The organism is Allobosea sp. P4_E12 (genome assembly GCF_056401655.1).
Map to the genome: position 1 here is coordinate 1 of NZ_JBFUIY010000016.1, position 56591 is coordinate 56591.

Here is a 56591-nt window from a genome sequence, read left to right on the forward strand (position 1 = left end):
CAATCTCACGGCGCTGCAGGTCAGGAGCTGGCAGCGTATCCTGCGCGAGGCCCGGGCCGCGCTCGAGGAGGAAGATCGCCAGACCCCTTCGGTCCTCAATAAGGTGAAACTGGCATTCGTCCGTTTGGCATCGTTGAGCAGTTTGGCCGGACGCGGCGCGCAGGCCGGAAGCGACTACAACAGGCCGTTCGCGCAGCGCGCGTATTTCGCAGACCAGCTGCAGATCCTGCAGCGTATCGCCACGCTGTCTCGACAGAACGGCACCAGGCTCATTGTGGCCGTCAGCCCGCTCCACCGTGCCGTCGAGAGCCGCTATTTGCCGAAGGATCTCGCGCAAGCGCTTGATCAGGTTGCGCGTGTCACGCCGCTCTGGGACTTCACGGGCGCCGACTGGCTCTCGGACGATCCGAACTATTGGATGGGCGACCAGGCTCACTATTCCGCTGAGGTCGGCCGCATGATGCTGGCCCGCATTTTCGGCGAGCCGATGCCGCCCAACTGGGAACGATTCGGCCGGTTGAGGGGAGCGGAGGGCGCCGTCGCTTCAAAGGTCGATGCGCGGCGCTGAAGTGCGCCGCCGCTTGATTCTCTTCCCGCCGCGCTCGATCAATTTCCAGATCAGAACAGCATAGCGTCAGAGCTCGGCAGTTCCCTCGCGAGCCGCAACTGACGCTTGGCCCACGTGCTGGAAATGCCAGAATCGCGCTGGTGTAGCCCGAATGTGCCCGAGCAGATACGGCGCCGCGGCATCTTAATGCCGTTCGCCAACTCAATGGTTCCATGAGGTTTTATGGTCGGAGCGAGAGGATTCGAACCTCCGACCCCTTGTCCCCCAGACAAGTGCGCTAACCGGGCTGCGCTACGCTCCGACAGGGCGGCTTATAGAGGGGTGGGCGCGCGGATGCAACGCGCTTCGGCATACTCTCCGCAGGGTTTTTCAGAAGCGCTGCATCGCCGCCATGCCGCGCTGCCATATCTCGCGCCAAGCCTTGGTTCGGGGCGCGAAAGAACCACGTCCACCTGCGCTTTCGGCGTGCACCGGGAACAAGCGCCAAGGGGCTCCATGGCAGGAGCCGGCTGGACGCATACCCTTGAGCGATAGCCTTCCGGCTTCGAAACCGTCGGCATTAACTGCATGTTAAGCAAAACATTGCGGAGAGAGCCGTTCGTCCACATCCTCCCTCCCGGATGATCGGTGGAGAGTGGCATGACCGCGACGATTGCGTTGGGTGCGAAGGGAACAGCCGCAAGGGCGACACGGAATCAGGACCGCGCTCTCGAAACCTTCTTCGCCGAGCTGCAGCCCGATTGGCATTCGCGCTGGGCCTGGAAGAACTACGAGCGGACGATTCTCGCCCTGACCCGACAGTTCGGCTTGAGGCGGATCTGCGAGATCGGTGGTGGCCGCGACCCGCTGTTCTCCGCCGCCGAAGCCGCCAGCCATGGTCTGGACCTCGTCGTCAATGATATCGACGCGAACGAGTTGGCCTTGTCGGCGCCCGGCCTGCGGACGGCGCGTTTCGACATTGCTGGCGATCTGTCCGAACCTGATGTCGAATGCGGCGGCTACGACCTGATGGTCTCGCGCATGGTCTTCGAGCATATCCGGGATGTCGAGCGGGCCTGGACGAACATCCATGCGCTGCTGGCGCCAGGCGGAATGGCGCTGGCCTTCTTCCCGACGCTCTGGGCGCCGGTCTTCGCGCTGAACCACATCCTGCCGGAGGCCGCCTCGCGCGCCATCTTGCACGCGCTGTTTCCGGCACGTCGGCAGGACGGCAGCGATCCAAAATTCCCGGCCCATTACGACTGGTGCCGCGGCAGCCGCGCGCAGCTGACGCCGATGCTCAACCGGGCCGGATTCCGCGATGTTCACGTCCAGCGCTTCTGGGGGCATGGCTATTTCGAGCGCTTGCCGGGGCTGCGGGAGATCGACCACGCCTTCAACCTGCTGGCTGCGAAAACGGGCTGGGACCTGGTGACGACCTACGACTACGTGCTGGTCCGCAAGGCGCCGGTCTAGGACACCGACCTGAAAAATGGATTGCGGTCTTGGGGAAGCCGATGCGGACACAGAAGGGCAGGTCAGAGAACCGGAGACGATATCCAGTCCGATGACCTATGCCCGACCAGCGGGCAATCGTCCGCGCGGGAGTTGACCGGCAGCGTTGCCCGGCTTGAGCGCTGCCAGGCCCCAGACCAGCCCGAGCAGCAGGTAGAAGTGCCGCCAGTGGTCCGTGTCGATCTGGACACCCTGCAGGATGGTGATGAACAGCACCGACCACAGCACGATCGCGTGGTTCTGCCAGGGCGAGCGGTTGAAGACGAGACGCCAGCCGACATAGCAGGTGGTGACCATCAAGCCGAGATAGGCGATGCCGCCGAGCCAGCCATAGGAGGCGAACGCATTGATGTAGACGTTGTGCGGATCTTCCGGGAAATGCCAACGGAAGCGCAACGGGCCAAGCCCGTTGGGCGCATCGAGGAGGAGCGGGAGCGAGCGCAGCTGGCTGCCGAATCGGCCGGTTACGCCCTGGTCGTAGCTCTGGTTGAGGCTGGCGCGAATCTCGAAGATGTCGCGGATGCTCTCGAACGAGAGCGCGATCAGCAATGCGACAAGGATGCCCCCAAGCGCAGTGAGGGTGAGCATCACGATCCGGGCGCGGCGCGCAGCGTTGGGTGCAGTCAGGAACATCAGCCCGACCATCATCAGGGCCGAGCCGGCCAGATTGCCCCAGGCCCCGCGCGAGAAGGCCAGCAGCACGGCCATCAGCGGCACGCTCATCACCAGGAAGCCGCGTATCAGGCCCAGGCGCCCAATCAGGATATGCTGCAGCGCGTAGACGATAGGCACCACGAGGAAGGGCCCCAGCACATTGGGATCCTTGAACGTGCCGGAGGCGCGGCCGGCATAGGAGAAGACGTCGGAAAGGCCGGCGATGTCGAAATAGCCGAGGATGCCGGCAAAGCTCGCGCACCAGGCGGCGAAGAGATAGCCCTTGCGCAGGGTTTCCAGCCGGCCGAGCGGGTCCTCCGCCATGATGGCCGCGAAGAAGATCGCAGTGATCATCAGGTAGACCGAGACGGCTGTGAAGCGCACGGAGGCCGGCTCGTCCATCCACGGAATTAGCGAGAAGATGCCGCCGATATTGTAGAGTAGCAGCAGAACGACCATCGGCAGCAGCTTTTGCGAGAAGCGGATGCCTGTCAGAGCGAAGACGAACAGCGTGAGCAGGAAGAAGAATTCATAGGGTGACGGCTCGATCAGCGCGAAGCCGCTGGAGGCGGTCAGCAGCCAGAGCGTGCCTCGCTTGATCGAGGCCAAGGACACCCTCAGGCCGCGACGGCCGCCTTCATCTCCCGCGCGGTCGGCGAGCGCGCTCAATAGGCGTTCTCGGACTTGGTCAGCAGCGAGATCGGCGTCTTGTACAGAATGTAGAGATCGAGCATCACGGACCAGTTTTCGATGTAGTACAGGTCGTGCTCGACGCGGCGCTGGATCTTGTCCTCGGTGTCGGTCTCCCCGCGCCAGCCATGGATCTGAGCCCAGCCGGTGATGCCCGGCTTGACCCTGTGGCGGGCGAAATAGCCGTCGACCACCTGCTCATAGGCGCGGCTGTCGGCCTTGCCGTGGACGACATGCGGGCGGGGGCCGACCAGCGAGAGATTGCCCTTGAACACCACGTTGAAGAGCTGCGGCAACTCGTCGATCGAAGTCTTGCGGATGAAACGGCCGACGCGGGTGACGCGCGGATCATCCTTGGTCACCAGCTTGCTGGCGGTAACATCCTGCATCTCGTGATAGAGCGAGCGGAACTTGAAGACTTCGATCTGTTCGTTGTTGAAGCCGTAGCGCTTCTGCCGGAACAGGACCGGCCCCTTCGAGTCGAGCTTCACCGCGATCGCCGTGATCAGAAGAACCGGCGAGAGGGCGATCAGGGCAAGGGTGCCGACGATCTTGTCGAACAGCCATTTCACCACGATGTCCCAGTCCGCGATCGGCCGGTCGAACACATCGAGCACCGGCACCGCGCCGATATAGGAATAGGAGCGCGGTCGTAGCCGCAGCTTCGACATATGGGCGGAGAGACGGATGTCGATCGGCAGAACCCAGAGCTTGCGCAGCATCTGCAGGATGCGTCCCTCCGCCGAGATCGGCAGGGTGAAGATCACCAGGTCGAGCTTGGTGCGGCGGGCGAACTCGACAAGGTCGTCGATCGTGCCGAGCTTTGGATAGCCGGCGACGAGATCGGGCGAGCGATCGTCGTTGCGATCGTCGAAGACGCCGCAAATCTGCAGTCCGGAGTCCTTTTCCGCTTCGAGCGCCTTGATCAACGCTTCGCCCGCAGCGCCGCCGCCGACGATGGCCGTGCGCCGCTCGAGCCGTCCCGTGCGTGTCAGCCGGCGCACGGCCATCGTCACGAGAAGGCGCTCGCCGAGCAGGGCTGCGAGACCGCCGCCATAGAAGCCAGCCAGCCAGACCCGGGAAAACTGGCTTCCGACCTTCATGAAGAAGAAGGCGGCGAGTGCGATCAGGAACAGCATGGTCCAGCCCGCGACGAGCCGGGCAGCCGTCGGGACGAAATGGCGCAAAGCGCCTATATGGTAGAGATGCAGCGCCTGGAAGGCGGCGAGTGCGCCGACGCTCACCAGGAGAACGGTGATCTGATAGAGAAGGGTGCTGCTGGTGGTGCCCGCGACATAGAACCAGTAGACCAGCCCTGCCACGCTGACGATGGCCAGAACGTCGAACAGGCGCACCAGGCCTTCGATCAGGACCGGGGAGAGTGTCGGCTTGACCGGCATCGCCGCGATGCGTTCGGCCAGGGGATGGAAAGCGCGGGTCGAACCCGTCTTGCTCCCCCCGGCTGGATCTGATGCTCCGGCCGCGTCGGCCTGGATCAGGTCACGCACATCGAAAGTGCCCATCACACGCTACCTCTACTCAGACCGGAGCAATACTCACCTCCCGGTCCCGGCTTGCGATTAGCTCAAAATGCTCTCGGAAGGCTTAATCCGATGCTTCGCTGTCTTGTGGCCAGCAAGGAGACTCTACGGCATTCCGGACCATCGCGAACGGTCCAGTTTATCCCCCTGCAAGCGGCGTCTCAAACCCGATGCAAAGAAAGTTGATTTTCTCTCGTCCGGCCAAGGAATTAGCTCACTCCCATTTTTTCCGATTTTGCATCGAAAAGCAGTCGTTTCTGGCCCATAAAGTTGATGTTGGTTGACAAAAAGCATTAAAACGGGCATATCCATTCGCGATGAGTGTCTGAGAAGAACATTTCTGAGCGATGCCCGCGGTTGCCAATTCAGGCAATTGGGCAAGTCGCTGTGCAGCCCCAGCAGTTCAATCTGCCAGGGCTTGGTCTTCGAAACTCGTTCGTAAAAACTCTAACTTTGCTTAGCTGCCTAACGTCGCTTCCCGACGGTAAGCGCCGGCTTCGCCCGTGTGCATCATGTCTTTTCATTGGTTGGTTCTGCTCGCAGCGATTGCTGTCGAGATTGTCGCGACGGCCGCGTTGAAGTCGGTCGTCGCTGAGCCGTGGCTCATCACGGCTCTACCGCTCGTTCTGATCGGATTGTCCTTCGCGCTGCTCAGCGTGGCGCTGCGTGTCATCCCCATGGCGGTTGCCTATGCCGTCTGGGAGGGGCTCGGCATCGTCGGCATCGCCGCCGCGGGCCATCTTCTCTTCGGCGAGCATCTGACGCCTGAGCGCCTGCTGGCGCTTGCGGTCATCATCGCCGGTATCGTGCTGCTCGAGCGCGGTGTCGGGCACGGTGTCGAGGAGGGTAAGCAGGGGAGGCTGGCGTGACCATGCTTCTTCAGCCGCAGTCGCTTGCCTTTGCCTGGCTTGGGCTTGCGGTCATACTCGAAGTCCTCGGTACCTATCTGCTCAAGCTCTCCGACGGCATGACGCGGCGATTGCTCGGTGCCGTCGGGATGGTCCTCGTCGTCGGCGCCTTCGCGGCCCTGGCACAGGCCATACGCGGCATGGACCTTTCGGTCGCCTACGCGGTCTGGGGCGGAGCGGGGCTGGTGATCACGGCCATCGTTGGAGCCCTTGCCTTCGGGCAGCGGATCTATCTGTCCGGCTGGGTCGGCATCGCGCTGGTCATCGCAGGCGTCGTCGGCCTGAAGTTCCTCTAAAACATCGGCCCGAAAAGTGGAATGCGGTTTTCGGGACAAAGCCGATGCAAACACAAAGGGTTAGGTCACCGGACTGGATACGATTTCCTGTCCGGCGATCTAACGCGACAGTGTTTCATCACGCGTCGATACCGCGTCGCACCAGCGCGACGCGGTATGCTGCCAGTACGCCGTCGATCATCGCGTTGAGGCAGAAGTTCTGGCGGACATGTTGTGCCAGATCGATCGCCTGTGCGCGTCGTTCGGGTTCGGGCATGGCCAGGGTCGCACGAATGCTCCCAGCCAAGATTGCCGGGTCATCGGCCGGTATCAGGCGATGCGCGTGATCCGGGCCATAGATTTCCTTGATGCCGCCGACATTCGTCGAAATCAGCGGCTGGGCTGCTGCCGCCGCTTCAAGGATGACATAGGGCAGCGATTCCGCCCGCGACGGGATCACCATGACATGGGCCTGGGCCAGCGCGGCGCGAATCGGGCCGGGCGGCTCGAACACGCATTGACTGCCGATGCCGCGGTCGAACGTCATCTGCCGCAGCACGGCCTCGTCGGGGCCCGCCCCCACGATCAGGATGCGCGGCTCGAGGCTGTCGCGGCGCTTCAGCAAGGCGAGCGCATCGATCAGCGTATCGACCCCCTTCGCGGAGCGCAGCTCCCCGAGATAGACGAGGTCGAACCTTGCCTTGGCATGGTCGATCGGCTCGAACTCGGCTTCCGAAATACCATTCAGGACGATCCGGTAATCGCTGCGCGGCTTGTGGCCGATATAGGCTTCGAACCGCCCTGCGATGAAGGCGCTCTCGAAGCAGAACATGTCCGTCGCACGCTCCAGCAGCCGTTCGACCGACATATAGATGCGATGCTCGGCGCCGCCGGGCTTGTAGTTGAAGCTGCCGCCATGCGGCGTATAGGCCGTGATATAGCGCCGCTGCGGTGAAACCAGCGCAGGCAGGCGCGCATAGACGCCGCCCTTCGAGCCATGGGCGTGCACGACATCAGGGGAAAGGCGCGCCCGCGTCGCGTTGGCCGCCAGTTGCGCCCTGCAGTCCATGAGGCTCGGGTAGCGCGACATCGGCACGCGCGTGACGCCAAGCGCGAGGTCCGGGCCAAACTCGGCGAAAACCTGGTCGGCACGCACACCGCCGGTATTCGAATCGCAGAAGATGCCGACCTGATGCCCGCGCTCCACTTGCCCGCGAGCCAGATCGAGGACATGGCGAAACAATCCGCCGAGCGGCGCCCGAAAGACGTGCAGGATGCGCAGCGGCTTCATGCCGGGGGCGTCCGCCATGGCCGTCACCTCGTTTGCGCTCAGAACCAGCGTTCCTTGATGACGATCGTGTCGCCCGGCTGCACCTGGTAGGTGATCGGCACCGTCCCGGTGACGAGCTGGCCGTCGATCTGGCGCGTGACCTCGGCATAGTTGCGCTGGCCGCGCGGGGTGAAGCCGCCTGCAATGGCGACCGCGGTCTGCACCGTCATGCCATTCACGAAGGGGAACTGGCCGGAGTTGGTGACTTCGCCCAGGACGAAGAACGGGCGGTAGGTATCGACCTCGACCGAAACCTTGGGTTCGCGCAAAAAACCGCCGCGTAGCTTGCCTTCGATCGCCTGCTCGAGTTGCCGGGTCGTGCGTCCCTGGGCCTCGACGGGGCCGATCAGCGGCATCGAGATGCGCCCGGAACCGTCGACGGCGTAGATGTTCGACAGATTGTCCTGACCGAAGACGATGACGCGCAGCCGGTCGCCGCTGGCGAGCCGATAGGGCACATTGACGTCGACGATCGCGAGTTCCTGCGCTGCATAGCGCGGCGCGCAGGCGCTCGTCGCTAGTGCGACCGCCAGGGCCAGTGGGGCGAGTGATCGACTCATCGCATATTCAGTCCATCCAAATTCTGCCGTCACGTTAGGGTGGCTATGGTTAACAAAAGTTGAGCACGACCTCCCTCGCTGCCCCCCCTCGCTGGAGATGCCGCCACCTCTTAACTCGCCAATAACCTTAATCAGCTTTGATTGACCCTGCGTCCTGTGCTGGGCGCGCGAGTTTTGCGTGAATGGGTGAGTCATGACCTCTCGATCCGATGACGGAATGCGGGATGCCGGCGAGAACCGCGGCGACATGCTCGATCTTTCCGCGCTCTGGGCCGCCATCAAGCGGCGCAAGCTCTGGGTGCTCGGCCCCACAGTGCTGGCGCTCGGCCTCTCCTTCGTCGCCGTCAATCTGGTCACGCCGCGCTACACGGGCGAGGCGCGGCTCCTGCTCGAGAATCGGGACAGCTTCTATACCCGTCCGGGGCAGGGCGGGGCCGAAGCCACAAGCCAGCAATTCGACAGCGAGGGCGTGCAGAGCCAGGTCCAGGTCATCATGTCGCGTGACCTCGCTCGCGAGGCGATCAAGCGCATCGGCCTCGTCGGCAATCCCGAATTCGATTCGGGCGCCGGCGCGCTGAGTGCGCTGAAGCGGCTTGGCGTGCTGGTCGGGCTGGGCGCGCATCCGGCCGATCGCTCGCCCGAAGAACGCGTGCTCGATCAATTCTACGACCGCCTGCTGGTCTTCCCGGTCGGCCGGTCCCGCATCGTCGCGATCGAGTTCACGTCGCGCGATCCGGCGCTGGCGGCGCGCGGAGCCAACGAGATCGCCAATATCTATCTCGAGATGCTGGAGGCGGCGAAGCAGGACACCGCGCGCAGCGCTTCGTCCTGGCTCTCAACCACGATCGAGCCGCTGCGCAAGCGCGTCGCCGAGGCGGAGGGCAAGGTCGAGGACTTCCGCTCGCGCAACGGACTGCTCGTCGGAACGAACAACACCACCATCACCGCACAGCAATTGGCGGACCTCTCCACCCAGCTCTCCAATGCCCGCAGTCAACAGGCCGAGGCCCAGGCCAAGGCCAGCGTCATTCGCGATGCGATGAAGAGCGGGCGGACCTTCGAGATTCCGGACGTTGCCAACAATGAACTGGTCCGCCGTCTGATCGAGCAGCGCGTCAATCTGCGCGCCCAGATCGCGCTGGAATCGCGCTCGCTCCTGCCCGGGCACCCGCGCATCAAGGAACTCAGCGCCCAGCTCGCCGATCTGGAGGGCCAGATCCGCGCGGCCGCCGAGCGCACGGTTCGCACCCTGGAGAACGAGGCACGCATCTCCGGCCAGCGCGTCGACAGCTTCACGGCCGCCCTCGAGGGGCAGAAGAAGAATGTCTCGAGCGCCAACGACAAGGAAGTGCAGCTGCGAGCGCTGGAGCGCGAGGCACGCACCCTGCGCGATCAGCTCGAGCAATATATGCAGCGCTATCGCGAGGCCGTGGCGCGCGACACCCAGAACGCCAGCCCGGCCGATGCACGCATCATTTCGCGCGCCGTCGAACCCACCGAGCCGTCCTTCCCGAAGAAGATCCCGATCATCCTCGTTGCGACGCTCGCGACCTTCCTCGTCGCGCTCGCCATGGTGGTCTCGCGTGAGCTCCTCAACGGCACTGCGGGGTCATCGCCCGGCTCCAATGGCCCGCGGCGTGCGCCGGGCTGGGTCGGCGGCGGCGGGGCTGGGGCCGCGCAACATCCGTCCGACGGAGACGAGCGCCGCGAGCGCGTTGCGGGGCTGCTGACCCATACCGGCCGAGTGGGCCGGGTTCCCCTGGCCGCGGCCGATCCCGAAGGGGCTCTTACGGCGCTTTCCGAGCGAATTGCGGCGCCTCCCGCCGAGATGGCGCCGCTGGCCGTGCTGCTCGACGGGGCCGGTCCCGAAGCGATGTCGGCACGGGATCTCGCGGAACTGCTGTCCCGCCACTCCCGTTGCGTGCTGGTCGACCTTGCCAGCGACGATGACGAACTGGATGAGCTGGGGTTCTCCGAGCTTCTTGCCGGCGAGGCCCAGTTCTCCGAGATCATCATGCGCGAACCGGGCTCGCGGCTGCATCGCATCAGCGCTGGACGCGCAGGGCGCAGGGCGGTTCTGGCCGCGCCTGATATCGTCGAGGTGGCGCTCGATGCGCTCTGCGAGACCTATGACTGGGTCTTGGTCTCGGCGACTTCGGGCGATGAGAGCGCCGTGCTCGCACCGCTGGTCGGACGTGCGCAAGGTGTCTTCGTCATGGCGGGCAGCATCGGCAACGGGCACGCCATGGAGGCCGCCTATCGGCTCGCCGATTTGACGACGGCGCCGGTTTCTCTCGTCGTGGACAAGCTCGAGGAGACGGCGGGCGTGCCATTTTCCGTCCGCGAGCATGATGCGGCGATGGCCTGAGCCGAAGCTTATCCCGGCCGGGGGCGGCCGGGATCGTCAGGGCCCCGTGGCCCTGCACCTCCTGCGAGATGCGCAGACCTTGCGCATCTGATTTTGCGAGAGGCGTTGCCGCTCAGTCGTCGTCAGTGGCGAGTGTTCGGTTCCGGTTCAGCCAGCCCGAGGCGCGTTGTGCGAGCTTCAGTGCCACTGGAGAGCTCTTGATCCTGCGCTTCGCGGCACGTTTGGCCCGGCTGAACAGGACAAAGGCATGCCCCTTCGGCGTCAACGGCAGGAAGGTGTCGACGAGTTCGTCCCGGTCGTCGCATACCGTCGTCTTGTAGCGGGCTTCGCCGACGCCGAGGTCGAAGACCTCGATTCCGGCACGACATTTCAGCTTGATCAAGTCGACCAGCAGGATCTCGCCAGGGCTCGACTTGGCGAGGTCGCCGTCCATGTCGAAGGATGTGGCCATGCCTGAGAAACGCTGGCCCTGCACGGCGCCGACATAGGTTGCGACACAGCGGCCATCGAGATCGAGCGAGTAGAGCTCGAGAACGGGCGTGTCAGTGCGGTCAGGGCTTGCTCCCTGGCGCAGGAAGTCACCCAGGGCGGGCTCCGCGAAGGGGTTTGGAACGCCCATGCTGGCAAACCGCGCCGCCTTCTGGCTCAGGAAAGCGGAAACGACCCGCTCGATATCCTCCTGGGTTTCGGCCTTGAGCAGGACTGAGCTGCCGAAGCTGGCGAAGCGGTTGCGCTTGTTCTTCAGCTTCTTGCGGGCATGCGAGCTCATCGAGCGCCGCAGCGAGCCTTCGCAGTCTCGTCCCTCCAGCGCGAGCTTGTAGGCTCCGCTCGGACTCGGCCCTGCCGCAAGCTGCGCGAGCGGGTTGGGAACGCCTTGCCAGTCCTTCGGCTGGTTGACGAAGATGAAGGCGTCGAGATCTCCAATGGCCGTGCCGATCTCGACAAGCAGGGCTCGCGCGCCGGCCGTATCGAGGGCGACAGCGAAGGCCGGGGCATAGAGCCCCATATGATAATTGGCGTGCTTGCCGCCGATGAATTCGCCGAAGCGAACGCCGTTGCGCCGTGTCAGCGCCAGCGGCAGGATGGCCTGGGTGCGCCCGGCCGCGTCGCGCAGCGCGGCATATCGGAACTCCGTACCGTGGGCTGCCCCGACCGTCTCGACGAAGGGCCTGATCCAGCCATAGGCCTGGTAGGGCGTCACCAGAGCTGCCGCTTCCAGGCTGCGCCACTCGGCTTCCAGGGCGGCAGGGTCGCTGCTGATCGTGATGCTGTGCCAGGGGCGCGCGCGCTCCCCCCTGCTCCTGATCGCTGTCAGGTTCAGGGCCGAGGCCGGAGTTCCGGCGCGTTCGGCAAGTGCAGACATCGTCTCTGGACCCTCGGGTGGCGGCATTCCTCGCTGTCCTTAACCCGCTATTGTGAACGAACCTGCCAGGTTGGCTTCGACCAGCCGAAGCATCGGCGAACAATATTAGCGAGCGGTTGCTGCCCGGAGCCGGATGAGCCTGCGACACCAAGCCTTTTCCGCCGCATTCAAGGCGATTGCGCTGACCGGCGCCGACCGATGGGCGAAGGACCTCGCTCAGGGCGCGGGCATGATTCTGACCCTGCATCATGTCCGGCCCTGGCGCGAGCGGGGCTTCGCCCCCAATCGTCTGCTGGAGATCACGCCTGAATTCCTCGACCAGACGCTGACACTGATCAAGGCTCAGGGCTATGACATCGTCTCGCTCGATGAAGCGGTGGCGCGACTGCAGAGCCCGCTCTCCCAGCGCTTCTTCGTGGCGCTGACCTTCGACGACGGCTATCGCGACAATCTCGATCATGCCTGGCCGGTCCTGGCCAAGCATGGCGTGCCCTGGACATTGTTCGTGACGACGGGCTTTGCCGAGCGCACCGCGCGGCTCTGGTGGCTGGAAATGGAGGAGGCGATCCGGGCTCTGCCGCGCTTCACCCTGGACTTGCCGGATGGCGGGTTCTCGGCCCGCACCGAATCTGATCGCGAGAAGCAGCTGACCTTCGAGACGCTCTACTGGCGTCTGCGCAAAGGGCCGGAAGCGATTCTGCTGTCAACGATTTCCGATCTTGCACGTCAGGCCGGCATCGATAGCGCAGCCCTGGTCGAGCGCGAATGCCTGCCCTGGGAGACACTGCGCTCGCTCGCCGGCGCGCCCGGCGTGACCATTGGAGCGCATACGCTGAGCCACCCGATGCTGGCCAAGCATCCCGAGGATTTTGCCCGAGCCGAGATCGTCGAGAGCAAGGCACGGCTCGAGCAGGAGCTCGGCCTGCCCATGCGCCATTTCGCCTATCCCGTCGGCGATCCGGGCTCCGCCGGCAAACGTGAATTCGCCCTGGCCAGGGCGGCTGGCTTCACCAGCGCGGTCACCACGCGGCCGGGCCATCTCTTCGATCGGCATGAGCGGCATCTGCATGCGCTGCCGCGTGTCTCGCTGAACGGCTATCACCAGAGCGAGGCAGCGCTGCGGGCGCTGCTGTCGGGGCTGCCGTTCCTGCTCTGGAACAAGGGGCGGCGGCTGAATGTCGCCTAGATCCCATCGGACCGGATATCCCGTCCGATGATCCAGACTTCCATGTTTGCAACGGCTTTTCCGAAAGCCGCAATGCGCATTTCAGGCCGATCTCAGCGTGGCCCGTCCTTCCGCTCCATCCACTTGATCAGCGGCAGCAGGGGCAGCACCCAGGCGAGGCCGAGCGCGATATAGGCGATGGTCTGCACCAGCTTGGGCGCGTCCGTGATCCGCCCCTGCGCCAGTGCCATGGCGACCAGCGCATAGACGCAGACGAAGATCAGGATCACCACGGTGCCGATCAGCTTGCGGTGGCTCTGGGTCATCTCTCGTCTCCATGCCGGCGCGGCTGCGGCATTGCGGGCGTTGTTCGCGTCTTCGCGCGGGTCTATCTGTCACCCCCAACGACGCTTGTGAAGCGCGACATTTGCGACCCGAGGTCCCCATCCCGTGACGATTGCTCTCGATCAGCCGCGTGGCGGCGCTGTCAGCTCCGCCAACCACGCAGGCATCCGCCGCTGGCTCTGGATCGTCGCGGCACTCGTCTTCGCGATGGTCGTGGTCGGCGGCGCGACCCGCCTGACCGGCTCAGGCCTCTCGATCACCGAATGGCGACCGGTCACCGGCGCGATCCCGCCGCTCTCCGACGCCGCCTGGGCGCTGGAATTCGAGAAGTACCGCGCGAGCCCGCAATACCAGCTGCTCAATGCCGGCATGGCGTTGTCGGAATTCAAATTCATCTTCTGGTGGGAGTGGGGGCACCGTCAGCTCGGCCGCTTCATCGGCCTGGTCTATCTCGTCGGCTTCCTTGTCGTCGCCCTCCGCCGGCTCCTGCCTTGGCGCCAGAGTGCCGTGCTGTTCGGCATGGGGCTGCTGCTTGGCCTGCAGGGTACGATCGGCTGGATCATGGTCGCGTCGGGGCTCCAGCCAGGCATGATCGCGGTCGCCCCGGTCAAGCTGACGCTTCATCTCACCTTCGCCGGCCTGTTCTTCGCCGCCGTTGTCGCGTTCGCCACCTGGCTGACCCCGCTGCGGCGGGTCGAGCAGGCGAGGGGCCGCCTGGCCGCCTGGGTGTTGCTGGTGCTCACCTTCGCTCAGATCGCGCTAGGCGGCCTCGTCGCCGGCTCCCGTGCGGGCTTCACCTTCAACACCTGGCCGCTGATGGATGGGGGGCTGGCTCCGGCTTCGTCGACGCTGTTTGCGCAGACGCCGCTCTGGGAGAACTTTGTCGATAACGTCGCCCTGGTGCAGTTCAACCACCGCATCGGCGCCTATCTGCTGCTGGCGGCCGCGCTCTGGCATGCCGTTGCGATGCGCCGCGCAGCGCCTGGGTCAGGCAGTGCCAAGCGCGCAACGGCGATTGCCGGCCTCACCCTGACACAGGCCGCGCTCGGCGTCGTTACGCTGCTTCTGGTGGTCCCGCTCTGGGCGGGGCTCGCCCATCAGGCGCTCGCCTTCATGGTGCTGGCGATGACAGTCGTACATGTCACGCGGAGCGGGGCTGGCACCGCGCATCCAGTCCGGGCCTGACGCCACCGGAACACTGTCGCTCCGAGCGGCAAAGGAAAGAGACCCGGGATCCCGGCCGGAATGGTTCATGGAGGGATCCCGGGTCTGCATTTTTTCCGGGGGGACGCCCCGTCGGAGCGCTGCCGGATGCTAGATCAGCGCCTGATCGAGATCGCCGATCAGGTCGGCCACGTCCTCGAGCCCGATCGAGAGGCGCACGACCTCCGGTCCGGCGCCCGACGCGGTCTTCTGTGCGTCCGAGAGCTGGCGATGCGTCGTCGAGGCGGGGTGGATCACCAGCGAGCGCGTATCGCCGATATTGGCGAGATGCGAGAACAGCTGCAGGTTCGAGACCAGCTTGACACCCGCATCGTAGCCGCCCTTCAGGCCGATGGTGAAGACCGCGCCCGCTCCCTTCGGCGAGTAGCGCTTGGCGAGGTCGTGATACTTATCGCCGTCCAGGCCGGGATAGCTGACCCATTCCACCGCCGGATGCGTCGAGAGGTGCTTTGCGACGGCGAGTGCGCTCTCGCAGTGGCGCTGCATGCGCAGCGGCAGGGTCTCGATGCCCGTCAGGATCATGAAGGCATTGAAGGGCGAGAGCGCCGGGCCCATGTCGCGCAGGCCGAGCACGCGGGTCGCAATGGCGAAGGCAAAATTGCCGAAGGTCTCGCCAAGCACCATGCCGTTATATTCCGGCCGCGGCTTGGACAGCATCGGGTAGCGCTCGTCGCCCACCCAGTTGAACGAGCCGCCATCGACGATCAGGCCGCCGATCGAGTTGCCGTGCCCGCCCAGGAACTTGGTGGCGGAATGCACGATGATGTCGGCGCCGTGCTCGAACGGGCGGATCAGGTAGGGGCTCGCCATCGTGTTGTCGACGATGAGCGGAATGTTGTGCTTCTTGGCGATGGCCGCGACGCCGGCAATGTCGACGATCACCCCGCCCGGATTGGCGATCGACTCGATGAAGATCGCCTTGGTGCGCGGGGTCACCGCGGCGGCGACGCTCTCAAGATCGTCGGAATCGGCCCAGATCACATTCCAGCCGAAATTCTTGTAGGAATGGTTGAACTGGTTGATCGAGCCGCCATAGAGCTTGCGCGCGGCGACGAACTCGTCGCCCGGCTGCAGCAGGGCGTGGAAGCAGAGGAACTCGGCGGCGTGGCCGGATGCGACGGCGAGCGCCGCAGTGCCGCCCTCGAGCGCGGCGACGCGCTCCTCGAGCACCGCGTTGGTCGGGTTGCCGATCCGCGTATAGATGTTGCCGAAAGCCTGCAGGCCGAACAGCGATGCGGCGTGGTCGACATCGTCGAAGACGAAGGATGTCGTCTGGTAGATCGGCGTGGCGCGCGCGCCGGTGGCTGCATCAGGCGCTGCACCGGCATGAATGGCGAGCGTATGGAAACCCGGTGAGCGGTCTGACATGGCGTGCTCCCTGCAAATTCTGATCGTGAAACGGTCCCGTTCGATTTAACGAACGCTCTGTGCGGCGTCAATTCGGCCGGACGGGCCTGAGAGCGGGGCCGATATGCTCCGGCCTGATCCCCAGGCCGATCAGCCGTGCCGGCAGGCGGCGCAGCAGCGGGAAGCGCTGCAGGAGGCGCAGCGGCAGCGGCGGCGCCACCGGTCCGCGGCTGGCGAGCAGCGGCGTGATCACCCGGTTCTGGATGGCGATCTGCATGGATTGGGTGAGTTTTGCCGGGAATTCACGGCGATGCTGCACGGCTGCGAGCGCGGTATCCGTCAGCCGCCTCTCGCGGAGCGGCGCTGCCAGCAGGTTGGCCGTTGCGACGGCATCCTGCACCGCCAGATTGATCCCAACACCGCCGATCGGGGACATCGCATGCGCAGCGTCGCCGATGCAGAGCAGGCCGGGCTTCCACCAGCGCGTCAGGCGATCGACCGCGACCGAGAGCAGCTTGATGTCGTCCCAGCTGCGCAGCTCCGCTATCCGGTCCTTGAGAAAGGGCGAGAGCGCGACGACACCGTCCCGGAAGGCCCGCATGCCCCGGACCTGCAAGGATTCCAGCGAACCCTTGGGGATGATGAAGGCGCATTGCCAGTAGTCGCCGCGATTGAGCATGATGAAGAACCGGCCGCCCGCGACCTGGCCGAATGTCTGGTTGCGATCACTCTTGCTGCGCGACAGCCGGAACCAGAGCACGTCCATCGGCGCGCCGAGCACTTTCACCGGGAGGCCAGACGCCGCGCGCAGATCGGAGCTGCGCCCGTCGGCCGCAACCACGAGATCGGCCCTGATCGAAAGCGGGCCGTCGGGCGCCATGGCCGCGACGCCGGCCACACGCCCGTTCTGCTTGATCAGTCCCTCGGCCTTCGTCTGCATCCGCAGATGGAAGGAGGGCTGCTCGCGTCCCCGTTCCGCCAGGAAATCGAGAAAATCCCATTGCGGCATGAAGGCGACATAGGGAGCCTTGACCGGCAAATGGCTGAAATCGGCGAGCGTGATCTCGTCGTCTCCGAAGCGGGCGACGATATGGTCTTCCTTGCTGTGCGGCAGCTTCAGGAAGGCCTCGAGCAATCCGAGTTCATGCATCAGCTCGAGTGTCGAAGGGTGGATCGTGTCGCCGCGGAAATCCCGCAGGAAATCGGCGTGCTTCTCCAGCACGGTGACTTCGATTCCGGCTCGCGCGAGCAGGAAACCGAGCATCATCCCGGCGGGGCCGCCTCCGGCGATGCAGCAAGTGGTCGTTTCCTCGCGCATCGCCGTTCTCCTGGGGATGGCCTGGTCAGGTCCCGGGCCGGTCGATCGACAATTTCTGGAAGCCCTTGCCGGCCAGTTGCGGCTTCTTGTTCGAGATGATGCGCGAGTTGATGCCCTGCCAGCCGATCTCGCCGGAGAGCCGGCCATACTCGATCTTCGGGCAGCGGTTCATGATCACGGTAAGGCCCTTGGCCTCGGCGCGAGCGGCGGCCGCGTCATTGCGGACGGACAGCTGCATCCAGATCACTTTCGGCAGGGGCGAGAGCGCCAAAGCCTCGTCCGTGATCGGCCCGGCGGCTTCCGAATTGCGGAAGATCTCGACCATGTCGACGGGAACCGGAATCTCCTTCAACGCACCGTAGACCGTCTTGCCGAGCAGCGTCTGGCCGGCAAGGCCGGGATTGACGGGGATGACGTCATAGCCGCGATCGAGCAGATACTTGGTGACGATCCAGCTCGGCCGCGCCTCGTTGGCCGAGGCGCCGACCAGGGCGATGGTTTTCACCTCGCGCAGGATGCGGCGGATTAGCGCATCTTCATAGGCCTCATGATTCAAGGTGCTGAATCCTCACGAGAAATACGCGGCGATCATGCCCCAGCATTTTGGCGCCGAGGGGCTGAACCACAGCTTTGCCACTCTTATCTGATTCAATGGAACACAGGGCGAACAACCCCGGTTGTTCCGTCATGAAAGGAGGGTCTACCATGTGCGACTATAGCCTGCACAATGTGATGTCCACTCCCGCCAAAGTGGGCGACGAACTGACGACCACCAGCTTCCCGAATTCGAGCACGCGCGGGTTCTGCACCTCGGCACAGCCGGAGGTTGCGGTCTGCGTGCTGCCCGGCACGGAGCTGGCGTTCGCGAGCGAGATCGAGTGCGATAGGGTGGTCGGCTTCCTGCCGCATCGCAAGATGGCAGCGACGATGGCCCGCTTCCGTCAGATCGATCTCGACAAGCCCTATGCGCATCACGATGCGCTCGAGCTGCCCGACGGGYAGGTCATTCTGCTGACGAACCTGTCTACGGGACAAAAGGCGACCGTTTTGCAGTTGCCAGCCGTGCCGCAGCCGGAAGAAGAGACCAAGGAGCACCTGCAAACCGAGATGCCGGAGCACTTCCCCGCGATCCTGTGAACAGGCGCCTGATGGATAGCTGCACGCGGCGTGTCACGGTTGTCGCCGCGTGCGGCGCTGATTCCGGCTTGATGGAGAGGGCCCGACTGAGGCTCCTGAGCCGCTAGTTGCCGTTCCAGACCGGCTGGCGTTTCCCCATGAAGGCGCCGATCCCTTCCTCGGCGTCGCGGGCGAGCATGTTCTCGACCATGACCGCCGATGCGTGATCATAGGCTGCGGCGAGGCCCATCTCGCGCTGCTGGTAGAAGGCGCGCTTGCCGACCTTCACCGTGGCAGTCGATTTCGATGCGATCACGCCCGCCAGTCGCAAGGCCTCCGCAAGCGCTACGCCCGCCGGAACGACCCGGTTGACCAGCCCCATCCGGGCCGCCTCCTCGGCCGGGACCATCTCGCCCAGCAGCAGCATCTCCAGCGCATGCTTCCCCGCGAGGTTGCGCGAGAGCGCCACCATCGGCGTCGAGCAGAACAGCCCGATATGGACCCCGGGCGTGCAGAACCGCGCCTGCGCGCCGGCGACGGCGAGATCGCAGGTCGCGACGAGCTGGCAGCCCGCAGCGGTCGCCGTGCCTTCCACCGCTGCAATGACGGGCTGGGGCAGGGCGGTGATTTGCTGCATCATGGCCGAGCAGCGGCCAAGGATATCGGTGAAATAGGCGCGGCCACGGTCTGGATCGGCGCGATGCGCGCTCATCTCCTTGAGGTCGTGACCGGCCGAGAAGACCGGGCCGGCGGCCGTCAGCACGACGGCGCGCACCGTATCGTCTGCCGCAATGGCCCCGAAAGCCTCGCTCAACGCGGCCAGCATCGCTTCGCCAAGCGGATTGCGCGCCTGCGGACGGTTCAGCGTCAGTGTCGCGATGCCGTCCTGGTCTGCGCGCAGCAGGACCGGGGCGGTGCCGGGCTCGATATGGGCATTCATGGCATGGCCTTTCGCATCCGTGGCTATTGTCGGAGCCCAACCGTCATGCTGCAAGGGGAGGAGTTTCCCGCTGGCATCCGGTTTCCCGCACATGACACCCCGCATGACGATCTCAGAGGTGGAGACCTATCTCGATCAGGTCTTCCCGCAACTCCATTATGGCGGGCGCACTCATTTCATCGAAGATGTCGGCCCGCTGACGGCGCGCATGCGCTGCGACTATCACGAGCGGCATTTGCGCCCGGGGGGCACGATCTCCGGTCCGACCATGATGGCGCTGGCTGATCTCGCCCTCTATGTCGCGATCCTCGGCCAGATCGGCCCGGTCGGCCTCGCTGTGACGACGAGCCTCAACTACAATTTCCTGCGCAAGCCGGGGCCGGTGGCGCTGATCGCGGACGCCAGGCTGCTCAAGCTCGGCAAGCGGCTCGCCGTCGGAGAGGTCGCGCTGTTCTCGCAGGGCGACAGCGAGATGGTCTGCCATGCGACCGGCACCTACTCGATTCCGTCGGAGCGCTAGGAGTCGAGCGCTGGTCCTGGCCGCAGAACCGTCTCCGTGGGGGAATCGGAGCGTCGGGAGAAGCGCAGGGAAAGGGATGATCCTGCCGGACCTCGCAGGATCGCTGGAACGGAATGCGGTATCTAAATACCGTTTTTGCCATTGCACTGAAAACAATGCGATTTTTCGCCTTGGACCGTGATCGTGGTGCTTGACAGTACGGCAGCTTGCCCCTATCCACCGCCCCACACCGCCGCCGGCCTTCCGGCGGCTTGTCCTTTTTCAAGCAACCGAAGGGTGCCGCGATGAAGACCGTCTCGCTCAAGCCCGCCGACGTCGAGAAGAAGTGGGTTGTGATCGATGCCTCCGGGCTGGTCGTTGGTCGTCTCGCCTCCGTTGTGGCGATGCGTCTGCGCGGCAAGCACAAGGCCGCCTACACCCCGCATGTCGACTGTGGCGACAACATCATCGTCATCAACGCCGAGAAGGTGGTCCTGACGGGTCGCAAGCGCGACCAGAAGGTCTACTACCATCACACCGGCTTCCCGGGTGGTATCAAGGAGCGTTCCGCCAAGTTCCTGCTCGAAGGCCGCTTCCCTGAGCGCGTCGTCGAGAAGGCTGTCGAGCGCATGCTGCCGCGCGGCCCGCTGTTCCGCCAGATCCTGGGCAACCTGCGCGTCTACAAGGGCGCTGAGCACCCCCACGCCGCCCAGTCGCCGGAGGCGCTCGACGTCGCCGCGCTCAACAGCAAGAATGCGAGGCTCTGATCATGGCTGAGGTTCTTCAGTCTCTCGAGCAGCTCGGCCAGGTCGCCAAGACGGCTCAGCCCGACGCTCCCGTTCACGTCAAGAAGGTCGATGCGCAGGGCCGCGCCTAYGCCACCGGCAAGCGCAAGAACGCCATCGCCCGCGTCTGGATCAAGCCGGGCTCCGGCAAGATCACGGTCAACACCCGCGACCAGGAAGTCTACTTCGCTCGTCCGGTGCTGCGCCTGATCCTGCAGCAGCCGCTGATGATCGTCGACCGCATGACCCAGTACGACGTCGTCGTCACGGTCAAGGGCGGCGGTCTCTCCGGCCAGGCCGGCGCTGTGCGCCACGGCATCTCCAAGGCCCTGACCTTCTACGAGCCGGAACTGCGCGGTCCGCTCAAGAAGGAAGGCTTCCTGACCCGCGACTCGCGCGTCGTCGAGCGTAAGAAGTTCGGTAAGGCCAAGGCCCGCCGCAGCTTCCAGTTCTCGAAGCGCTGATCCGGCTCACGCAGTCTGGCTATGCTTACAGGGCGGCTCGCAAGAGCCGCCCTTTTCGTATTGGCTTCAGCTCCGCACCAGCTGGAGTCGCCGCCGATGAGCGCTACCCGTCCCGTTCTTCTCGTTACCGGAGGCAGCCGCGGCATCGGCGCCGCCATCTCAGTCATGGCGGCCGGTCGTGGCTATGATGTCGCCGTCAACTACCAGCGCGACGCGGCCGCGGCCGCAACGGTTGTCGCGGCCTGCAAGGCCGCGGGCGCAAGCGCCGTTGCACTCCAGGGCGACATGTCTGGTGAGGCGGATATCCTGCGCGTCTTCGCCGAGGCGAAGGGGAAGCTCGGGCCCATCGCCCAGGTCGTCAACAATGCAGGCATCACCGGTAAGTCGGGCCCGCTGGCCGAGGCGGACGCAGAGGTCATTCGCAACTGCATCGACGTGAACGTCACCGGCGCGCTGCTGGTCGCGCGTGAAGCGGCACGGGCGCTGCTCGCTCAGCCGGAGCGGAAGGGCAGGGCGATCGTCAACATCTCCTCGGCTGCGGCAACGCTCGGCTCGCCCGGCGAATATGTCTGGTACGCCGCCTCCAAGGGAGCGATTGATACGTTGACGGTTGGTCTGGCGAAGGAGCTTGCTCCAGCCGGCATCCGCGTCAATGCGGTTGCGCCCGGCATTACCGAGACCGAGATCCACGCCCTGTCGACGGGCGAAGCGGGCAGGGTCGAGCGCATCGCGCCGCTCGTTCCCCTGCAGCGGGCGGCGTCTCCGGACGAGATCGCCGAGGCCGTGCTGTTCCTGCTGTCCGAGGCTTCCGCCTATACGACAGGCGTGGTTCTGCGGGTGGCGGGCGGGCGCTGATAGCGCCGGGGCCCTGAACGACAGATTCGGCTGTGACTGCCGCCCGGCGCGGCTGGATCAGGGCAGCGGCCATGCTAAACCGCAGGCTCACGTCTCCGGTTCCAGCCTCCGCCATGCGCATCCTGCTCGTTCTCATTGCTTTCGGAATGATCGCAGTTCCCGCGCTGCTCGCGCTTGCGCGGACGGGGGAGCCGACCGGGCGTCGGGTCGGACGGGCGTTGATCATCTTCCTGACGCCGGCCTTCGCGCTCGGCCTGATCCATGGCGTGCCTGAACTCGATGGCCGCGCCCTGCAGAACCCCATCGCCTGGACCACGTTTCGGCTGGTCCTGACCGGCCTCGCCCTGATCCTGCCCTGGTGCCTCTATGTCTGGCTCACGGGCAGGCGCTGACTTCATTCACGGATTGCTGCCATGACCGAACCCGTCGACACCCCCTCCATCGACCACGCCTTCACCGGCGATCGGCGCGGCCCGGCGCAGGACCCGACCTATGCCGGCGCGCTCTCCTTCATGCGCCGCCGCTACAGCAAGGATGTCGCCGGCTGCGATCTGGTGATCTGGGGCGTGCCCTTCGATCTCGCGGTCTCCAACCGGCCGGGCACGCGCTTTGGACCGCAATCACTGCGCCGCGTCAGTGCGATCTTCGACGGCGATGCCCAGTATCCGTCGCGCATCGACCCGTTCGAGCATCTCTCGGCCGTGGATTACGGCGACTGCTCGCTGCCGCGCAGCGACCTGCTGGGCTGCGCCAAGGCGATCGAGCGCGAATCCGCCGCGATCATCGCCACCGGCGCCCATCTGGTGACGCTCGGCGGCGACCATTTCATCACCCTGCCGCTGCTGCGTGCCCATGTCGCCCGCCATGGCAAGCTGGCGATCGTCCAATTCGATGCGCATCAGGACACCTGGGACGATGGCGTCGGCGCTGTCTCGCATGGCACGTTCATGCTGGAGGCGGTGCGCGAGGGGCTGATCGATGTCGATCGCTCGATCCAGGTCGGCATCCGCACGGTTGCGCCCCGGGATTGCGGCATCCAGGTGCTTGGCGCCTATGAAGCCCATGAGCTCGGCGTCGATGGCGTCGTCGAGCGCATCAAGCAGCGCGTCGGGCAGGGCCCCGCCTATCTCACCTTCGATATCGACGCGCTCGATCCGGCCTTCGCGCCGGGCACGGGCACGCCCGTTGCCGGCGGCTTTACTGCGGCGCAGGCACTGCGCATGGTCTGGGCCATCCGCGATCTCGATTTCCGCGGCATGGACATCGTCGAGATCTCCCCGCCCTATGACCATGCCGACGCGACGGCGATCGCCGGTGCCGCCGTGGCCCAACACTACATCCAGGCGCTGGCGCTGAAGAAGAAGGCCGGTTGAATCGCTGTGCGAGCGGGCTGAATCGACTTACGAGCCGCGTGCACCAAGCGATTCAATCTGTTGGCAAATCTGGCATGACGCAAGCCTTCGCCCCGTCGGGCGAGAGGCTTGCCGTGCCCCGCAGGGCAACGTCGCGTCACATGCCGATTGACAGGGGCGGCGCCCTCCCACATATCAGCGTCATGTTCATGTGCTCGATCCGACGTCGCACCAACCAGGCCGCCCCGGCGCGCCCGCGATGACGCTCGGCTGAACCCCGAATTGTCCGCGAACCGCGCCCGGAGCGCGGTTTTTTTATGCCTGATGCTGACCTATCAATGAGCGCGAGCGCGCTTTCGGAGGCCCTGATGAGCCAGAATCTGAAATCGATCTTCATCGACGGCGAAGCCGGCACCACCGGCCTTGGCATTCGCGACCGGCTGGCAGAGCTGCCGGAGGTCGTCGTGAAGAGCATCGATCCCGACAAGCGCAAGGATCCGGCCGCCCGCAAGGCGATGATGGCCGGGGTTGATCTCGTCGTGCTCTGCCTGCCTGACGAGGCAGCGAAGGAATCGGTGGCGCTCGCCGACGAACTCGGCGCGGACGCTCCCAAGATCGTCGATGCCGCGACTGCCCATCGCGTCGCGCCGGGCTGGGTCTACGGCTTTGCCGAACTCGCCCCCGGCCATGCCGCGGCAATCGCCAATGCCAACCGCGTCTCCAATCCCGGATGCTACCCCACCGGCGGCATCGCCCTGCTGCGGCCGCTGGTCGATGCGGGCCTGCTCGCGCAGGATCATCCGGTGACGGTCAATGCCGTTTCCGGCTATTCCGGCGGCGGCAAGAGCATGATCGAAGCCTATGAGGCGGGCGTCGCCCCGTCCTTCGAGCTCTACGGGCTGGGGCTCAAGCACAAGCACCTGCCGGAGCTGCAGGAATACGCGCGCCTGACCCGGCGGCCGATCTTCGTGCCGTCCGTGGGCAATTTCCGCCAGGGCATGCTCGTCTCGGTACCGCTGCATCTCGACACGCTTCCGGGCAAGCCGAAGGTCGCCGACCTGCACGACGCGCTGGCGGCGCGCTATGCCGGCTCGACCTATGTGAAGGTGGTTCCGGCCGAGGCCGGCGGCAAGCTGGAAGCGGAGTCGCTCAACGACACCAACCAGCTCGAATTGCGGGTCTTCGGCAATGAGGAGCTGCGGCAGGCGGTGCTCGTCGCCAAGCTCGACAATCTCGGCAAGGGCGCCTCGGGCGCTGCGGTCCAGAATATCCGCCTGATGCTCGGGCTCGGCGAAGCTTAGATCATCGAGCCGGATATCGTCCGCAAAGGCGAAAGGCCCGGCCCCAAGCGGGGCCTTCTCCGTTGAGGCAAGGGGAGCAGCGCGGGCAATCCGCTGCGGTCATGACCTATGGTCAGCTGACGGGGTCGTGATGACCCTTTGCCTTGACGTCCCCCAAATGGGGGTAGCCGATATGGGGAGGGATGGCCTCTATCGGGGGATCGGTTGTGCGTAATGTCACGTCGCTGCGGCGACTGGTGGCTTTACGACACGAGACCCGAGACTAGTCCCCGCCGCTTTGGCTGCCTCCATGGCAGCTGTGAGCGACATTATTTGCGGTGTGGGCAACGCCGCCATGGTTGGGTCAAGCAGCCATGGCGGCGTCTTTTTATCTCAGCCCTTGTAGGGGACGAAGTTCTGCTTCTGCGTGCCGAGGCCGTCGATGCCGAGAGCCACGACCTCGCCGCCCTTCAGGAAGCGCGGCGGCTTGAAGCCGAGACCAACGCCGGGCGGAGTGCCGGTGGTGATGACATCACCCGGATCGAGCCGCATGAACTGGCTGATATAGTGCACGAGATAGGCGGCACCGAAGATCATCGTCTTGGTCGAGCCGTTCTGCACGCGCTCGCCATCGACCTCGAGCCACATGCCGAGATTCTGGATATCGGCGATCTCGTCGGGGGTCACCAGCCAGGGGCCGAGCGGGCCGAAGGTCGGGCAGCCCTTGCCCTTGGCCCATTGGCCGCCGCGCTCGGTCTGGAATTCGCGCTCCGAGACGTCGTTGCAGACGCAAAAGCCTGCGATCGCGGCCATGGCGTCCTTCTCGGCGATATAGGAGCCGCCATCGCCGATCACGATCGCAAGCTCGACTTCCCAGTCGGTCTTCTTCGAGTTCTTCGGGATGGTGACGTCGTCATAGGGGCCGACGATGCAGTTCGGCGCCTTGTTGAACAGGATCGGCTCGGCCGGGATCGGCGCGCCGGTCTCAGCCGCATGGTCGGCGAAGTTGAGGCCGACAGCGATGAAATTGCGCACATCGCCGACGCAGGCGCCGATGCGCGGCGTCCCCTGAACCTCGGGGAGCGTTTCGGCATCGAGCGCCTTCAGTGCCGCAAGCGAGGCCGAGGTCAGCGCCTTGCCGGCGATGTCCGGAACCTTGCCTGACAGGTCGCGCAGCACGCCCTTGGAGTCCAGCAGCGCGGGCTTCTCTTGGCCGAAAGCGCCATAACGTACCAGTTTCACGTCGTTTCCCCCGTTTCAATCGATATGATCAAAGGTGCGCGATCCTGTGCGGACGGGGCGCCCGAGGCAAGCGGTTCCTGCGCATGACGCGACTGCACAGGGGGGCCCCGAAACTTGTTGCGGGAATGCAACGGCCGTCGCCAAAGCAAAGGCTTCTGCAACCATTAGACGTAGGCTCGTAGAACTGCCACCTGCGCAAAACTTGTGATAGTTCGCATATAAACGATCTTTTTCACGCGCTGACTTGATCGGCACTGCAGGAATCGGCGGATTTTTAGCCGATTCTGCCTGCTGCGGTGCAAGCACATGGAGAAGCATGGCGAAATTGTGCCGTTCAGGGCGGGATTGCGGCAGAAACGCGAGCGCGGCATGTTCGTCGGCGAAGCGGGTGATTTGCCCGAAAGAACGTCAATCCTAGGGATGGGTACTCGATGAAGAGCATGGTTCGCTACACCGCCGCTGCTACCGTTTCAGTCGCTGCTCTTCTGGTTTCCGGCGTCGCTTCGGCAAGTTCGTTTTCGCTGCGCAGTGGAACGAGTGCCGAGGGCCTCGGCATGGCATTTGCCGGCGCGGCCTCCGGCGGCATCGGCATGGGAGCCATGACCTTCAACCCGGCCACGATCACCATGTTTCCAGGCCGCAACAGCAATTGGAACTTCAGCTACATCGCCCCGAGCGCCAGCTACGATCCGACCTCGCCAACACGGGTGCGGCTGCCTAACGGCGCGATCGTCCCGATCGGCGCCGCTGGAGGAAGCAACCTCGGCACCGGCGAGATCGGCGGCGATGGCGGTTTCGTGCCGGCTTCGTATTCAGCCTGGCAGCTGACCGATCGCCTCTGGATCGGCATGCACACCGGCGTGCCCTTCGGATTGCGCTCGAAACCCGAAAACCAATTCAATGCGTCTCAGATTTACGGCCGCTCGGCGCGCGTCGCGACGATCAACGTTACGCCGACGGTCGGCTACCAGGTGAATGACTGGCTCGCCGTGGGCGCAGCGCTCCAGGTGCAGTATTTCAAGACCAATCTGAAGCAGGCAGCTGGCATCACGGCTACGGCGGCCAACACCATCCTCGAAGGCGACTCGATCGATTTCGGTTACAAGCTCGGCGTGACGCTGACCCCGTGGCAGGGAACCAATATCGGCCTGGCCTACCGCTCGATGATCCATCATTCGCTGGAGGGCACGTTCAAGACCCCGGCCGCGGTCCCGCCGATCCTCGCTGCGGGTTCGAACCCGATCAAGGCGAACCTGAATCTGCCCGATTCGGTCGTATTCGGCCTCTCCCAGGTCATCAACGACCAGTGGCAAGCTCACCTTGGTGTCGAATGGACGAACTGGAGCCGTTTCCGTCGCATTCCCGTGGTCGCCAGCAATTTTGGCGTTCCTTTCACCAGCCTGAACTTCCAGTATGACGACAGCTGGTACTTCGCGGCGGGTCTCGAATACAAATACAACCGCGATCTGACCCTTCGCGCCGGTGTCGGTTACGAGCTTTCGGCCGTGAACGACGAGAACCGCACGGTCTTCATCTCGGATAATGACCGCCTCTGGTTATCGACAGGCTTCAGCTATCAGGTCTCGGATAGGATCAAGTTCGACCTGGGCTATACCTACCTCCACGTCCAGAATGCGAGCGTGAACTATTCCGGAGCGCATCCGCAGCAGGGCGCGGTTCTCTACACGGCCGAGGCCAAGCCGCATGTTCATGTCGTTTCCGCCGGCATCACCTATCGTTGGGACAATCCGCAGGAGACGATCCCGATGCGCCCGGTGGTGCGGAAGAACTGATCGACGTACCCAATTCTGCGAAAAGCCGGCCCTTGGGCCGGCTTTTTTGTGATCCGGAAGGTCATCCGGCTCCGAAGGGGCTCAAACCCTGATCTTGACGTAGCTTCCAGGCGCGTCCTCGAGCGGCGCCAGTGCGCCGTCGCCCGGCTCGCGCGCCGGCAGTGTCTTCGGCGCCTGCGAAGTCAGCCAGCCGAGCCAATGCGGCCACCAGGAACCGGGGTGTTCGACGGCGCCCTTGGCCCAATCGGCGAACACGCCCTCGGGTTTGCCCCCGGTCCAGTACTGGTACTTCACCTTGCCAGGCGGGTTGATCACCCCCGCGATATGGCCGGAGCCCGCCATGACATAGTCGACCGGCCCGCCGAAACATTGCGAGCCGATGAAGACGGACTGGGCCGGAGCAATGTGGTCTTCCTTGGCGGCGAGGTTGTAGACGGGAATCTTCACCGCCTTCAGATCGAGCGTCTTCCCGCCGATCGTCATCTCACCCTTGGAGAGCCGGTTCTCCAGATAGCAGCCGCGCAGATAGAAGGAATGGTTGGCGGCCGGCATGCGCGTCGAATCGGAGTTCCAGTAGAGCAGGTCGAACGCGGTCGGGAGCTTGCCCTTCAGGTAGTTGTTGACGGCATAGGACCAGATCAGGTCGTTCGGCCGCAGCATGTTGAAGGCTCCGGCCATGCGCGCGCCGTCGAGATAGCCGCGCTGGGCCATCTGCTCCTCGACGGCGCGGATCTGATCCTCATCGACGAAGACTGAGAGTTCGCCGGCCTTCGAGAAATCGACCTGCGTCGTGAAGAAGGTCGCGCTCTCGATGCGCTTGTCCCTGGTCGCAGCCATATAGGCGAGGGTGACGCCAAGCAGCGTGCCGCCGACGCAATAGCCGATGGCGGTCACGCGCTTTTCGCCGGTCGCCTGCTCGACCGCGTCAAGGGCCTCGAAGATGCCCTCGCGCATATAGCTCTCGAAATCCTTGGCGGCGTGGCGCTCGTCGGGGTTGACCCAGGAGATGCAGAAGACCGTCAGTCCCTGCGCCACGCACCAGCGGATAAAGCTCTTCTCGGCATTGAGATCGAGAATGTAGAACTTGTTGATCCAGGGCGGCACGATCAGCAGGGGGCGCTTGAAGACCTGCTCGGTCGACGGTGCGTACTGGATCAGCTCCATGATCTCGTTGCGATAGATGACCTTGCCGGGCGTCGTGGCGATATTGACGCCGACCTCAAAGGCACGCCCGTCCGACTGGCGGATCTTGAGTTCGCCGCCTCCGGCTTCGACATCCTCGGCCAGCATCTTCATCCCGCGCACGAGATTCTCGCCGTTCTGCTTGAGCGTCTCGCGCAGGAGTTCGGGATTCGTTGCGACGAAATTCGAGGGCGAAAGCGCGCTGGCGATCTGCTTGACGTAGAAGCGCGCCTTCTCACGGGTATGCGGGTCAAGGTCCTCGGCGCGATCAACCATAGACTCGGCCCAGCGCGAGCCGATCAGATAGGCCTGCTTGACGAAATCGAACATCGGGTGGGCCGACCAGTCCGGATCGGCAAAGCGCGCATCGCGCTTGTCGGGCTCGGCGACCGGAGCTGCTTCCTCGCCGCTGGCCCGCTTCAGGGTCGAAGCCCACAAACTCATGAAGTCGCTGGTCAGCGAAGCTTGTGCCTCGATGATCTTGCGCGGGTCCGTGACCCAGCGTTCTGCGACGCGGCCAATGGTCTTGACCATTTCGCTTACCTCGTCGGCGGCGCCGGTCTTCGCCTCGCCGCGCTCGATCGGCTTCAGATAGGCAGCGGTCACCTTCCCGGCCTCTTCCATGAAGCGCCCCATGTTCTGGGCCAGCAGGTCGAAATCCGGCACAGGCGCTTCGTCCGAGCCAGCGGGACCCTTCGGCTTGTCGTCGGCTGGCGGGCACATGAATCGTCTCCCCTTGCCACGTCTTTTGCGGAAGCCCTTGCTTCCTATTTTGGTCCCATTAAGGACGTAAACGATATGGTGTAAAAAGATAATTCTGCAACGCGCCGGACCTGCTCATGTCACTCAACAATCCTACGACAAGGTTCCTGGCGCTGCTGCTGCTCTGCGCCCCATTTCTTGCCGGCTGTGCGGGGGATGGCGTGAAGGGTGTCGCCGAGGCTGCGGGACTGGCGACCACGCCGCAGGAATCGAAGCCCTTCGTCAAGGAGAGCCGCTCGACGGAGCGGGATTACATCTCGGTCGGCACGTCTGCGACGCGCGCTGCACCGCGCAAGCCCGTGGCGGATTTCAAGACGCTCGAAACCAACCTCGAAGCCAAGCGCCTCTCGAATGAGGCTGCCGGCGAACAAGCCAAGTCCCTCGGCGCGACCGCGCCGCCAGCGCCGGCCGTGGTTCCGACCAACTAATCGGCGATTCGATTAGCCGCCTATTCTATTGGGCGGAAGTCGACTCGGCTGGCTCGTCCCGTCTGGCTCCTGCAATCTGCCGGGCAGGGCAGCCTTCACCAATCGGTTAGGTTAATTCGAGTTAGTCGGAATCGCGCCATATCCCGGACGGGCCGGCTCGCTAGGGCAGGGGCGTTGCCGTTCCGGAGACCGTGCCCCATGGCGCAAGCGGACCATCGTTCATTCTCCTTCGCCGCAGCCATGCTGATCGCGGGCGCAATGCTGCCCAATTCTGCGCAGGCTCAGACTGTCCCCGTGAAGCCGTATCTCGATTGCACGCTCATTCTCGAGGCGGCATCGGGAAAGACGCTCCACCGCGAAGGAACCTGCGACAAGCGCTTCAGCCCCGCATCGACCTTCAAGGTGCCGCTTGCTGCGATCGGTTACGACGCGGGCATTCTCGAAGACCAGCACAAGCCCCTCTGGGACTATCAACCGCGATTCAACGCGGTGGCGCGGGATCGCAAGCCGGTCGACCCGACGATCTGGGAGGCGGATTCGGTTATCTGGTACTCGCGCGAAATGACCGCCCGGCTCGGGCCCAGGAGCTTCGCAGCCCATGTCGCGAAGCTCGGCTATGGCAACGGCGATGTCTCGGGTGATCGCGGGCAGAACAATGGCCTGACCCATTCCTGGATCTCGTCGTCGCTGACCATCTCGCCAGAGGAGCAGACGGGCTTCCTGAGGCGCCTCCTGTCCGGCTCGCTGCCGGTTTCCGGCAAGGCCCATGAGATGACCAGGGCGATCCTTCCCAGCTTCAGCGCCGGAGACTGGACGGTGAAAGGCAAGACCGGCAGCATCTGGCTTCGGAACGCTGCAGGCGAAATCGATCGGAAGCGGCCTCTCGGCTGGTTCGTCGGCTGGGCCGACAACAAGGACAGGCGCGTCGTCTTCGCGCGCCTGCTGATCGGCGCGGAACGCACGGATGGCATACCCGGCCGGAAGCTCCGCGACGCCTTTCTGAAGGAACTGCCGGTTCTGATGAAGGCCAAATGAGCGGCACGAAGGCTGCGGCCGGAAGGGGCATGCCGCTAGGAGAGGCCCGAGCCGCCCCTGCCACGCTGGCGTCTTTCGTCGAAAATTGCGTCTTACGGCCTGTCCTGACCGAAGATGCGATGCTAAGGGCAGTCAACGCACAATTGTGACGAGCCGGTTCTCGCGGCGCGTCCAGGGACATGTTCGAAATGACCGATTTTCATCGCATCAAACGCCTGCCGCCCTATGTTTTCGAACAGGTCAACAAGATCAAGGCGGCCGAACGAGCCAAGGGCGTCGATATCATCGACCTCGGCATGGGCAATCCCGATCTGCCGGCGCCGAAACATGTCATCGAGAAGCTGGTCGAAACCGCCGGCAAGCCGCGCACGGACCGTTACTCCGCTTCAAAGGGCATTGCCGGCCTGCGCCGCGCCCAGGCGCATTATTACGCGCGCCGTTTTGGCGTGAAGCTGAACCCCGACACCCAGGTGGTCGCGACACTGGGCTCGAAGGAAGGCTTCGCCAATATGGCGCAGGCGATCACCGGCCCCGGCGACGTCGTGCTCGTGCCGAATCCGAGCTATCCGATTCATGCCTTCGGCTTCCTGATGGCAGGCGGTGTCATCCGCTCCGTTCCCGCAGAGCCGACTCCGGCCTTCTTCCCCGCCTTGGAGCGGGCGATGATCCACTCGGTGCCGAAGCCGATCGCACTCGTGACCTGCTATCCGGCGAACCCGACCGCCTATACCGCCTCGCTCGATTTCTACCGCGACCTCGTCGCCTTCGCGAAGAAGCACGAGCTGATTCTGCTGTCCGATCTCGCCTATGCCGAGGTCTATTTCGACGAGAACGACCCGCCGCCCTCGATGTTGCAGGTGCCGGGCGCCATGGACGTCACGGTCGAGTTCACGTCGATGTCGAAGACCTTCTCGATGGCCGGCTGGCGCATGGGCTTTGCCGTTGGCAACGAGCGCCTGCTCGCGGCGCTGGCGCGGGTCAAGTCCTATCTCGACTACGGCGCCTATACGCCGATCCAAGTTGCCGCAGCCGCCGCCCTGAATGGCCCGGACGATTGCATCCGCGAAATGCGCGAGATCTATCGCAAGCGGCGCGACGCGCTTGTCGAAAGCTTCGGCAAGGCCGGCTGGGACTTCCCCGCACCGCAGGCCTCGATGTTCGCCTGGGTGGCGATCCCGGAGAAGTTCCGCCATCTCGGCTCGCTCGAGTTCTCGAAGCTGCTGATCGAGAAGGCGGAGGTCGCCGTCGCGCCCGGCATTGGCTTTGGCGAACATGGCGACGATTTCGTCCGCATCGCCATCGTCGAGAACGAGCAGCGCATCCGGCAGGCGGCCCGGAATATCGGCCGCTTCCTCAAGGGCGCGGATCAAACGCTTCACAACGTCATCCAGATATCCAAAGCTGGGTAAGCTGAGCTAAGACGAGTGCGCGATGGCCGGCGCAGACGCGCCGCCATCGGTCTTGCAGTTGAGGGCAGGGGCTCGGCATGTTCAGCAAAGGCCGTTTGATCGGCATCGGTTTTGGCCTGTTCGCGCTGGTCTGCCTCGTCGTCACCTATGATTACTCGCGCGGACGCAACACGCAGACGAACTCGCCGCTGGTGTCCGATATTCTCACCGCGACTCGCTCCAACGAATGCGGCCGGGACGCGACGGAGATTGCCGCGCGCTATTTCCCCCTGGGGCTGGAACAGGCCGAAGCCGAACAGCGCCTGGGCACGATCAGCATTGTGCCGCCTGCCGCCTGGTTCTGGCGCCCCGTAGTCGAGAACGCGACGACCTGGACCGGACCGACGCTGGAAGCGCTGCACACCATCAAGACCACGGCCTTCGGCAATCAGCTGCTGCGGCTGCATCTGACCTTTGCCGATGGCAAGCTGAAACGGCTCGCAGCCGAGGTCGTCTGCCGGTTCGACTGACCAGCGACCCAAGCCCGCACCAGCCTCCAGCCGTTTGATATCCGTTTCGCAGTCACGCGCTCCAGCGTACGGTTCTTCAGCCTGGATACGCGCTGAATGACCGGATGCGGCTCGATCCAGCCCCAGATCGAACGTCCTGTCTTACAGGAGCGCGCCATGGCATCGACCGACGAGCTCGAAGGGCGAATCAGCGCACATGTTGTGTCCGCCGTGAGTCCTTGATCGCTTCCCGTTCCTGAGCTGAGAAACTGCGCGCGTCGCGCCAGGCTTCGTACCGAACCGCGCATCCGCTCCGTTGACTCGCCCGTTGTCGCGTGCGACCCCGACGGCATGACGACGCTCGCTTCCTCACCCGGTCCTGCTCCCTTGCGCGTTGGTGTCGCCGGCCTTGGCACGGTCGGCGCTTCGGTGCTGCGCATCCTCAACCGCCAGGAAAACGCCATTGCGGCCCGCTGCGGCCGCGCCGTGCGTGTGACGGCCGTTTCGGCCCGCGACCGAACCCGTGATCGCGGCATCGATCTCACCGGCTACACCTGGTTCGACGATCCGGTCGAGCTGGCGCGCTCGTCGCAGATCGATTGCTTCGTCGAACTCGTCGGCGGTTCGGACGGCGTCGCCAAGGCTGCGGTCGAGGCCGCTCTGTCCTCCGGCAAATCGGTGGTGACGGCGAACAAGGCGCTGCTTGCGCATCACGGCGTCGCGCTTGCCGCGCTGGCTGAAGAGAAGGGCGTGGCGCTTGCGTTCGAAGCCTCCTCCGCCGGCGGTATTCCGGTGGTCAAGACGCTGCGCGAGGCGCTCTCCGGGAACAATGTTTCGCGGCTCTATGGCATCCTCAACGGCACCTGCAATTACATCCTCTCGCGCATGGAGCTGGAGGGGCTGACCTTCGAGGCCTGCCTCAAGGATGCCCAGCGTCTCGGTTATGCCGAGGCCGACCCGACCTTCGATGTCGAGGGTTACGACACAGCCCATAAGCTCGCCATTCTGACCAGCCTCGCATTCGGGGTGAAGATCGACGCCGAAGCGATTCATGTGGAAGGCATTTCCTCGATCGCGCCGCTCGATCTGAAGATGGCCGACGAGCTCGGCTACCGCATCAAGCTGCTCGGTGTCGCCGAGCGCACTCGCACCGGAATCGAACAGCGCGTGCACCCGACAATGGTGCCGAAATCCTCCGCCATCGCGCAGGTCATGGGCGTTACCAATGCGGTGACGATCGATGCCGACGCGGTCCGTGAACTGACCCTGGTCGGTCCCGGTGCCGGTGGCGATCCCACGGCGTCTGCCGTCGTCGCCGATATCACCGATGTCGCGAGCGGCACCTCGGGCTTGCCCTTCGGCCTTCCGGTCTCGCGGCTCGAGCAGCCGGCGCGCACGCCGATGCAGCGTCATGAGGGCGGCTATTACATCCGCCTCGCGGTTGCGGATCGGCCGGGTGCCGCCGCAGCCATCGCCACCCGCATGGCGCAGGCCGATATCTCGCTCGAGAGCATCGTCCAGCATCGTTCGGAAGCCGCCGCCACCCGGGACCCGACGGGGCGTTCCGGAGCGCCGGTGCCGGTCGTACTCATCACCTACGCCACCAGCGAGTCGGCGATCCGCGACGCGCTCGAAAAGGTCACCGCCGACGGTCACATTGCTGAACCGCCGCAGGTGATAAGGATTGAACGGGAATAGGCCTTCGGCGCCTGCGTGTCCGACCTGCCGATTGCCGACTGCTGAATAGTTCGAGGGAGCCTCATGTCCGAACTCACCATCGCCTCATCCCATATCATCGAGCGCTATCTGTCGATGGAACTGGTCCGCGTCACCGAGCGTGCAGCGGTCTCCGCAGCGCGCCTGCGCGGCCATGGCAATGAGAAGGCAGCCGACCAGGCAGCGGTCGATGCCATGCGCCGCGAGCTCAACCGCCTGCCCATCGATGGCGAGATCGTCATCGGCGAGGGCGAGCGCGACGAAGCCCCGATGCTCTTCATCGGCGAGAAGGTCGGCAACCGGCACGGGCCCAAGGTCCACATCGCCGTCGATCCGCTCGAAGGCACGACGCTTTGCGCCAAGGACATGCCCGGCGCCATCGCCGTCATGGCCATGGCTGAAGCCGGCAAGCTGCTTTATGCGCCCGACGTCTACATGGACAAGATCGCGATCGGCCCCGGCTATGCGCAGGGCGTCATCGATCTCGACGCGTCGCCGACCGACAACATCCATGCGCTCGCCAAGGCCAAGGGCGTAAAGCCGCATGAGATCAGCGCACTGGTCATGGACCGTCCGCGCCATGCCAAGCTGATCGAGGAGATCCGCAAGACCGGTGCGTCGATCCGCCTGATCACCGATGGCGACGTCGCCGGCGTGATCTTCTGCACCGAGCCTGCCAAGACCGGCATCGACATCTATATGGGCATTGGCGGCGCGCCCGAGGGCGTGCTGGCGGCGGCTGCGCTGCGCTGCGTCGGCGGCCAGATGCAGGGGCGCCTGATCCTCGACACCGAGGAGAAGCGCAAGCGCGCCCATGGCATGGGCGTCCTGGATCCGAACAAGAAATACGACATGTCCGAAATGGCCTCGGGCGACGTCATCGTGTCTGCCACCGGCGTCACCGACGGCGGCATGCTGTCAGGCGTGAAGTTCGGCAAGGACGTGATCGAGACCGAGACCATCGTCTACCGCTCGATCACCGGCACCGTCCGCCGCATCTATGGCGAGCACCGCGAATTCGGCAAGTTCAAGCTCGATTGAGACGGCGAGGCCGAGCGCCCCGCCAGGACAGGATTTCGAACGACGGCCGGGCATGTCCCGGCCGTTGCTGTTTGGGGGGCAGCTTAGCCGCGCCGCGGGAGCAGGCTCATCCTTGCAGGAACGGCGCCTGGACCATCGGGCCAGATATCGTATCCGGCCGATGATCCAACCTTCCGTGGCTGCATCGGGCTTCCCGAAAACCGAAATCCATTTTTCGGGCCAATGCGTTAGGACGCGATCTCGAGAAAGCGCTGCAGCGTCGGCGAGCTGTTGGCCGCGCGCCAGACTAGGCCGGTTTCGATCTCCGGAGCGGAATCCTGCAGAGGCAGGTAATGCGCCCCGCGCCGGCGCAGGTTGGTCATGGATTGCGGCACCAGCGCGATTCCCATGCCGGCGGCGACGAGCCCGATGATCGTCTGCATCTGGATCGCCTCCTGATGGACGGCAAGGGGCGCGCCATGCTCGGCGAAGTAGCCCGACACGATGTCGTGGAATGCAGGCGCGATATGGCGCGGAAACAGGATGAGCGGCGCGGCCATGATCGCCTCGGCGCGCAAGGTCTCGGCGGTGAAACCCGGGCGGCGGGCCGCGATCCAGGCCTCGGGAACAGCGGCGACCAAGGGCTCGCGCAGGAGCGGGCGATAATTGAGCGTGGCCTGCAGGGCCTTGCGGTCGGGGGCGATGATCATGCCGACGTCGATCTCGTCGGTCAGCACCGCCTCGATCTGGATGTCGCTGGTTGCCTCGCGCAGCGAGACCGCGACATGAGGAAAACTCTGCCGGAACCGGCTGACCATCCCGGGAAGCACGCTGTAATCGGCCGTGCTGACGAAAGCGAGGCGCAGGCTGCCGAGTTCGCCGCGCGAGAGGCGGCGGGCGGTTTCCGGCAACCCCGCGGCCTTGTCGAGAGCGGCACGTGCGTGAGCAAGCCATTCCTGGCCGACGGGCGTCAGGGCGACGCTGCGCTTCGTCCGCACGAAGAGTTGCACGCCCAATTCACTCTCCAGGGCCTGGATCGACTGGCTCAGGGGTGGTTGCGTCATGCCCAGGCGCTCGGCAGCCCGGCCGAAATGCAGCTCTTCTGCGACGGAGAGAAAATGGCGGAGCTGACGGAGGTCCATGGGATCCTCTAATATGCCCTGCGACCTAATGGCGATAGAAAAGTATATTTCTCATTAGATTGGAGTGGCTTTAAAACTGCCTCGTCACCTCTGACTGCCGCCGACCGGGAGCACACGCCCATGCCCTTCAACGAACGTTCCAAGAATATCACCCAGGGCATCGCCCGCTCGCCGAACCGCGCGATGTATTACGCGTTGGGTTACGAGAAGGCCGATTTCGACAAGCCGATGATCGGCATCGCCAACGGGCATTCGACGATCACGCCCTGCAATGCCGGCCTGCAGCCGCTGGCGGACGCCGCGATCGCAGCGATCAAGGCAGCCGGCGGCAATCCGCAGGTATTCGGCACGCCGACGATCTCGGACGGAATGTCGATGGGCACCGAGGGCATGAAATACTCCCTGGTCTCCCGCGAGGTCATTGCCGATTGCGTCGAAACCTCGGTGCAGGGCCAGTGGATGGACGGCGTGCTCGTCCTCGGCGGCTGCGACAAGAACATGCCGGGCGGCATGATCGGCATTCTGCGTGCCAATGCGCCGGCGATCTATGTCTATGGCGGCACCATCAAGCCGGGAAAATGGAAGGGTGAGGATCTGTCGATCGTCTCGGCCTTCGAGGCGGTCGGTGCCTTCATGGCCGGCAAGATGAGCCAGGAGGACTTTGACGGGATCGAGCGCAACGCCTGCCCGACGACCGGTTCCTGCGGCGGAATGTATACCGCAAACACGATGAGCTCTTCGTTCGAAGCGCTCGGCATGTCGCTGCTCTACTCCTCCAACATGGCCAATCCCGATCAGGAGAAGGTCGACAGCACCGCTGAATCGGCCCGCGTTCTGGTCGAGGCGGTGAAGAAGGGCATCAAGCCGCGCGATATCGTCACCCGCAAGTCGATCGAGAACGCGGTCGCGCTGATCATGGCGACCGGCGGTTCGACCAATGCCGTGCTGCATTATCTGGCGATCGCCCACGCCGCCGAGGTGGAGTGGACGCTGGACGATTTCGAGCGCGTTCGCCGCAAGGTTCCGGTGATCTGCGACCTCAAGCCCTCCGGCAAATACATGGCTGTCGATCTGCATCAGGCCGGCGGTGTCCCGCAGGTGCTGAAAGTCCTGCTCACCGCCGGGCTCCTGCATGGCGATTGCCTGACCATCACCGGGCGCACCATGGCGGAAGAGCTGGCCGATGTGCCGGATGTGCCGCGGGCCTCGCAGGAGGTGATCCGCCCGATCAGCGGGGCGCTCTACAAGGAAGGCCACCTCGCCATCCTCAGGGGCAATCTCGCGGAGGGCGGAGCGGTTGCCAAGATCTCGGGTCTGAAGAGCCCCGTCATCAGCGGTCCTGCTCGGGTGTTCGAGGACGAACAATCGGCGATGGAGGCGATCCTTTCCGACAAGATCCGCCCCGGCGACGTTGTGGTCCTGCGCTATCTCGGGCCGAAGGGCGGGCCGGGCATGCCTGAGATGCTGGCTCCGACCTCGGCGATCATCGGCCGTGGCCTCGGCGACAGCGTCGGCCTGATCACGGATGGCCGCTTCTCCGGCGGCACCTGGGGCATGGTCGTGGGCCACGTCACGCCCGAGGCGTTCGAGGGCGGCACGATCGCGCTCGTCCACGAAGGCGACCAGATCACGATCGACGCTCACAAGCTGCTCCTGCAGCTCGATGTCGACGCGGCCGAGATCGAACGCCGGCGGTCTGCCTGGACGCAGCCGGAGCCCCGCTACAAGCGCGGCGTGCTGGCAAAATATTCGGCGCTCGCACGCTCCGCCAGCGAGGGTGCGGTGACGGGATAATTCCGAAGGAGGTTCCGAAGGAACGCCTTTGATGATGGCCGGGCTCGTCCCGGCCATTCTTCATTCAGCCTGCTCGCCGCGTATTCGTGCAATCGCTGAAACGTGTGCCGTCCGAGGGATCCCCGGCCACCTCCTTCGCGCTATGATTGTGGTGTGTTCCGTCGCGGGAGCGTGCCATGCGCCACATCCTACTTCTTGCGGCTTCAGTCCTTCCCCTTGTCACTGTCGCTGTCGACGATGCATCCGCCCAGGGACGATACGGCGGAGGGGGCTTCCATGGCGGCGGCTGGCATGGTGGCATGCGCGCCGGCGGTTGGTACGGGCGGGGCGTCGGGTTCCGGCCTGGAGGGTACGGATATCGCGGCGTCGGCTGGAGAGGCGGCTGGAACCGACCCTATATGCGGGCAGGAAACTACTGGGGCTGGCGTCGCGGCTGGGGTTACTCCCGTTACGGCTATGGCTGGGGCGCGGCCGGTCTCGTTGCCGGCACGGCGATCGCGGCCTCGGCTGCCTACCCGTATTACGGATACGACTATTCGTATCCGTACGAGTCTCCTTATGCTTACTCCTATAGCTACCCTGCCTATTCCACGCCCGTCTCGAGCGATGTCGGCGGCTATTGCGCGACGCCGGTCAGGACCTGCGCGCTGATCGACGCGGGATTGGTCGGCACGGGCTGCTCCTGCCGCGTCTCCGGTGGCCGGGCCCGGGGAACCGTGATCGGCCCTTGATCGCTGACTCGGCTGGCGCTGCGGTTCGCCGTGAGGCCCCGTCTCCGATCGGCGTTCCCGAACAGGAAAACATCACGGAATTTATCCGGACCCATCCGGCCGCATCATCCAAAACCGAACGTTGCGGTGAGGGATGATGCGGCCGATGGCCTAAAGCATCGGCCCGAAAAGTGGATTGCGGTTTTCGGGAAAGCCTATGCAAACGCAGAAGGTTAGATCATCGGACCGGATACGATATCCGGTCCGATGATTTAGCGTGCGATCGGGTTCAGGATTTCTTCTTCTTGCCTGGCTTCTTCGCGGCTGAATCCTTGGCCTTGGCTGGTTTCCCGCCCTTCTTCTTGAACTCCGCATAGAATTCGTCGGCCATGCCAAGCAAGGCGTGGCCGATCCGGGCGTATTCGAACTCGTTCAGATTGGCGAGCGAGACGCGACCTGCCGGTTGCTGCGTGCCGAAACCGCGACCGGGCAGGAGCACGATGCCGGTCTCGTCGGCGATGCGGAAGAGAAGGTCGCCGGCGCTCGCGCGATCCTTCACCCAGGCCGCGAATTCGGGGCCGTGCAGCTTGCGCGCGATGTCTTCGAGATCGAGCAAGGTGTAGTAGTCGACGGCATTCGGCCCGGTTTCAGGCGGAAGCCCGAGCTCGCGGTAGAGCGCCGCTTCGCGCCGCCTGATCAGCGTCTTGAGTTCGGTCTTGTAGTTATCGCCCTCGTCCATCAGCGCGAAGAGCGAGAACAGCACCATCTGCACCTGCTGCGGCGTCGACAGGCCGGCCGTGTGGTTGAGTGCAACGGTGCGGCTGTCGGCGACGAGCCGATCGATGAACTTGAACGAACGCACATCGGGAAGCAGCGAGCCGTAGCGCTTGTCGAGCGCGACCTTGGTGGACTCTGGCAAGGCTGCGAGCTGATCGTCGAAGATGTTCTGCTTGTGCGTCGCGATCACGCCGAGCCGCCAGCCGGTCGCACCGAAATATTTCGAGAACGAGTAGACCAGCATGGTGTTCTGCGGGCAGATCGCAAAGAGCGAGCGGAAATTATCGGCGAAGGTCCCATAGACATCGTCGGTGAGGATGGTGAGGTCGGGCCGGTGATCCCGAACGATGCGCGCGACCGTATCCAGGCTACGGTCGTCCATCTTGACGGAAGGCGGGTTGCTCGGGTTGACGCAGAAGAACACCTTGATCGCCGGGTCCTTGAGCTTCTCGAGCTCCTTGTCCGGGTATTGCCAGTCCTGCTTGGGGTCGGCGTTGATCGCGACTTCTTCCAGCCCGTATTCGTCGAGTTCCGGGATCTCGATATAGGGTGTGAACACGGGCAGGCCGATGGCGACCTTGTCGCCGCGCTTGAGCAGGCCGTTCTGCTTCAGCGTGTTGAAGATATAGGTCATCGCGGCGGTTCCGCCTTCGACGGCAAAGAGATCGATGCTCGCCGCCGGCAGGAAGCCGCCGATCATCTCCTTGACGATGTATTGCCGGACGATGTCCTCGCTGACCTTCAGCATCCGCGGCGGCACGGGGTAATTGCTGCCCAGGATGCCTTCGACCATCTCATGCAGGAAATCCGAGGCTGAAAGACCGAGCTGGTCGCGGACATAGCTCAGCGCGCGCCCGAGGAAGACGACGCCCTGCTGATCGCGATGCTCGGCCGTGAAGCGCTCGAAGCGGCCCTCGATGCCCGCGATCTTGGGCAACCCGCCAACGCCGTTCTGCATGTAGGAATAGCTGAGTTCCGCTTCTGCGACGGCGAACAGGCCGAGGCGGAAGAAGGCCCGTCGCGGTAGCGTCGCCAGGAAGTTCGGATTGCCGCGCCCGGCATTCAGCATCAGCCGGTTTTCCCTGCTGGAGGCGAGCTTGATCAGCTCGTCCTTCAGCTCGAAGGGGCTCAGCTTGGCATATTGCGAATAGTCGATGGTCATGGGGCGTCTCCGGCTGGTTCAGGCAAAGGCGACGACGAGGGGACCTAGCAGGGTGAGGAACACGTTCGCCAGCGCGTAGGTGATGGCGAAGGGCGTGGTCGGTATGGAGTTGCCGGCCTTGTCGAGCACCTCGCCAAAGGCGGGATTGGCGCTGCGCGAGCCGGAAAGGGCACCGGCGAAAATGGCCGTGTTGTCGTAGCGAAGGATGTAGCGGCCAACCAGCATGGTGATGATCAGCGGCAGGATCGTCACGATGACCCCGGCGATGAAGATCGAGACGCCGCTTTGTAGGACCGTGCTGACCGCCTGCAGGCCCGATTGCAGCCCGACGACCGCGACGAACCCGGCGAGGCCGAGATCCCGCAGCAGGGTCGAGGCCGGCGTCGGCATGTTGCCGACCGTCAGGTTGCGACTGCGATACCAACCGAAGGCGAGGCCGGAGAGCAGGGCGCCGCCGCCGCTGCCGAGCGTCAGCGGGATCGAGCCGATGCGAACGACCAGAAGACCGATCAGCAGGCCGACGACGAGGCCGAAGCCGTGGAAGACGAAATCCGTCTTGTCGCTGGGCAGGATGATGCTGCCGACGATCCGTGCCATGCGCTGCACATCGTCCGACGTGCCGTAGAGGGTGACGACGTCGCCAGGCTCGATCATCGTGTCGCCTTTCAGGACGATCGGCTTGCCGGCCCGCTTGACCTCGATGACATAGATGCCGTGGCGGAGCTGCCCCGCGGTGGCCGCATTGATTTCGGCGACTGTCTTGCGCACGAAATCGGGATTGGTGATCGCGACGTCGCGCGTGACGACGATGACATCCATGCCTTCCGAGGATTGCAGCTCGGCCCCCAACTTGGGAGCCAGCCCGACGACGCCGACCCGTCGGCCGATGACGAGGACGATGTCGCCGGCCGTCAGCGGCAATGAAGGCTGCACCGCAATCAAGGCGCCGCCGCGCTTGACGCGTTCGATGCTGACGGGGGACGGGGCGCTCGCCTCCAGGTCTTCGACGGTCTTGCCGGCTCCGGCCTCGATGCGGAAGATCCGTCCGACGAGATCGGGAGCAGCGGCATGTTCGCCGGCTCCATAAATCTTGGCGCCGGCCAGAAGCTCGGTCTCGGCCTTGATCGCGTCGTCGCGGATGGTCCGTCCCATCAGCCAGGGCAGGACGTTGACGCAGACGATGATCGCGCCGAACGAGCCGAAGATATAGGTGACGGCGTAGCCGACCGCGACATTGCCTTGCAGGCGCTGCACCTCTTCCGCTGCGAGGCCGAGCTTTCCGATGGCGGCGCTCGCGGTGCCGATGATGGCCGACTGGGTCAGGCCACCGGCCGCAATGCCGGCTGCGAGGCCCTTATCCAGCCCCATCACCCGCGCCAGCACGACGACGGTCGCTAGGCCGCTGAGGGCGAGGACCGCCGCCATGACGATCTCGCGGATCGATTGGCGGCCGAGCGAGCGGAAGAATTGCGGCCCGCTTTCGAAACCGACCGCGTAGATGAACAGGGCGAAGAGGACCGATTTGATGCCGTTGTCGATGGAGACGCCGACCTGGCTGATCACGACCGCCACAAGCAGAGAGCCGGCGACACCGCCGAGCTGGAATTTCCCGAACTGGAACTTGCCGATCCAGTATCCGATCGCCAGCGACAAGAAGAGTGCGATCTCGGGGGATTGGTTCAGGACAGAGTGAACCCAGGACACGGAGCCTCCTTGGTATCGACAAAGTCTTCCGCTGAGGAACTTCGCAGCTTCGGCTACGGTTGCAAGCTAAAAGTGCCGGAACGGCATGAGGGCCCTGCATCTGCCCTATGTTTGCGGAACGACATGTCTAAAAAGCGAGGAATGTCGCTGTTCTTCTCGCTTTTCTCTAAATTTGGCCGGGACGCTGCTGTCTCATGTCGCTCAGGGCGAGGTCGCCGGCGCTACTCAGCGAACCGCGCGCGCTGCTTCCTGTCCGGCAATCCTGCCCGAGAACAGGCAGCCGCCAAGGAAGGTTCCTTCGAGTGCACGATAGCCGTGTAGTCCGCCACCGCCGAACCCGGCCGCTTCGCCAGCCGCATAGAGGCCGGCTAGAGGCGATCCATCGTCTCCGAGCACGCGCGAAGACAGGTCGGTCAAAAGCCCGCCCAGCGATTTGCGCGTCAGGATGTTGAGGCGCACAGCAATCAACGGGCCGTGCCGTGGATCGAGGATCCGGTGCGGCCTTGCGGTTCGGATCAACCGGTCGCCGATATAGGCGCGTGCGCCGCGCAGAGCCGTCAGCTGCAGGTCCTTGCCGAAGGCGCTGTTGGCCTCGCGGTCGCGTGCTTCGATCTCGGCGCGAAGACGCGCCTCGTCGATCAGGTTGTCGCCCGTCAGGGCATTCATGCGCGCGACGAGGCGCGAAAACTCCGCCTCGACGATGAAATCCTCGCCCTTGTCCATGAACGCCTGAACCGGACCCGGAATGCCGGCAGTGGCGCGCTCGATCACCTTGCGCCAGCTCTTGCCGGTAAGGTCGGGATTCTGCTCCGAACCGGAAAGCGCGAATTCCTTGGCGATGATGCTCCGGTCGAGCACGAACCAGGAATAGTCGAAGCCGGTCTTCATGATGTGCTCGAGCGTTCCGAGCGTGTCGAAGCCGGGAAAGAGCGGCACAGGCAGTCGGTTGCCGCGCGCGTCGAACCAGAACGGGGAGGGGCCGGGCAAGATGCGGATGCCGTGCTTCGGCCAGACCGGGCTCCAGTTCCGGATGCCCTCGACATAGTGCCACATCCGGTCGCCATTGATCAGGCGCGCGCCGGCCGCTTCGGTGACCCCGAGCATCTTGCCGTCGACATGCTCCGGTACGCCCGACAGCAGGCGCTTCGGCGGCGTACCCAGTCGCGCAGGCCAGTGTCGCCGCACGAGGTCATGATTGCCGCCGATGCCACCCGAACAGACGATCACGGCCTGGGCCTTCAGCGCGAACCGGCCCACGATGCCGCGGGAACTCGCCTCTCCGCGTCCGACCCCGCTCGTCTCCAGGATTTCGCCCTCGACGCCGTCGATCGCGCCTGCACTCTTCGTCAGCCCGGTGACGCGATGGCGGAAGCGCAGCGAAGCCAGCCCGCTTGCCGCAGCCTCGCGCACGCGTCGAAGGAAGGGTTCGAGCAGACCGGGGCCGGTGCCCCAGGTGACGTGGAAACGCGGCACCGAATTGCCATGCCCGGTTGCGAGATAGCCGCCGCGCTCGGCCCAGCCGACGATGGGAAACCAGCGGATGCCCTGGCGGTGCAGCCAGCTGCGCTTCTCGCCGGCTGCGAAATCGACATAGGCTTTTGCCCAGCGCCGCGGCCACTCGTCCTCGTCGCGATCGAAGCCGGCCGAGCCGAACCAATCCTGCAGTGCAAGCTCACGTGAGTCGTGGATCCGCAACCGGCGCTGCTCCGGCGAATCGACCAGGAAGAGCCCGCCAAAGGACCAGAAGGCCTGCCCGCCGAGCGACTGTTCCGGCTCCTGGTCGAGCAGGATGACCCTGCGCCCGGCATCGGCAAGCTCTGCCGTGGCGACGAGGCCGGCGAGGCCTGCCCCTATGACGATGACATCTGCATCGAGCGGCATGATCAGCCCCTTCGCCAGGCCATTTCCCCCGCAACCACTATGGCGACACCGTCTGCGGCGACAAGGCGGCCCGGCCCCGGTTGACGAATGGCCCGGGCTGCGCGAACCCCTTGGGTATGAATATGATTGCCCAGCGCCCTTTTCTCGGTGTCACCAGCTCGGCGCTCGGCCGCATCTGGCGTGATCGGCTCGATGCCGCAGGGCTCGGCCGTGCCGAGGCCCTCTCGCAGGTCGAAGGGCTCCCCGATATCGTGGCACGCGTGCTTGCCGGACGCGGCGTCGAGGCTGCCGATGCCATGCGCTATCTCGAGCCGAAGCTGCGCGATCTCCTGCCCGACCCCTCGACCCTGGTCGGCATGGATGCGGCTGCCGCGCGCCTGGCAAGCGCGGTTGCAACACGAGAGGCCGTCGCGATCTTCGGGGACTACGACGTCGACGGCGCCTGTTCCTCCGCCCTGCTGGCGGGTTTTCTGCGCGATGCCGGCGCCCGGCCGCGCATTCACATTCCGGACCGGCTGATCGAGGGGTACGGCCCCAACAGCGAAGCCATCCGCATGCTGGCCGCCGAGGGGGCGACGCTGCTCGTCACGGTCGATTGCGGCACGACCAGCCATGAACCGCTGGCAGAAGCGCGCCGGCTCGGCCTGGATGTCGTCGTGCTCGACCATCACCAGGCGCCTGAACAGCTTCCGCAGGTCGAGGCGCTGGTGAATCCGAACCGGCAGGACGATCTCTCGGGGCTCGGCCATCTCTGCGCCGCCGGGGTCGTTTTCCTGACGCTGGTCGCGACCGCCCGAGAACTGCGTCGGCAGGGCTTCTGGGCGCAGCGTGGCGCCGAGCCGGATCTGCTCGCCTCGCTTGATCTCGTCGCACTTGCGACCGTTGCCGATGTCGTGCCGCTCAAGGGGTTGAACCGCGCCTTCGTCCGGCAGGGCATCGCGATGCTGCGCGGCCGCACGCGGGCGGGCCTCGCAGCCTTGCTCGACGTCGCCGGGCTCGATGGCCCTGTTCAGCCCTGGCATCTCGGGTTCCTGCTCGGGCCGCGCATTAATGCGGGTGGACGCATTGGCGATGCCGGCCTTGGCGCGCGGCTGCTGATGACTGCCGACGAGATCGAGGCGCGCAGCATCGCCGCCGAACTTAACCGCCTGAATCAGGAGCGGCAGGAGATCGAGAAGCTCGCCGTCGAGGAGGCGGTGGCGCAGGCCGAGTACGCCTTGACGAAAGCTGAGGACCTGCCGGTCCTGCTGGCGCGTTCGGCCGACTGGCATCCCGGCATCGTCGGTCTCGTCGCGGCGCGCCTCAAGGAGCGTTTTCGCCGCCCAGCCTTTGCGCTGGCGCAGAACGGGGAGGGCGGCGCGACCGGCTCGGGCCGTTCGGTCGCCGGCGTCGATCTCGGCCGCGCCGTCAGGCAGGCGGTGGACGCGGGGCTTGCGGTGAAAGGCGGCGGCCACGCCATGGCGGCCGGCGTCACGCTGGCCCCGGGGCAGGATACGGCCTTCCATGCCTTTCTCGCCGAACGTCTCGCTCCGGAGGTCGCCCAGGCGCGCGAATCGGAATCGCTGCTCGTCGATGCGGCGATGAGCGCGGGCGGCGCCAATCCCCGCCTGCTGGCGGAAATCGAGAAGGCCGGCCCCTATGGCGCCGGCTGCCCCGAGCCCGTCTTCGTCTTTCCCTCGCATCGCCTGGTCGATGCAGTCGAGATCGGCAGCGGCGGCCATGTCAGGATCAAGCTCCGCAGCGGCGATGGCGCCACGATCGGCGGTATTGCCTTCCGCGTGGCCCAGGAACCGCTGGGCCGTGCGCTACTGGCCGCACGCGGCGAAAGCGTGCATCTGGCCGCAAGCCTCACCCTCAACCGCTGGGGCGGCAAGGAAACCGTGGAAGTGCGGGTGATCGATCTTGCCCGGGTGGTGTGAGCCCATCTGGCCTGTGCATGACTGCTATCTGGCGTCGAGAATTTGCCAAACTCAGGCTTGCCGATCCGGGAATGTCGCACTATAGCTCGCCCCGCTTCCGATGGGTTGCAACGAATTGCAACCGAAGCCTTGCGGCCTTCGTCTATCGGTTAGGACACCAGCCTTTCACGCTGGGGAGACGGGTTCGACTCCCGTAGGCCGCGCCACACTCCTTATGGGGTGTTAAATATCTGAAAAATCGGGATATTCGCTGAAGGGCGGCCGGGACGTGCCTACGATGCCCCCTTGCACCGTGCTGCAGAGGCATCGTGTCAGGTCGCCGACGCAGCGCGTGGGCAGCAGGAGAGGGCCGTGCCGTCGCTTCCCCTTCGTGAGACGATTCTATTGTTGATCTCAGATACGAGCCACTGAGCCCGTCCTCGTGACCATCGGCTCGTCGCCGGGAACGAACGGCGTCATCTCCCCAGGCGGACGAGCCGACCGCGGGGGATGACGACGCGGGTGCAGCTTGCCGCTGTCAGGCTTCGATGGCGCATCCCAGGCGGGCAAGAGTTGCATCGATCCAACTCCGATCGTCCTTGCCCTCTTTGATCGCCAGCATCTTCTTTTCTTCCGCCTCGTGCTTCTTGCGCGCGGCTTCATAGATCGCGTCGGCGTGGTCGAAGGGCACACAGAGAATGCCGTCGTCATCGCCAATGACGAGATCGCCGGGCTCGATCACCATGCCCTCGATCGAGATCGGAACGTTGATCTCGCCCGGCCCGTCCTTGTAGGGGCCGCGATGGCTGATGCCCGCTGCGAAGATCGGCAGGTCGTTCTCGCGGATCCAGGCGGCATCGCGCACTGCTCCGTGGAGCACGATGCCGGCGATGCCACGCGTCTGCGCATGCGAGATCATGAGTTCGCCGATCAGCGAGTTCGTGAGATCGCCACCCGCATCCACGACGATGACGTCACCTGGGGCGGCGAGATCGAGCGCCTTGTGGATCATCAGGTTGTCGCCGGGGCGTGTCTTGACGGTGATGGCCGGCCCGGCCATGACGCCGCCGCGATGAAGCGGGCGAAGCGAAGCGCCGCCCGCCGTCATCCGCGACATCGAATCGCTGACATTGGCCACCGGCAACGCGCGGAAACGCGCGATGAGGCTGCTGTCGACCTGGCGGCGACGCTTGAGAATCCGAAATCCGAGCATGAGCTATCCTTTGCTGTCTGCGCCAGCCAGCCGGGGTCGAGATGCATCCGTGGTGGCGCCGAGGGATTGCCCCGTTTGGGGCAATGACGGGCGAGGCCGGCTCGATCACGCTGCGTTTGGACGAAATCGTCAAAACGCAGAAAACGTGATCGAATCTAATAGTTTAGAGCATGCTTGGTGCGAAGAGCCGTTGCCACTTTTCGCAGCATGCTCTATGTCGCGCCGGCCTCTTCGCGGTCGACGCGCTCCTTGCCCCGGCGGATCGCGGGCAGGACCATGCTGCCGAGAAGCAGCATCGTCACGATGAGGAAGCCGAGGCTGATCGGGCTGGTGAGGAAGACCGTGAAATCGCCTTGCGACAGGAGCAGAGCGCGACGGATGCTCTCTTCCATCAGGGGGCCGAGCACGAAGCCGAGCACCAGGGGCGCAGGCGGGCAGTCGAGCTTGGCCAGAACGTAGCCGAGCACGCCGATGCCGGCACAGAGATAGACGTCGATCGCGCTGCCGTTGATGCTGTAATTGCCGACCGCGCAGAACATGATGATCGACGGGAAGAGCCAGCGATAAGGCACGCTCAGCAGCCGCACCCAGATTCCAACCAGCGGCAGGTTGAGCGCCACCAGCATGACGTTTCCGATGAACATGCTGGCGATGACGCCCCAGAACAGCTCCGGGTTGCGGGTCATGACCGTCGGTCCCGGCTGGACGCCGTTCATCACGAGCGCGCCGAGGATCAGCGCCATCGTGGCGCTTCCGGGAATTCCCAGCGTGAGCGTCGGTATGAAGGCCGTCTGGGCGGCGGCATTGTTCGCAGCCTCGGGAGCCGCGACGCCCTCGATCGCACCCTGACCGAAGCGCGAGGGATCCCGTGCCAGCTTCTTCTCGAGCATATAGGCCGAGAAGGACGAGATTGAAGGACCGGTACCCGGCAGGATGCCGAAGAACGAACCGATCGCGGTTCCGCGCAGGGTCGGCAGGGTGATCGCCTTCAGATCGGACAGGCTTGGCATAAGTCCGGCGATATTCGCCTTGAAGATGCCGCGCTCTTCTTTTTGCTCCAGATTCATCACGACTTCCGACAAGGCGAATATGCCGACCGCCAGAACCGTGAAGCCGATGCCGTCGGCAAGTTCGGGCAGGCCGAACGTGTATCGTTCCATGCCCGAGTTCACGTCAGTGCCGATAAGGCCGAGGAGCAGGCCCACGACAACCATGGCAAGCGCCTTGAGCATGTCGCCATGCGACAGCACCGATGCCGAAACGAGCCCCATCACCATCAGCGAGAAATACTCAGGCGCGCCGAACTGCAGCGCCCATCCCGCGAGCGGCGTACCGAGCAGCACGATCAGCAGCGTGCCGATGCAGCCGGCAACGAAGGACGAAATCGCAGCCGTGGCGAGAGCTGCCCCGGCCCGGCCGTTCCGAGCCATCTGGTAGCCGTCGAGACATGTCACGGCCGACGAGGTTTCACCCGGCAGGTTGACGAGGATGGCGGTGGTGGAGCCGCCATACTGGGCGCCATAATAGATGCCCGACAGCATGATCAGCGCCGAGACCGGGGGGAGCCCGAAGGTTATCGGCAGCAGCATCGAGATCGTGACCAGCGGCCCGACCCCGGGCAGCACGCCGATCAGCGTTCCGAGCGCGACGCCCAGAAGGCAATAGGTCAGGTTCTGGACCGTCATGGCGACGCCGAACCCGAGCGCGAAATGTTCGAGCATCTCCATGGCTCAGAAATTCCAGGCGAAGAGCGGATAGGGCAGCTTCAGGCCCCAGATGAAGACGATCACGGCGAAAGAGCTCATCACGGCGGTCAGCACGAAGACTTCGCGCAGCCTGAACTCGTTGCCGGCATAGGCCGCGACCAGGAACATGAGCGCCAGCGCGGGCAGGAACCCAAGGCGCTCGATCGTGAAGCCGAACAGCACCATGGCCAGGGTCAGCAGGAAAAGCGGAGCCCAGGACCATGGACCGGCCAGGTTTCCGCCCTGCCTCAATCCCTTGATCAGGATGGCGACGCCGAACGCGATCAGCAGGCCGCTCAGGATTTTTGGGAAATAGCCCGGCCCCATCCGCACCGTGCTGCCGAAGCGGTAATCGAGCGAGATATGGAGCGCGATCGAACCCAGGCCCATGAACAGCAGCCCGGACAGGACATCCTTGTTTCTCATCACATCCGATTTCATCAGGATCTCCATGCTCCGGCATCGGGGTCGCAACGAGCGGGCTTTCGGGGCCACGCCTTGGCGCAAACCCGGCAGCCAAAGGCCTCATTCCCGGATGGTCCCGGCCCTATATTGCCGGGCGAGCCAATCCGAGGATCTTGGTCTGGCTGCAGAGTGTCACGGCAGTTCAGGCCCGACCTTCAGGACCTCGCAATGGCTGCTTCACCGCGCCGATTGCGACCTGCCAGCCCTGAACACCGGAACAGGCGCTGATCGATGCCGCAGTGAGCCGCCTTTCGGGCAGGCGCCCGAGAGTGCAGGCGGCGCCGGCAATCCCGAGCGCAAGGCAATGGCCGCCGCCAACCCGGCCCTAGTCGTCAGCCTTGACGTCGGCGGTTTTGATGACCGCGGTCCATTTCGGCACGTCCGATTTGATCAGGGCGGAGAACTCCTGTGCGGTGCCGCCGATCGCCTCGGCGCCAGCCGCCCTGAGCTTCTCCTTCGTGTCCGGCATCTGCAGGATCTTGTTGATCTCGGTGTTCAGGCGCGCGACGATCGCGTGAGGCGTGCCGGCGGGGGCGGCCACGCCCCACCATGTCACGGCCTCAGAATCCTTGACGCCAAGCTCCTCGAAGGTCGGAACCTCCGGCAGGTCGGAGCTGCGGGCCTTCGCGAAGATCGCGAGCGGGCGCATCGTGCCCTCCTTGATATGAGACATCGCCGAGGGCACCGAGGCGACATAGACGTCGACGCGCCCGCCGAGGAGATCGGGAACGGCCTGCCCTGTGCCCTTGTAGGGCACGTGCAGGAACTTCACCGCAGTCCGCTGCTGCAGCAACTCGCCGGCAAGATGCGAGCTGGTTCCGACGCCGGGCGTCGCGAACTTAATGGCGTTGGGCTTGTCCTTTGCTGTGTTCAGGAGATCCCTGACCGACTTGATCGGCGAATCCTTGGCGACGACCATCACCTGCGGCGCCGACGCGGTGAGCGCGATCGGGGTGAAATCCGCGATCGGGTCGTAGTTCGCCTTTCCGAGGATTGGGTTGATGACCATGTTGGCGTTCTGCGCCAGCACGATCGTATAGCCGTCGGGCTTGGCCTTGCCGGCCAGGCCCAGGCCGACGCTGCCGCCGCTGCCGGGCTTGTTCTCGGGCACCACCGTCCAGCCGGTCGTTTCGCTGAGCTTGGCCGCCACGACCCTGGCCACGACATCGGTCCCGCCGCCGGGAGGAAATGGCACGATCATCCGGATGGCCTTGTCCGGATATTGCTGCGCATGCGCCACCGACGTCAGCGCCGATAGCGCCAGTCCCGCGAGGGCTTTGTAGGCAATCCTCATGTTCGTCTCCTCCCGGTTGTTTCTGTTTGCCCGGCTTCGTGCGCCAGGTTCATTCCGCAGCGAGTTCCGCGAGCCTTGCCAGGCTGCGTGCATCGGCTGCGTTGCCGTCCAGCACGGAAATGACGTGCTGGGCCGCGATTTCTGCCATGGCCTTGGCCGAACCCTGTGTCACGCCGGCGATATGCGGGGTCACGATCAGGTTGGGCAAAGTCCAGAGCGGGTTGTCCTTGGCTGGCGGCTCGAGCGCGAAACTGTCGAGGCCGGCGCCGGCGATCCTGCCCTCGCGCAGCGCCTCAAAGAGAGCCGGCTCACTGATCAGGCCACCGCGCGCCGTGTTGACGACGAAGGATGTCGGCTTCATCAGGCCGAAGCGCTCCGCATTGAGGAGATTTCGCGTCGCGTTGGTCAGCGGGCAATGCAAGCTGACGATATCGGCTTCCGCGAGCAGGCTTTCCAGATCACGATTGCCCCCGTTTCCAAACTGCGCGATCTCGCGTTGGGCATGGGGGTCGTGCATGATCACGGGCATGCCAAGCCCGGTGGCGATCCGCGCGACCTCCTGGCCGATCGCGCCGAAGCCGACAAGGCCCATCACGGTGCTGGCGATGTCCCGCCCCAGGAAACTGGGCTTCGGCCACTCGCCACCCTTCACGGCCCGATCGAGGCGAGGAATGTCCTTCAACAACGCCAGCGACAGCGCGATCGTGTGTTCGGCAACGGCGCGCGAGTTCGAGCCCATGGCGCGAATGACAGGGATATTCCGCGATGCCGCCGCGTGAAGATCGATGTTGTCGACGCCGACACCGTGCTTCGCGATGACCCTGAGCCTGGGCGAGGCGGCGATGATCGTGTCATCGACGCGGCCCTGCCGGACGATCAGCGCATCGACCTGCAGCTCGGCAACCCGCTGGGCCACGAGATCCGGCGCGGCATAGGCGGGCGAGAAGAAGACATCGACGTCATGGGCGTTGAGAAGCTGGATGGCGCCTTCGGCCAACCGGTCATGCGTGACAAGCACGCGTCTGCCACGCGTGGCGACACGGGTATCGATCATCGGTGCGTTTCCTCGTGGCGCTTTCTGTCCCCGGGTGATGCCAGGTGCCGCGCCTTCCCCAACACTATTGACCGATGGGCAGCCACTCGTATGCTGAAATAATGACATATATCGATGATCTTTCCGCATGAAACATCCGATCGACGGGGTCGAGGCGTTCATCCAGATCGCCGAGCTCGGCAGCTTCAACAAGGCGGCCGAAAAGCTGCATGTCACCCAGACCGGGCTGACGCGCCGCATCCAAAGGCTCGAGAGTCATGTCGGCCTCAAGCTGCTGGACCGCACGACCCGCACGGTGGCGCTGACGAGCATCGGCCGGGAGTTCCTGCCGGAGGCCAAGCGCATGGTCGACGAGGTCGGCCGATCCTTCGACCGGCTGAAGACGATCTCGCGCTTTTCTACAGGCGACATCGCGATCGCCTCGGTACCGTCGCTGATGTATGGGCGCCTGCCGCGCATTCTGCGGACCTATGCCGTGCAGCATCCGCATAATCGCGTCGAGATCCTCGACCGGACCAGCATCCTGGTCATCGAAGCAGTGCGCCGACGCCAGGCGGAGTTTGGCCTGCATGTGCAGCCGCCGAACCAGCCGGACCTCCATAACGAGGTCCTGGTTCGCGATCCCTTCGTCGCCTATTGCCGCACCGACCACCCGCTCGCCGGAAAAGCGGCCATAGCCTGGGCAGAACTTGCGGATTTCGACCTGATCACGCTCGGCGGCAGCAGCGGCAACAGGCTGCTCATGGAAGCCCAGCTCGCCCGCTCAGGCATCGAGGTCAGGACCAAGTTCGTCGTCGAGTACTTCTCGAGCGCGATCGGGCTGGCGTCCGAAGGTCTGGGCGTGGCGATCCTGGTCGCCTCGATCGTCGAGAACCTGCGCCCGGACCTCGCCCAGATCCCGCTGGTGGACCCCGTCATCGACCGGCCAGTCTCCGTGATCCGGCGGCACGGGGAAACGCTGACCCCGGCGGCACAGGCGCTCTATAGCCTGATCGCGCGCGACCTGGGCCCTCTCGGCGGCGCGTGAGGGGAACGCCATTCGTGCGGCACTCATTCCGATCGGTCTCATCCGGGTGCCGAAGGGAGCCTCCGCTGCGAGGGGTCTAGCCCGTTGGACGTGGCCGCATCTCACAGTGACTGACTCAAGTGGAGGCGCATTCCGCGACGACCGGAGTGACACCCGAGGTTATGCGTTCATGAACGCTGGGGGAACTCGCCCCACTGCTGGCCGCTGGTCCGCTGCGAACCGATCAGCGAGCAGTCAGGTCTTCTTAATTGCGGCCAAGCCTGCAAGGGTGTAATCTCGCCGAGCGCTGATACTGCTGCGCAGTTGCCATTCCGCGTGCCTGTTGCCGATTGGAATGACGCTTGAGCGATACTTGTGCCGTAAGTTCTCATCAGAGAAAAGAGCACCCTCATTCTGTAATAACATCCCTGCCGAGCTGCTCGTCCGGGATCAGGCGCAGTGCCTTTTCTCGGTAGTGACGATCGTTTATCGGTCTCAATTCCGTATCCATACTTCGCTTGAGGCCAAATTTCCGACAGTAAATTGAAATAATTCAATCTTATACGACGATATAACCTGCAGAAATTTCTCGTATTGGCGTGTTCATGCGTCTACTTCAGCGGAGTAACCCGCCATGAGCATCAATCTCGTATCAATCATCATGCAGTTCCTGTCGCCTGATCTGATGTCCAAGCTGGCTGCATCATTGGGCGTGGACCAGTCTTCGGTTGGCAAGGCGACCAACGCCGCTGTCCCCGGCTTGCTGGCGACGCTTACGGGTGTCGCATCCACGCCGGAGGGATCACGCAAATTGTTCGACACGGTTTCGCAGCAGAATCCGGGAATGCTTGACAGTCTCGCCAGCATGATCGGCGGCTCTGACCAGAAGACAGTCGCCGACAGCGGTACGAATATGCTCTCCTCGCTCCTCGGAGGTTCGGCGATGTCCGGACTTGCTGGCGCGATCTCGAAATTCGCGGGCCTCGGCGGCGGGGCAAGCTCCTCGTTGCTTGGCCTTTTGACGCCGGCCGTGATGGGAGCACTGGGGCAACAGAAGTCGGCGGCGGGATTGGATGCGTCAGGCCTCGCCCAGATGTTGACGTCACAGAAGGCGAACATCTCGGCTGCCTTGCCCGCGGGCTTTGCTGACATGCTTGGCAAAGCTGGCCTTCTCGGCGCTGTCGGCAGTGGCGCGAGCACTGTCGCGGACACTGCAAGGTCGACAGCGTCCACGACCGGCGCCATGGCCGATCGTGCGGCGGCACAGGCGAGAACCGGCGGAATGCCGGGGTGGCTGACATGGGCCTTGCCGATCCTTGCGGTGCTTGCGGTAGGCTGGTGGTTCTTCGGGCGTCATGCGCCCGTCGTCGTTGAACAGCCCAGGCCTGTGGCAACTCAGCCGGTGCTGCCGGCTCAAACCGCTATTGGACAGGCAGGCGCCGTGGCAACGCAAGCGCTGCAGTCCCTGCAGAACGTGACTGCCGGCGGCGTAAACGTCGGGACCGAGATTCAAACGGCGATTGATGGGCTCGCAAGCGCGCTCAAGGGCGTTACGGACGCGGCCTCAGCAAAGGCGGCGCTGCCACGGTTGCAGGGCGCGGCAGCCCAGTTCGACAAGGTCAACGGCGTGGCCAGTCAGCTGCCTGCCAGCAGCCGCTCCGCGCTGACGGCCTTGATCGGCGCCGTCAGGCCGTCGCTGGAGGACCTGTTCACCAAGGTGCTGGCGATCCCCGGCGTGGCCGAGATCGCCAAGCCGACGATCGATGGTGTGCGGGCGAATCTCGACGCGCTGGCGCGGGCCTAGCGCGAGGCAGGCCGTTCGTGATGTTTCGATAGCGCGCCGAGCGCAGGAGGCCGTGATGGCGATCAAGGCGAACTTTGGAGCAGATGAATGGAAATTGATCCTGGGCAGCCCGCTATTGGCCGGCATGGCGGTCACGCTTGCCGAGCCTAACGGGCTGTGGGGCGTGTTCAAGGAGAGCCTGGCCAGCGGGCGTGCGCTTCTGAGCGCCAGGAGCGACGCGGACGCGGGCGAGCTTGCGAAAGCCATTGTTGCCGACATGGAGAGCTCGGAAGGGCGCGGCGAGGCACGCGAGTCGCTTCGCGCCGAACTGGCAGGAAAGACCCCGGCAGATGCGAAGCAGAGCATTCTGGCAATGCTGACGCGCGTAGCGCAAATCGTCGACGCCAAGGCCCCGACCGAAGCTCCTGCATTCAAGACATGGCTCTCGCATGTGGCAGAGACGGTGGCGGAGGCCTCGAGCGAAGGCGGCTTCATCGGGTTTGGGGGAACCCAGGTCAGCGCGGCGGAGAAGGCCACCCTGACCGATGTGGCAAAGGCGCTGAGCGCCGCTTGAGTGAGACGCATCACACAAGCGCATGCGTGAATGAGATAGGAGATTGACTGAGTTGCCAGGGAGCGCTGCACGGCGGCGCAGCCCATGAGCCCTTTCGAAGGGCGGGAGAGTTGGCCTGGGTGCAATCCGGCCCGCGGCGCAATGAGTCGAAACCGTCGTCGCAGGCTTGGGGTGCACCGTGCCCAGGCGATCAGTTCGCGAGGATGGGCCTATGAAACTTGCGCGAAGCTGTAGGCTGCTCATCATTGGCATGACCAGCTTTCTTGTGGCCCAGCCCGCCCAATCCGCCGGTCTCCTGGATGACCTGGCGCGCGCACTGTTCGGGCAACCCCGGCCGCCCCCGCAAGTCTATTTCGTTCCACCCGCGCCGCTGAGCGTGACCGTCCACCCCAAGCGGCGGCAGCAGCCGCGCAAACTCGTGGCGTCCAAGCCGACCGCGCCGGTGGTCAAACTCGATCCGGCCGTTGATCCATACTGGTATCTGGATGACCCGACCTTGCGGCGCGGCGATATCGTCGTGACCCATGCGGACGTGCTGGTCTTCGAGGGCCGCGCCAGCCAGAGCCATCGCGCCAGCGATTTCACGGCCCTCAACCGATCCCGGCTCGTGTCGAAAGCGACGCAGCAGCGGGTTGGCGCGGCTACCGGCGCCCACACGTCCGTGCCGCCAGCGGGCGTTCAAACGATGGCGGCTCGCGACCCGGCAAACTGATCCGCAGTCACTCGTGGCGTTGTTCGCAGTCGGTCCCGGCGCGCTGAATATCCTACTGCGCAGTTCGTGCCCCGCGCAGACCACTGAGGCCCCGTATCCGAGCCGCCGCGTGCGGTGACTGGCTGGCGGGCAGTCACAAAGCTGCGACGGTGCGGAAGGCG

General features: G+C 64.7%; 50 protein-coding genes and 2 tRNA genes. 30 read left to right on the forward strand and 22 right to left on the reverse strand.

The genetic code is table 11. From position 1 onward, the window contains the following. Positions 1-568: hypothetical protein (locus AC1DW9_RS20240; RefSeq protein WP_476855167.1), on the forward strand; the 568-nt coding region annotated here is incomplete at its 5' end. A 223-nt stretch (positions 569-791) separates the two neighbouring features. Here AC1DW9_RS20240 and AC1DW9_RS20245 read toward each other — a convergent pair. Then, positions 792-869: transfer RNA gene (locus AC1DW9_RS20245), tRNA-Pro, on the reverse strand. A 338-nt stretch (positions 870-1207) separates the two neighbouring features. Here AC1DW9_RS20245 and AC1DW9_RS20250 point away from each other — a divergent pair. Next, a complete protein-coding gene (locus AC1DW9_RS20250) occupies positions 1208-2023 on the forward strand; it encodes a class I SAM-dependent methyltransferase (RefSeq protein WP_441508347.1) in 816 nt (271 codons plus the stop codon). Between the two features lie 96 nt (positions 2024-2119). Here AC1DW9_RS20250 and AC1DW9_RS20255 read toward each other — a convergent pair whose 3' ends face one another. Both AC1DW9_RS20255 and AC1DW9_RS20260 read right to left on the reverse strand, forming a co-directional pair. After that, positions 2120-3385: an O-antigen ligase family protein gene (locus tag AC1DW9_RS20255; protein WP_441508348.1), complete on the reverse strand. Its 1266-nt coding sequence runs from the start codon at positions 3383-3385 to the stop codon at positions 2120-2122. Beyond that, complete coding sequence (locus tag AC1DW9_RS20260) at positions 3382-4929, reverse strand: undecaprenyl-phosphate glucose phosphotransferase (protein ID WP_476776351.1); 1548 nt, start codon at positions 4927-4929, stop codon at positions 3382-3384. Before AC1DW9_RS20260 ends, AC1DW9_RS20255 begins: the two co-directional genes overlap by 4 nt. 530 nt (positions 4930-5459) lie before the next feature. Between AC1DW9_RS20260 and AC1DW9_RS20265 the strand changes: the two genes are divergently transcribed. Beyond that, entirely contained in the window at positions 5460-5816 is a 357-nt protein-coding gene (locus AC1DW9_RS20265; RefSeq protein WP_476776352.1) for a DMT family transporter, read from the forward strand. 2 nt (positions 5817-5818) lie between these two features. Further along, a complete protein-coding gene (gene mdtI, locus AC1DW9_RS20270) occupies positions 5819-6151 on the forward strand; it encodes a multidrug/spermidine efflux SMR transporter subunit MdtI (RefSeq protein WP_476776386.1) in 333 nt (110 codons plus the stop codon). Positions 6152-6269: 118 nt separating this feature from the next. On the opposite strand, the gene AC1DW9_RS20275 is transcribed toward mdtI, so the two are convergent. Continuing rightward, positions 6270-7439 carry a glycosyltransferase family 4 protein gene (locus AC1DW9_RS20275; protein ID WP_476770324.1) on the reverse strand — a complete coding sequence of 390 codons (1170 nt, stop codon included), beginning with the start codon at positions 7437-7439 and terminating at the stop codon, positions 6270-6272. A 20-nt stretch (positions 7440-7459) separates the two neighbouring features. Then, positions 7460-8020: a polysaccharide biosynthesis/export family protein gene (locus AC1DW9_RS20280; RefSeq protein ID WP_476770325.1), complete on the reverse strand. Its 561-nt coding sequence runs from the start codon at positions 8018-8020 to the stop codon at positions 7460-7462. 193 nt (positions 8021-8213) lie between these two features. On the opposite strand from AC1DW9_RS20280, the gene AC1DW9_RS20285 reads away from it, so the two are divergent. Then, a complete protein-coding gene (locus AC1DW9_RS20285; protein WP_476776353.1) occupies positions 8214-10388 on the forward strand; it encodes a GumC family protein in 2175 nt (724 codons plus the stop codon). A gap of 112 nt (positions 10389-10500) precedes the next feature. On the opposite strand, the gene AC1DW9_RS20290 is transcribed toward AC1DW9_RS20285, so the two are convergent. Beyond that, positions 10501-11778 (reverse strand): GNAT family N-acetyltransferase, encoded by a 1278-nt coding sequence (locus AC1DW9_RS20290; protein WP_441508353.1) that lies wholly within the window; start codon positions 11776-11778, stop codon positions 10501-10503. A 106-nt stretch (positions 11779-11884) separates the two neighbouring features. Between AC1DW9_RS20290 and AC1DW9_RS20295 the strand changes: the two genes are divergently transcribed. Next, on the forward strand, positions 11885-12937 hold the full coding sequence (locus tag AC1DW9_RS20295; protein ID WP_476776354.1) for a polysaccharide deacetylase family protein: 1053 nt from the start codon (positions 11885-11887) through the stop codon (positions 12935-12937). A 92-nt stretch (positions 12938-13029) separates the two neighbouring features. On the opposite strand, the gene AC1DW9_RS20300 is transcribed toward AC1DW9_RS20295, so the two are convergent. After that, on the reverse strand, positions 13030-13242 hold the full coding sequence (locus tag AC1DW9_RS20300; protein WP_069881058.1) for a DUF2842 domain-containing protein: 213 nt from the start codon (positions 13240-13242) through the stop codon (positions 13030-13032). Between the two features lie 124 nt (positions 13243-13366). Here AC1DW9_RS20300 and AC1DW9_RS20305 point away from each other — a divergent pair, with 124 nt between their 5' ends. After that, a complete protein-coding gene (locus AC1DW9_RS20305) occupies positions 13367-14446 on the forward strand; it encodes a COX15/CtaA family protein (protein WP_476770328.1) in 1080 nt (359 codons plus the stop codon). Between the two features lie 129 nt (positions 14447-14575). Here the strand turns inward: AC1DW9_RS20305 and AC1DW9_RS20310 are convergent, their stop codons facing one another. From AC1DW9_RS20310 to AC1DW9_RS20320, 3 genes are all read right to left on the reverse strand, one after another. Next, the gene (locus tag AC1DW9_RS20310) at positions 14576-15853 is read right to left on the reverse strand and encodes an O-acetylhomoserine aminocarboxypropyltransferase (RefSeq protein WP_476776355.1); all 1278 of its coding nucleotides are present in this window, start codon (positions 15851-15853) and stop codon (positions 14576-14578) included. Between the two features lie 67 nt (positions 15854-15920). Next, positions 15921-17150, reverse strand: coding sequence for an FAD-dependent oxidoreductase (locus AC1DW9_RS20315; RefSeq protein WP_476776356.1), 1230 nt, complete (start codon positions 17148-17150; stop codon positions 15921-15923). Positions 17151-17175: 25 nt separating this feature from the next. Next, positions 17176-17706, reverse strand: coding sequence for a CoA-binding protein (locus AC1DW9_RS20320; protein WP_476776357.1), 531 nt, complete (start codon positions 17704-17706; stop codon positions 17176-17178). Positions 17707-17855: 149 nt separating this feature from the next. On the opposite strand from AC1DW9_RS20320, the gene AC1DW9_RS20325 reads away from it, so the two are divergent. Continuing rightward, complete coding sequence (locus AC1DW9_RS20325; protein WP_476855168.1) at positions 17856-18287, forward strand: hypothetical protein; 432 nt, start codon at positions 17856-17858, stop codon at positions 18285-18287. Positions 18288-18390: 103 nt separating this feature from the next. On the opposite strand, the gene AC1DW9_RS20330 is transcribed toward AC1DW9_RS20325, so the two are convergent. Further along, on the reverse strand, positions 18391-19206 hold the full coding sequence (locus AC1DW9_RS20330; RefSeq protein WP_476776358.1) for an enoyl-CoA hydratase: 816 nt from the start codon (positions 19204-19206) through the stop codon (positions 18391-18393). Positions 19207-19309: 103 nt separating this feature from the next. On the opposite strand from AC1DW9_RS20330, the gene AC1DW9_RS20335 reads away from it, so the two are divergent. The 7 genes from AC1DW9_RS20335 (at position 19310) to argC (ending at position 24462) form a co-directional block, all read left to right on the forward strand. Further along, positions 19310-19726: a PaaI family thioesterase gene (locus AC1DW9_RS20335; protein WP_476770806.1), complete on the forward strand. Its 417-nt coding sequence runs from the start codon at positions 19310-19312 to the stop codon at positions 19724-19726. 284 nt (positions 19727-20010) lie between these two features. Next, complete coding sequence (gene rplM, locus AC1DW9_RS20340) at positions 20011-20472, forward strand: 50S ribosomal protein L13 (protein ID WP_113516586.1); 462 nt, start codon at positions 20011-20013, stop codon at positions 20470-20472. Between the two features lie 2 nt (positions 20473-20474). Then, on the forward strand, positions 20475-20954 hold the full coding sequence (rpsI, locus tag AC1DW9_RS20345; RefSeq protein ID WP_043232079.1) for a 30S ribosomal protein S9: 480 nt from the start codon (positions 20475-20477) through the stop codon (positions 20952-20954). 96 nt (positions 20955-21050) lie between these two features. Next, complete coding sequence (locus tag AC1DW9_RS20350; RefSeq protein WP_476770805.1) at positions 21051-21809, forward strand: SDR family oxidoreductase; 759 nt, start codon at positions 21051-21053, stop codon at positions 21807-21809. 146 nt (positions 21810-21955) lie between these two features. After that, positions 21956-22201 (forward strand): hypothetical protein, encoded by a 246-nt coding sequence (locus AC1DW9_RS20355; RefSeq protein ID WP_476770804.1) that lies wholly within the window; start codon positions 21956-21958, stop codon positions 22199-22201. Between the two features lie 21 nt (positions 22202-22222). Further along, the gene (speB, locus tag AC1DW9_RS20360; protein WP_476776359.1) at positions 22223-23182 is read left to right on the forward strand and encodes an agmatinase; all 960 of its coding nucleotides are present in this window, start codon (positions 22223-22225) and stop codon (positions 23180-23182) included. Between the two features lie 347 nt (positions 23183-23529). Then, positions 23530-24462, forward strand: a complete 933-nt coding sequence (gene argC, locus AC1DW9_RS20365; RefSeq protein ID WP_476770802.1) for an N-acetyl-gamma-glutamyl-phosphate reductase — start codon at positions 23530-23532, stop codon at positions 24460-24462. A gap of 372 nt (positions 24463-24834) precedes the next feature. On the opposite strand, the gene AC1DW9_RS20370 is transcribed toward argC, so the two are convergent. Beyond that, on the reverse strand, positions 24835-25683 hold the full coding sequence (locus AC1DW9_RS20370) for a fumarylacetoacetate hydrolase family protein (RefSeq protein WP_441508362.1): 849 nt from the start codon (positions 25681-25683) through the stop codon (positions 24835-24837). Between the two features lie 431 nt (positions 25684-26114). Here AC1DW9_RS20370 and AC1DW9_RS20375 point away from each other — a divergent pair, with 431 nt between their 5' ends. Then, on the forward strand, positions 26115-27476 hold the full coding sequence (locus tag AC1DW9_RS20375; protein ID WP_441490928.1) for an OmpP1/FadL family transporter: 1362 nt from the start codon (positions 26115-26117) through the stop codon (positions 27474-27476). A gap of 81 nt (positions 27477-27557) precedes the next feature. Here the strand turns inward: AC1DW9_RS20375 and phaC are convergent, their stop codons facing one another. Then, entirely contained in the window at positions 27558-29381 is a 1824-nt protein-coding gene (gene phaC / locus AC1DW9_RS20380; protein WP_441490927.1) for a class I poly(R)-hydroxyalkanoic acid synthase, read from the reverse strand. A gap of 116 nt (positions 29382-29497) precedes the next feature. Between phaC and AC1DW9_RS20385 the strand changes: the two genes are divergently transcribed. The 6 genes from AC1DW9_RS20385 (at position 29498) to glpX (ending at position 35537) form a co-directional block, all read left to right on the forward strand. Beyond that, positions 29498-29848 carry a hypothetical protein gene (locus tag AC1DW9_RS20385; RefSeq protein ID WP_441490926.1) on the forward strand — a complete coding sequence of 117 codons (351 nt, stop codon included), beginning with the start codon at positions 29498-29500 and terminating at the stop codon, positions 29846-29848. A 198-nt stretch (positions 29849-30046) separates the two neighbouring features. Beyond that, entirely contained in the window at positions 30047-30883 is an 837-nt protein-coding gene (gene blaOXA / locus AC1DW9_RS20390; RefSeq protein WP_476770309.1) for a class D beta-lactamase, read from the forward strand. 188 nt (positions 30884-31071) lie between these two features. Further along, positions 31072-32292 (forward strand): LL-diaminopimelate aminotransferase, encoded by a 1221-nt coding sequence (locus tag AC1DW9_RS20395; protein WP_441490925.1) that lies wholly within the window; start codon positions 31072-31074, stop codon positions 32290-32292. Positions 32293-32369: 77 nt separating this feature from the next. Beyond that, positions 32370-32801 carry a hypothetical protein gene (locus AC1DW9_RS20400; protein WP_476770311.1) on the forward strand — a complete coding sequence of 144 codons (432 nt, stop codon included), beginning with the start codon at positions 32370-32372 and terminating at the stop codon, positions 32799-32801. A gap of 330 nt (positions 32802-33131) precedes the next feature. Beyond that, on the forward strand, positions 33132-34478 hold the full coding sequence (locus AC1DW9_RS20405; protein WP_441508366.1) for a homoserine dehydrogenase: 1347 nt from the start codon (positions 33132-33134) through the stop codon (positions 34476-34478). A gap of 63 nt (positions 34479-34541) precedes the next feature. Beyond that, the gene (gene glpX / locus AC1DW9_RS20410) at positions 34542-35537 is read left to right on the forward strand and encodes a class II fructose-bisphosphatase (RefSeq protein ID WP_069881040.1); all 996 of its coding nucleotides are present in this window, start codon (positions 34542-34544) and stop codon (positions 35535-35537) included. Positions 35538-35764: 227 nt separating this feature from the next. Here glpX and AC1DW9_RS20415 read toward each other — a convergent pair whose 3' ends face one another. After that, positions 35765-36658, reverse strand: coding sequence for a LysR family transcriptional regulator (locus tag AC1DW9_RS20415; protein ID WP_476776360.1), 894 nt, complete (start codon positions 36656-36658; stop codon positions 35765-35767). Between the two features lie 120 nt (positions 36659-36778). On the opposite strand from AC1DW9_RS20415, the gene ilvD reads away from it, so the two are divergent. Beyond that, positions 36779-38452, forward strand: a complete 1674-nt coding sequence (ilvD, locus tag AC1DW9_RS20420; protein ID WP_441490921.1) for a dihydroxy-acid dehydratase — start codon at positions 36779-36781, stop codon at positions 38450-38452. Between the two features lie 176 nt (positions 38453-38628). Then, a complete protein-coding gene (locus AC1DW9_RS20425; RefSeq protein WP_441490920.1) occupies positions 38629-39183 on the forward strand; it encodes a hypothetical protein in 555 nt (184 codons plus the stop codon). Between the two features lie 268 nt (positions 39184-39451). On the opposite strand, the gene AC1DW9_RS20430 is transcribed toward AC1DW9_RS20425, so the two are convergent. The 3 genes from AC1DW9_RS20430 to AC1DW9_RS20440 form a co-directional block, all read right to left on the reverse strand. Continuing rightward, a complete protein-coding gene (locus AC1DW9_RS20430; protein ID WP_476855169.1) occupies positions 39452-41101 on the reverse strand; it encodes a bifunctional aspartate transaminase/aspartate 4-decarboxylase in 1650 nt (549 codons plus the stop codon). A gap of 18 nt (positions 41102-41119) precedes the next feature. Further along, positions 41120-42805 (reverse strand): aspartate-alanine antiporter, encoded by a 1686-nt coding sequence (aspT, locus tag AC1DW9_RS20435; protein ID WP_476776362.1) that lies wholly within the window; start codon positions 42803-42805, stop codon positions 41120-41122. Between the two features lie 225 nt (positions 42806-43030). Then, on the reverse strand, positions 43031-44686 hold the full coding sequence (locus AC1DW9_RS20440; RefSeq protein ID WP_476776363.1) for an FAD-binding dehydrogenase: 1656 nt from the start codon (positions 44684-44686) through the stop codon (positions 43031-43033). 116 nt (positions 44687-44802) lie between these two features. On the opposite strand from AC1DW9_RS20440, the gene recJ reads away from it, so the two are divergent. Both recJ and AC1DW9_RS20450 read left to right on the forward strand, forming a co-directional pair. Then, a complete protein-coding gene (gene recJ / locus AC1DW9_RS20445) occupies positions 44803-46605 on the forward strand; it encodes a single-stranded-DNA-specific exonuclease RecJ (protein WP_476776364.1) in 1803 nt (600 codons plus the stop codon). 131 nt (positions 46606-46736) lie between these two features. Further along, positions 46737-46811 (forward strand) — tRNA-Glu (locus AC1DW9_RS20450). A 311-nt stretch (positions 46812-47122) separates the two neighbouring features. On the opposite strand, the gene AC1DW9_RS20455 is transcribed toward AC1DW9_RS20450, so the two are convergent. From AC1DW9_RS20455 to AC1DW9_RS20475, 5 genes are all read right to left on the reverse strand, one after another. Next, positions 47123-47797, reverse strand: coding sequence for an RraA family protein (locus AC1DW9_RS20455; RefSeq protein ID WP_441490915.1), 675 nt, complete (start codon positions 47795-47797; stop codon positions 47123-47125). A 212-nt stretch (positions 47798-48009) separates the two neighbouring features. Further along, positions 48010-49524: a tripartite tricarboxylate transporter permease gene (locus AC1DW9_RS20460; protein WP_441507044.1), complete on the reverse strand. Its 1515-nt coding sequence runs from the start codon at positions 49522-49524 to the stop codon at positions 48010-48012. A 3-nt stretch (positions 49525-49527) separates the two neighbouring features. After that, the gene (locus AC1DW9_RS20465) at positions 49528-49983 is read right to left on the reverse strand and encodes a tripartite tricarboxylate transporter TctB family protein (RefSeq protein WP_441490913.1); all 456 of its coding nucleotides are present in this window, start codon (positions 49981-49983) and stop codon (positions 49528-49530) included. Positions 49984-50332: 349 nt separating this feature from the next. After that, positions 50333-51301: a Bug family tripartite tricarboxylate transporter substrate binding protein gene (locus tag AC1DW9_RS20470; RefSeq protein ID WP_441490912.1), complete on the reverse strand. Its 969-nt coding sequence runs from the start codon at positions 51299-51301 to the stop codon at positions 50333-50335. A 49-nt stretch (positions 51302-51350) separates the two neighbouring features. Continuing rightward, positions 51351-52355 carry a hydroxyacid dehydrogenase gene (locus tag AC1DW9_RS20475; RefSeq protein ID WP_441490911.1) on the reverse strand — a complete coding sequence of 335 codons (1005 nt, stop codon included), beginning with the start codon at positions 52353-52355 and terminating at the stop codon, positions 51351-51353. Between the two features lie 127 nt (positions 52356-52482). Between AC1DW9_RS20475 and AC1DW9_RS20480 the strand changes: the two genes are divergently transcribed. The 4 genes from AC1DW9_RS20480 to AC1DW9_RS20495 all read left to right on the forward strand — a co-directional run bounded on the left by AC1DW9_RS20480 (position 52483) and on the right by AC1DW9_RS20495 (position 56430). Then, entirely contained in the window at positions 52483-53382 is a 900-nt protein-coding gene (locus AC1DW9_RS20480) for a LysR family transcriptional regulator (RefSeq protein ID WP_441490910.1), read from the forward strand. A gap of 613 nt (positions 53383-53995) precedes the next feature. Further along, the gene (locus AC1DW9_RS20485) at positions 53996-55165 is read left to right on the forward strand and encodes a DUF937 domain-containing protein (RefSeq protein ID WP_441490909.1); all 1170 of its coding nucleotides are present in this window, start codon (positions 53996-53998) and stop codon (positions 55163-55165) included. A gap of 55 nt (positions 55166-55220) precedes the next feature. Next, entirely contained in the window at positions 55221-55718 is a 498-nt protein-coding gene (locus tag AC1DW9_RS20490; RefSeq protein WP_441490908.1) for a hypothetical protein, read from the forward strand. Positions 55719-55929: 211 nt separating this feature from the next. Continuing rightward, on the forward strand, positions 55930-56430 hold the full coding sequence (locus AC1DW9_RS20495; protein WP_441490907.1) for a hypothetical protein: 501 nt from the start codon (positions 55930-55932) through the stop codon (positions 56428-56430). Positions 56431-56591: the final 161 nt, after the last annotated feature.

Bases quoted from the DNA above. Each gene is read 5' to 3' on its own strand.
- AC1DW9_RS20400 (WP_476770311.1), top strand. From the start codon at position 32,370: ATGTTCAGCAAAGGCCGTTTGATCGGCATCGGTTTTGGCCTGTTCGCG.
- AC1DW9_RS20250 (WP_441508347.1), top strand. From the start codon at position 1,208: ATGACCGCGACGATTGCGTTGGGTGCGAAGGGAACAGCCGCAAGGGCG.
- AC1DW9_RS20310 (WP_476776355.1), bottom strand. From the start codon at position 15,853: ATGTCAGACCGCTCACCGGGTTTCCATACGCTCGCCATTCATGCCGGT.
- glpX (WP_069881040.1), top strand. From the start codon at position 34,542: ATGTCCGAACTCACCATCGCCTCATCCCATATCATCGAGCGCTATCTG.
- AC1DW9_RS20475 (WP_441490911.1), bottom strand. From the start codon at position 52,355: ATGATCGATACCCGTGTCGCCACGCGTGGCAGACGCGTGCTTGTCACG.
- rplM (WP_113516586.1), top strand. From the start codon at position 20,011: ATGAAGACCGTCTCGCTCAAGCCCGCCGACGTCGAGAAGAAGTGGGTT.
- AC1DW9_RS20330 (WP_476776358.1), bottom strand. From the start codon at position 19,206: ATGAATGCCCATATCGAGCCCGGCACCGCCCCGGTCCTGCTGCGCGCA.
- AC1DW9_RS20315 (WP_476776356.1), bottom strand. From the start codon at position 17,150: ATGCGCGAGGAAACGACCACTTGCTGCATCGCCGGAGGCGGCCCCGCC.
- AC1DW9_RS20485 (WP_441490909.1), top strand. From the start codon at position 53,996: ATGAGCATCAATCTCGTATCAATCATCATGCAGTTCCTGTCGCCTGAT.
- AC1DW9_RS20480 (WP_441490910.1), top strand. From the start codon at position 52,483: ATGAAACATCCGATCGACGGGGTCGAGGCGTTCATCCAGATCGCCGAG.
- ilvD (WP_441490921.1), top strand. From the start codon at position 36,779: ATGCCCTTCAACGAACGTTCCAAGAATATCACCCAGGGCATCGCCCGC.
- mdtI (WP_476776386.1), top strand. From the start codon at position 5,819: ATGCTTCTTCAGCCGCAGTCGCTTGCCTTTGCCTGGCTTGGGCTTGCG.
- AC1DW9_RS20470 (WP_441490912.1), bottom strand. From the start codon at position 51,301: ATGAGGATTGCCTACAAAGCCCTCGCGGGACTGGCGCTATCGGCGCTG.
- AC1DW9_RS20455 (WP_441490915.1), bottom strand. From the start codon at position 47,797: ATGCTCGGATTTCGGATTCTCAAGCGTCGCCGCCAGGTCGACAGCAGC.
- AC1DW9_RS20415 (WP_476776360.1), bottom strand. From the start codon at position 36,658: ATGGACCTCCGTCAGCTCCGCCATTTTCTCTCCGTCGCAGAAGAGCTG.
- AC1DW9_RS20425 (WP_441490920.1), top strand. From the start codon at position 38,629: ATGCGCCACATCCTACTTCTTGCGGCTTCAGTCCTTCCCCTTGTCACT.
- AC1DW9_RS20405 (WP_441508366.1), top strand. From the start codon at position 33,132: ATGACGACGCTCGCTTCCTCACCCGGTCCTGCTCCCTTGCGCGTTGGT.
- AC1DW9_RS20465 (WP_441490913.1), bottom strand. From the start codon at position 49,983: ATGAAATCGGATGTGATGAGAAACAAGGATGTCCTGTCCGGGCTGCTG.
- AC1DW9_RS20295 (WP_476776354.1), top strand. From the start codon at position 11,885: ATGAGCCTGCGACACCAAGCCTTTTCCGCCGCATTCAAGGCGATTGCG.
- AC1DW9_RS20260 (WP_476776351.1), bottom strand. From the start codon at position 4,929: ATGGGCACTTTCGATGTGCGTGACCTGATCCAGGCCGACGCGGCCGGA.
- AC1DW9_RS20285 (WP_476776353.1), top strand. From the start codon at position 8,214: ATGACCTCTCGATCCGATGACGGAATGCGGGATGCCGGCGAGAACCGC.
- phaC (WP_441490927.1), bottom strand. From the start codon at position 29,381: ATGTGCCCGCCAGCCGACGACAAGCCGAAGGGTCCCGCTGGCTCGGAC.
- AC1DW9_RS20375 (WP_441490928.1), top strand. From the start codon at position 26,115: ATGAAGAGCATGGTTCGCTACACCGCCGCTGCTACCGTTTCAGTCGCT.
- AC1DW9_RS20280 (WP_476770325.1), bottom strand. From the start codon at position 8,020: ATGAGTCGATCACTCGCCCCACTGGCCCTGGCGGTCGCACTAGCGACG.
- AC1DW9_RS20290 (WP_441508353.1), bottom strand. From the start codon at position 11,778: ATGCCGCCACCCGAGGGTCCAGAGACGATGTCTGCACTTGCCGAACGC.
- AC1DW9_RS20460 (WP_441507044.1), bottom strand. From the start codon at position 49,524: ATGGAGATGCTCGAACATTTCGCGCTCGGGTTCGGCGTCGCCATGACG.
- AC1DW9_RS20495 (WP_441490907.1), top strand. From the start codon at position 55,930: ATGAAACTTGCGCGAAGCTGTAGGCTGCTCATCATTGGCATGACCAGC.
- blaOXA (WP_476770309.1), top strand. From the start codon at position 30,047: ATGGCGCAAGCGGACCATCGTTCATTCTCCTTCGCCGCAGCCATGCTG.
- AC1DW9_RS20430 (WP_476855169.1), bottom strand. From the start codon at position 41,101: ATGACCATCGACTATTCGCAATATGCCAAGCTGAGCCCCTTCGAGCTG.
- AC1DW9_RS20275 (WP_476770324.1), bottom strand. From the start codon at position 7,439: ATGGCGGACGCCCCCGGCATGAAGCCGCTGCGCATCCTGCACGTCTTT.
- recJ (WP_476776364.1), top strand. From the start codon at position 44,803: ATGAATATGATTGCCCAGCGCCCTTTTCTCGGTGTCACCAGCTCGGCG.
- AC1DW9_RS20440 (WP_476776363.1), bottom strand. From the start codon at position 44,686: ATGCCGCTCGATGCAGATGTCATCGTCATAGGGGCAGGCCTCGCCGGC.
- speB (WP_476776359.1), top strand. From the start codon at position 22,223: ATGACCGAACCCGTCGACACCCCCTCCATCGACCACGCCTTCACCGGC.
- argC (WP_476770802.1), top strand. From the start codon at position 23,530: ATGAGCCAGAATCTGAAATCGATCTTCATCGACGGCGAAGCCGGCACC.
- AC1DW9_RS20395 (WP_441490925.1), top strand. From the start codon at position 31,072: ATGACCGATTTTCATCGCATCAAACGCCTGCCGCCCTATGTTTTCGAA.
- AC1DW9_RS20385 (WP_441490926.1), top strand. From the start codon at position 29,498: ATGTCACTCAACAATCCTACGACAAGGTTCCTGGCGCTGCTGCTGCTC.
- AC1DW9_RS20300 (WP_069881058.1), bottom strand. From the start codon at position 13,242: ATGACCCAGAGCCACCGCAAGCTGATCGGCACCGTGGTGATCCTGATC.
- AC1DW9_RS20350 (WP_476770805.1), top strand. From the start codon at position 21,051: ATGAGCGCTACCCGTCCCGTTCTTCTCGTTACCGGAGGCAGCCGCGGC.
- AC1DW9_RS20265 (WP_476776352.1), top strand. From the start codon at position 5,460: ATGTCTTTTCATTGGTTGGTTCTGCTCGCAGCGATTGCTGTCGAGATT.
- AC1DW9_RS20335 (WP_476770806.1), top strand. From the start codon at position 19,310: ATGACGATCTCAGAGGTGGAGACCTATCTCGATCAGGTCTTCCCGCAA.
- AC1DW9_RS20490 (WP_441490908.1), top strand. From the start codon at position 55,221: ATGGCGATCAAGGCGAACTTTGGAGCAGATGAATGGAAATTGATCCTG.
- AC1DW9_RS20355 (WP_476770804.1), top strand. From the start codon at position 21,956: ATGATCGCAGTTCCCGCGCTGCTCGCGCTTGCGCGGACGGGGGAGCCG.